General features: G+C 39.7%; 40 protein-coding genes (1 of these 40 running past the window's edge). 11 read left to right on the forward strand and 29 right to left on the reverse strand.

The window, feature by feature from the left end; all coding sequences use genetic code 11:
• From CD001_RS25630 to CD001_RS25640, 3 genes are all read left to right on the forward strand, one after another.
• A protein-coding gene (locus CD001_RS25630; RefSeq protein ID WP_257009946.1) for an extracellular solute-binding protein crosses the window boundary here: on the forward strand, positions 1–391 show its end. The gene continues 950 nt to the left of window position 1, outside the view; only the last 391 of its 1,341 coding nucleotides appear in the window; the start codon falls outside the window, past its left edge; it ends in the stop codon at positions 389–391.
• Positions 392–451: 60 nt separating this feature from the next.
• Positions 452–1,393, forward strand: a complete 942-nt coding sequence (locus CD001_RS25635; RefSeq protein ID WP_096190394.1) for a carbohydrate ABC transporter permease — start codon at positions 452–454, stop codon at positions 1,391–1,393.
• A 243-nt stretch (positions 1,394–1,636) separates the two neighbouring features.
• Positions 1,637–2,461: a carbohydrate ABC transporter permease gene (locus CD001_RS25640; protein ID WP_257009947.1), complete on the forward strand. Its 825-nt coding sequence runs from the start codon at positions 1,637–1,639 to the stop codon at positions 2,459–2,461.
• Between the two features lie 118 nt (positions 2,462–2,579).
• Here CD001_RS25640 and CD001_RS25645 read toward each other — a convergent pair whose 3' ends face one another.
• On the reverse strand, positions 2,580–2,786 hold the full coding sequence (locus CD001_RS25645; protein WP_096190395.1) for a hypothetical protein: 207 nt from the start codon (positions 2,784–2,786) through the stop codon (positions 2,580–2,582).
• Between the two features lie 286 nt (positions 2,787–3,072).
• Between CD001_RS25645 and CD001_RS25650 the strand changes: the two genes are divergently transcribed.
• Positions 3,073–4,131 carry a hypothetical protein gene (locus CD001_RS25650; RefSeq protein ID WP_096190396.1) on the forward strand — a complete coding sequence of 353 codons (1,059 nt, stop codon included), beginning with the start codon at positions 3,073–3,075 and terminating at the stop codon, positions 4,129–4,131.
• A 173-nt stretch (positions 4,132–4,304) separates the two neighbouring features.
• On the opposite strand, the gene CD001_RS25655 is transcribed toward CD001_RS25650, so the two are convergent.
• Positions 4,305–4,718: a VOC family protein gene (locus tag CD001_RS25655; protein WP_096190397.1), complete on the reverse strand. Its 414-nt coding sequence runs from the start codon at positions 4,716–4,718 to the stop codon at positions 4,305–4,307.
• Between the two features lie 270 nt (positions 4,719–4,988).
• On the opposite strand from CD001_RS25655, the gene CD001_RS25660 reads away from it, so the two are divergent.
• The 3 genes from CD001_RS25660 (at position 4,989) to CD001_RS25670 (ending at position 7,952) form a co-directional block, all read left to right on the forward strand.
• The gene (locus CD001_RS25660; RefSeq protein ID WP_096190398.1) at positions 4,989–6,068 is read left to right on the forward strand and encodes an ABC transporter substrate-binding protein; all 1,080 of its coding nucleotides are present in this window, start codon (positions 4,989–4,991) and stop codon (positions 6,066–6,068) included.
• A gap of 95 nt (positions 6,069–6,163) precedes the next feature.
• Positions 6,164–7,171: an ABC transporter permease gene (locus CD001_RS25665; RefSeq protein ID WP_096190399.1), complete on the forward strand. Its 1,008-nt coding sequence runs from the start codon at positions 6,164–6,166 to the stop codon at positions 7,169–7,171.
• Positions 7,158–7,952: an ABC transporter ATP-binding protein gene (locus CD001_RS25670; protein ID WP_096190400.1), complete on the forward strand. Its 795-nt coding sequence runs from the start codon at positions 7,158–7,160 to the stop codon at positions 7,950–7,952. The genes CD001_RS25665 and CD001_RS25670 overlap by 14 nt, the downstream gene beginning before the upstream one ends.
• Positions 7,953–8,006: 54 nt before the next feature.
• On the opposite strand, the gene CD001_RS25675 is transcribed toward CD001_RS25670, so the two are convergent.
• From CD001_RS25675 to CD001_RS25715, 9 genes are all read right to left on the reverse strand, one after another.
• Positions 8,007–9,173 carry an ROK family transcriptional regulator gene (locus tag CD001_RS25675; protein ID WP_096190401.1) on the reverse strand — a complete coding sequence of 389 codons (1,167 nt, stop codon included), beginning with the start codon at positions 9,171–9,173 and terminating at the stop codon, positions 8,007–8,009.
• Positions 9,174–10,444: 1,271 nt separating this feature from the next.
• On the reverse strand, positions 10,445–11,338 hold the full coding sequence (locus CD001_RS25680) for a sugar phosphate isomerase/epimerase family protein (RefSeq protein ID WP_096190402.1): 894 nt from the start codon (positions 11,336–11,338) through the stop codon (positions 10,445–10,447).
• The gene (locus CD001_RS25685) at positions 11,338–12,399 is read right to left on the reverse strand and encodes a Gfo/Idh/MocA family protein (protein WP_096190403.1); all 1,062 of its coding nucleotides are present in this window, start codon (positions 12,397–12,399) and stop codon (positions 11,338–11,340) included. Before CD001_RS25685 ends, CD001_RS25680 begins: the two co-directional genes overlap by 1 nt.
• 30 nt (positions 12,400–12,429) lie before the next feature.
• Positions 12,430–13,302, reverse strand: a complete 873-nt coding sequence (locus CD001_RS25690; protein WP_096190404.1) for a sugar phosphate isomerase/epimerase family protein — start codon at positions 13,300–13,302, stop codon at positions 12,430–12,432.
• Between the two features lie 5 nt (positions 13,303–13,307).
• Complete coding sequence (locus CD001_RS25695) at positions 13,308–14,324, reverse strand: ABC transporter ATP-binding protein (RefSeq protein WP_096190405.1); 1,017 nt, start codon at positions 14,322–14,324, stop codon at positions 13,308–13,310.
• A gap of 13 nt (positions 14,325–14,337) precedes the next feature.
• Complete coding sequence (locus CD001_RS25700) at positions 14,338–15,309, reverse strand: ABC transporter ATP-binding protein (RefSeq protein WP_096190406.1); 972 nt, start codon at positions 15,307–15,309, stop codon at positions 14,338–14,340.
• Positions 15,310–15,324: 15 nt separating this feature from the next.
• Entirely contained in the window at positions 15,325–16,224 is a 900-nt protein-coding gene (locus CD001_RS25705; RefSeq protein WP_096190407.1) for an ABC transporter permease, read from the reverse strand.
• A 16-nt stretch (positions 16,225–16,240) separates the two neighbouring features.
• Complete coding sequence (locus CD001_RS25710; protein WP_096190408.1) at positions 16,241–17,167, reverse strand: ABC transporter permease subunit; 927 nt, start codon at positions 17,165–17,167, stop codon at positions 16,241–16,243.
• Between the two features lie 230 nt (positions 17,168–17,397).
• The gene (locus CD001_RS25715; RefSeq protein ID WP_096190409.1) at positions 17,398–19,017 is read right to left on the reverse strand and encodes a glutathione ABC transporter substrate-binding protein; all 1,620 of its coding nucleotides are present in this window, start codon (positions 19,015–19,017) and stop codon (positions 17,398–17,400) included.
• 502 nt (positions 19,018–19,519) lie between these two features.
• On the opposite strand from CD001_RS25715, the gene grpE reads away from it, so the two are divergent.
• Genes grpE through CD001_RS25730 form a run of 3 tightly spaced genes read left to right on the forward strand, consistent with a single transcriptional unit; the run spans position 19,520 to position 23,170 of the window.
• A complete protein-coding gene (gene grpE / locus CD001_RS25720; RefSeq protein ID WP_179298905.1) occupies positions 19,520–20,077 on the forward strand; it encodes a nucleotide exchange factor GrpE in 558 nt (185 codons plus the stop codon).
• Positions 20,074–21,906 carry an Hsp70 family protein gene (locus CD001_RS25725; protein WP_096190411.1) on the forward strand — a complete coding sequence of 611 codons (1,833 nt, stop codon included), beginning with the start codon at positions 20,074–20,076 and terminating at the stop codon, positions 21,904–21,906. Before grpE ends, CD001_RS25725 begins: the two co-directional genes overlap by 4 nt.
• Positions 21,907–21,922: 16 nt before the next feature.
• Positions 21,923–23,170, forward strand: coding sequence for a J domain-containing protein (locus CD001_RS25730; protein ID WP_096190412.1), 1,248 nt, complete (start codon positions 21,923–21,925; stop codon positions 23,168–23,170).
• A 306-nt stretch (positions 23,171–23,476) separates the two neighbouring features.
• On the opposite strand, the gene CD001_RS25735 is transcribed toward CD001_RS25730, so the two are convergent.
• The 18 genes from CD001_RS25735 to CD001_RS25815 all read right to left on the reverse strand — a co-directional run bounded on the left by CD001_RS25735 (position 23,477) and on the right by CD001_RS25815 (position 44,475).
• On the reverse strand, positions 23,477–24,259 hold the full coding sequence (locus CD001_RS25735; protein ID WP_096190413.1) for a ZIP family metal transporter: 783 nt from the start codon (positions 24,257–24,259) through the stop codon (positions 23,477–23,479).
• A 370-nt stretch (positions 24,260–24,629) separates the two neighbouring features.
• Positions 24,630–25,601 (reverse strand): ABC transporter ATP-binding protein, encoded by a 972-nt coding sequence (locus CD001_RS25740; protein ID WP_096190414.1) that lies wholly within the window; start codon positions 25,599–25,601, stop codon positions 24,630–24,632.
• Positions 25,576–26,571: an ABC transporter ATP-binding protein gene (locus tag CD001_RS25745; protein ID WP_096190415.1), complete on the reverse strand. Its 996-nt coding sequence runs from the start codon at positions 26,569–26,571 to the stop codon at positions 25,576–25,578. The genes CD001_RS25740 and CD001_RS25745 overlap by 26 nt, the downstream gene beginning before the upstream one ends.
• Before the next feature lie 7 nt (positions 26,572–26,578).
• Positions 26,579–28,180: an ABC transporter substrate-binding protein gene (locus CD001_RS25750; RefSeq protein WP_179298906.1), complete on the reverse strand. Its 1,602-nt coding sequence runs from the start codon at positions 28,178–28,180 to the stop codon at positions 26,579–26,581.
• A 19-nt stretch (positions 28,181–28,199) separates the two neighbouring features.
• On the reverse strand, positions 28,200–29,036 hold the full coding sequence (locus CD001_RS25755) for an ABC transporter permease (protein ID WP_407081157.1): 837 nt from the start codon (positions 29,034–29,036) through the stop codon (positions 28,200–28,202).
• A gap of 106 nt (positions 29,037–29,142) precedes the next feature.
• On the reverse strand, positions 29,143–30,084 hold the full coding sequence (nikB, locus tag CD001_RS25760) for a nickel ABC transporter permease (protein ID WP_096190417.1): 942 nt from the start codon (positions 30,082–30,084) through the stop codon (positions 29,143–29,145).
• Positions 30,085–30,138: 54 nt separating this feature from the next.
• Complete coding sequence (locus CD001_RS25765) at positions 30,139–31,206, reverse strand: M24 family metallopeptidase (protein WP_096190418.1); 1,068 nt, start codon at positions 31,204–31,206, stop codon at positions 30,139–30,141.
• 371 nt (positions 31,207–31,577) lie between these two features.
• Complete coding sequence (locus CD001_RS25770; protein ID WP_096190419.1) at positions 31,578–32,684, reverse strand: M24 family metallopeptidase; 1,107 nt, start codon at positions 32,682–32,684, stop codon at positions 31,578–31,580.
• A 115-nt stretch (positions 32,685–32,799) separates the two neighbouring features.
• Positions 32,800–34,128 (reverse strand): cytosine permease, encoded by a 1,329-nt coding sequence (locus CD001_RS25775; protein ID WP_096190420.1) that lies wholly within the window; start codon positions 34,126–34,128, stop codon positions 32,800–32,802.
• Positions 34,129–34,184: 56 nt separating this feature from the next.
• Positions 34,185–34,475 carry a DUF3830 family protein gene (locus tag CD001_RS25780; RefSeq protein WP_257009948.1) on the reverse strand — a complete coding sequence of 97 codons (291 nt, stop codon included), beginning with the start codon at positions 34,473–34,475 and terminating at the stop codon, positions 34,185–34,187.
• A gap of 29 nt (positions 34,476–34,504) precedes the next feature.
• The gene (locus CD001_RS27115) at positions 34,505–34,612 is read right to left on the reverse strand and encodes a DUF3830 family protein (protein WP_257009949.1); all 108 of its coding nucleotides are present in this window, start codon (positions 34,610–34,612) and stop codon (positions 34,505–34,507) included.
• Between the two features lie 69 nt (positions 34,613–34,681).
• Entirely contained in the window at positions 34,682–36,328 is a 1,647-nt protein-coding gene (locus CD001_RS25785; RefSeq protein WP_096190421.1) for a hydantoinase B/oxoprolinase family protein, read from the reverse strand.
• A complete protein-coding gene (locus CD001_RS25790; RefSeq protein WP_096190422.1) occupies positions 36,325–38,364 on the reverse strand; it encodes a hydantoinase/oxoprolinase family protein in 2,040 nt (679 codons plus the stop codon). The genes CD001_RS25785 and CD001_RS25790 overlap by 4 nt, the downstream gene beginning before the upstream one ends.
• Positions 38,365–38,687: 323 nt before the next feature.
• Positions 38,688–40,154, reverse strand: coding sequence for an alpha-ketoglutaric semialdehyde dehydrogenase GucD (gucD, locus tag CD001_RS25795; RefSeq protein ID WP_096190423.1), 1,467 nt, complete (start codon positions 40,152–40,154; stop codon positions 38,688–38,690).
• 62 nt (positions 40,155–40,216) lie between these two features.
• On the reverse strand, positions 40,217–41,095 hold the full coding sequence (locus tag CD001_RS25800) for a dihydrodipicolinate synthase family protein (protein ID WP_096190424.1): 879 nt from the start codon (positions 41,093–41,095) through the stop codon (positions 40,217–40,219).
• 126 nt (positions 41,096–41,221) lie between these two features.
• Positions 41,222–42,226, reverse strand: coding sequence for a proline racemase family protein (locus CD001_RS25805; RefSeq protein ID WP_096190425.1), 1,005 nt, complete (start codon positions 42,224–42,226; stop codon positions 41,222–41,224).
• A 36-nt stretch (positions 42,227–42,262) separates the two neighbouring features.
• Positions 42,263–43,288: a proline racemase family protein gene (locus tag CD001_RS25810; RefSeq protein ID WP_096190426.1), complete on the reverse strand. Its 1,026-nt coding sequence runs from the start codon at positions 43,286–43,288 to the stop codon at positions 42,263–42,265.
• Positions 43,285–44,475 carry an NAD(P)/FAD-dependent oxidoreductase gene (locus CD001_RS25815; protein ID WP_096190427.1) on the reverse strand — a complete coding sequence of 397 codons (1,191 nt, stop codon included), beginning with the start codon at positions 44,473–44,475 and terminating at the stop codon, positions 43,285–43,287. The genes CD001_RS25810 and CD001_RS25815 overlap by 4 nt, the downstream gene beginning before the upstream one ends.
• 666 nt (positions 44,476–45,141) lie before the next feature.
• Here CD001_RS25815 and CD001_RS25820 point away from each other — a divergent pair.
• Positions 45,142–46,899, forward strand: a complete 1,758-nt coding sequence (locus CD001_RS25820; RefSeq protein ID WP_257009950.1) for a sigma-54 interaction domain-containing protein — start codon at positions 45,142–45,144, stop codon at positions 46,897–46,899.
• Positions 46,900–47,132 lie beyond the last annotated feature (233 nt).

Below are 47,132 nucleotides of genomic sequence, written 5' to 3' on the forward strand. Positions count from 1 at the left end.
GAAGGAATTTGAAGCGACTCAATCTTCGTTCTGGACGAACGGAATAACGTCGAATGTCGAAGGGGAAAAATTAGATGCTGCTGTTAAATTCCTACAGTTTTTAACTTCTGATGAAGTAATGGAGCGCTGGCTGGAAGAAATCGGTGAATTGCCTGCTAAAGAATCTGTTGCGCTTCAAGATCAATATTTGGAGCATGAGTTATACGGTGCCTTCATTGAACAGCTACCAAATGCAAATGCTCACTTCTTCGTTGATGAAGCACGCGAACGCGACCTTGTCATTCAAGCAGTAGACCGCGTACTGTTGCAAGACGTTCCTCGAGAAGAAGCCTTTGAAGAACTCGTGGAAGAAACACAAAAGCTTTACGATGAGTATTGGGAAAACCGGTAATCTAGGAGGTGAAGGGCGATACACATGTGTCGTCCTTCCTTCAAATAGGAGGTCATTTTGATGGCTCAGCCAGCGCTTGAAACGAACAAAAGTCATGAGCGAAAACGTAAGTCGCGATTTACGTTAAAACAAAGTAAGTATTTGTTTGTCTATTTATGTTTGCTGCTTCCACTTATTTTTTATATAAGCATCCGTTTTGCTCCAACGCTATATACATTCAACATTGGCTTTCGTGAGTGGGATATTTTATCACCTGAAAAGCCTTTTGTCGGTTTGGATAATTATATTGCTCTCGTTAACGACCCTGTTTTTCGCAAGTCATTATTGAACACGTTGATCTTTATTGTTTTTGGTGTAACCGGACAAGTCATTATCGGGCTCGCGATCGCCCTGCTGCTGCAGCGGATCAATAAGTTTGTCGGTGTGTTCCGGGTCATCTACTTTATTCCTTATGTAACAAGTATTGTCGCGGTTAGCTGGGTATTTCGCTGGCTGTTCATGAATAATGGTTTTATCAATGACATCCTTGTCAGCATTGGAATTCCACCGCAATTATTTTTAAACTCACCTGACCAAGCGATCTATATTATTATCGGAACGATGATTTGGCAAGCACTCGGCTTTCAAATGGTCATCTTTTTAGCGGGATTGGAAAACATCCCCAAAACTTTCTATGAAGCTGCAGAAGTAGACGGTGCGAGCAGCTGGCAAAAACTAAGGTCTATTACAATCCCTTTATTAAATCCAACGATTGTTTTTTCCGTCGTCATTGGCAGCATTAACTTCATCCAAGTGTCATTTACACAAGTCGTCAACATGAGTGTCGACAGTGCAGGAGGTCCGTTAAATTCGACGTTAACGATCGTCGTTTACATTTATCAGCTCGCTTTCCGACAATACAGCATGGGCTTGGCGTCTGCTGCAACAGTCATTCTTTTCATGATCGTGCTTGCAATAACGATATTCCAAATGAAAGTATTATCACGAAAATTTGACTACTAGGGTGTGTTCAAAAATGGATGTTATTGTTGGGCAACATGAAAACTGGAATCTCGAGAATGTGGAGGTCCCCCCTGCCCGGTCACGGATCACGCTGCGAATTCGGATTGATGGCTCTAAATGAGCATGATGTTTGGCAGCCAAAAAAGGTAGCTGGAAGTAAATCTTTTTACTGATACGGTCGAAGTCAACTTCAGATTTGGAGCTAGAGTCCGTAGCTTTTTTGAACATCCTCTATTAGAAGGAGTGAGAACATTGAGGAAAAAAACGAAGTCAGTGATCGTCTATTCATTACTCGTATTAGGCGCAATCGTGATGATCTTTCCATTTGTTTGGATGATCTCGACGTCGTTAAAATCACCGGTTGACGTGTATTCGTTAAATATTATTCCCGACAACCCTACATTGGAGAATTACATACGAATTTTCCAAGACACATTGTTTGGCAGGTGGTTTATTAATAGTCTAATTATTGCTGTTGTCACGACAATTAGTGTTGCGTTTTTTGATACACTTGTTGGCTATATTATTGCTAAATTTAAGTTTATTGGGAAAACGTTGATCTTTATCGCGATTTTAAGTACATTGATGGTTCCTACTGAAATGCTGATCATTCCTTGGTATTTAATGAGCTCTCAGTTTGGCTGGACTGACAGTTATTGGGGCTTGCTCTTCCCCGGACTTATGACTGGATTCGGTGTATTTTTGATGAAGCAGTTTATGGAGTCGATTCCCGATGATTTATTAGATGCAGCAAGGGTTGACGGTCTAGGGGAGTTCAAAATTTTTTGGAAGATTGCTATTCCGCAAGTGTGGCCAGCGATTTCCGCTTTATGTATTTTTACGTTTTTAAGTAATTGGAATGCCTTTCTCTGGCCACTCATCGTACTGGAGTCATCGGAAATTTTCACCTTGCCTGTTGGCCTTTCCTTCTTTGCATCAGGAGAATTTGAATCACGTTGGGAGCTCATCATGGCTGGTGCAACAATTACTGCCTTACCACTCATACTCGTGTTCTTCTTACTCCAGCGACATATTATAAAAGGGATAACTCTAACCGGGATGAAATAACGATGAACGTTCGACATTTTTCAGGATGTGCCTGGTACTTAGCGGGTACTTTTGCGGCGGAGGAGTATTATTCTCCTTCGCCGTAATGGTTCGACAAATTCCGGGAAGTGCCTGGCACTTAGTCGGGCACTTCAGTCGGAATCAGTTCAAAATCTTTAAGGGATCTCTTAAGCTCAAATAGTTTTTCATACATTTCATTGAATGACATTCCTTTATAAGCTGTGTGCCTCACTGTTCCTTCTGATAATTTTTCCAAAGACTTTATATAGATGTCTTCTCCATATACGATCCGTTTATTATCCCAATCTAAAAAGATACCAAACAATAAACCCCGACCCCTTTATAGATATTTAGAACCATCTATCATACTAGTCCTTTTTCCCTATACAGTCAAGGTTATTATTTCCCAAAAATGCAGAATTTAGTATTAATACGCTACACATAAACAAAAGAATTTATCGACATAATCTGAGATTATTCAGGAAGTGCCTGGCACTTGGCAATGCACTTAGTACTAGTTCTTTCGAACCTTACGGTTAATTCCATAATTTGCTAAGATGTTTCTGTTATTTGTGTAAAGTATTGGTGAATTTGGAAGGGAGTATTTAGGAATGGTATTCAAAAAAATCTTGGTCGCAGCTTTATTTATTTTATTAGTGGCTAGTGTAGTCGCTTGTGGAGATAACGAAGCGACTGGCGATAACATTGATAATGAAGACGAAATAGAAGAAAATGATACCGACACTGATGAAGATAGATCATCAGATGCCGATGATGAAAACGAAGAAAATAGTGAACGTGAATCTGTTGAAACATCTGTAGTTGAATCTAATATCGGTGAAGCCCCTGATGATCAAGGGGATCTTGAAGTACGATTAGAAATGACTGTTAAGGAATATGAAGATCATTATGAAATATCAGGAGAATCTAACCTCCTTCCAGGAACTAGAGTCCGGGTTAGACCCACTTCTGAAGACTATATCTTTTCTGGATATGACCGTTATGTAGACATTGAAGCTGATGGAAGTTTTGAAACAGAACTAAAACACCCACAAAAGTACGATACGGAAATCATTATTTTTTCAACAGTCAGCCCAGGCTCCCACCCTGCTGAAGTCCTCGACCTATACGGTGAAAACCTCGAAAATATGGAAGGACCATTTGTCCGGGTAAACTATAACACGATGACAAGTTATGAATATATTGCAGAAGCATCAGTGGCTTACATTCCGAATGAAGATGAATATGTCACATTGTCATCCGAAGTACCAGAATTGAATTTCCCAGATGACCAAGGCGAATTTGATGTGTGGATTGATGACGTTCATGTTGAACGTGATGATGAAAAATTTTATGTTACGGGTCGTACAAACTTAAAGGATGCAGCAAAGCTGCAAATCGAAGTCGATTTACCTGAGTACATTTCATTAGGCTATTCCAATACCACACCTGTATACCCAGATGGCTCATTTAATACATCGATTTATTATCCAGACAGTATTGATGAAGATGCTGAAATGAACATTGATATTAACTTCTTCCCTTATCGTAACCAAATGGAGTACATCACTGAACACTACGGTGAAGATGGGGAAAATCTATCAGGTGACTTAATCGAGAGTGAAAATCAAGAAAGGCAATATATTCAATTAAAATTAAATCTACAATAAATGAAATAAAAGAAACGAAGTAGCAGTCCATAAGAGGGCTGCTGCTTCGTTTATAAAAAAGAGACTTTTCATTTCCCAACTTAGCATTTTTTGTAAAAATAATTCACAAATATGAGGTAGTAATCATTTCGAGAAGTCCCAATTACGAAATTATTTGGGAATTGCTTTGCACTTTATTCCGTCGATAATTGCCAATTCACGCCATATTTATCGGTAACTTGGCCAAATAAAGGACTCCAGAACGTTTCTTGAAGTTCCATATGAACGTTCCCATCTTGCTTTAATTTTTCAAAAACTTCTTTCGTTTTTTCCGGATCATTGACCATAATCGTCACAGCAACTTGAGATCCAAGCTGATACTGCTGACCTGGAAATGTGTCTGAGAGCATCAGTGATGTATTGCCAACCTTTAAATTTGCATGCATAATACGATCTTTGGCTTCCTCCGGGATTGGAAATTCAGGATCTGGCATGTCTCCGAACGTTTGAATCCCTAAAACCTCTGCATTCAATGCATCTTCATAAAACTTGACTGCTTCTTGCCCATCACCGTTTAAGACTAAATAAGGGTTAATCGTAGTAATCATGTAACTCACCACTCCTTTGAATTAATGTACCTCGAAATAGAACATTTGTTCCCATATATAATACCACATATTTCATATTTATAGAACTTCCTTCTAACATTAATCGCTTCATTCATTCGACATAATTCGGGAAGTGACTGTCACTTAGCACCTGACACTCTTCTGCTTTAAAGCGCAAAAAATTTCATATTTACATGAACATATCCATATATTATGATAGTACGTAAATATTAAAAGATTCTGACAAGTTCATATGGGGGGAGAAATGGTATGAAAAAGAGATGGTACATAGGTTTCATAGCCGCTTTACTATTTAGTTTCTTACTAGCGGCATGTGGATCCGAAGAAGAAGTTGACGGTTCAGATGAAGGAGATGATAAAGATACCGACCAAGTAGAAGAAGAAACAGACGATTCTGATGAGGAAGAAACCGCCATTAGTTCCGATGACGAGGAATTGTTACGTATCGGTGCTAGTCAAATCGTGGAACACCCATCTTTAGATGCTGCTTTTGAAGGGTTTAAAGCAGGTCTTGCCGACAATGGTTTCGTAGAAGATGAGCAAGTAACATACGACTTACGAAATGCACAAGGTGACCAAAACAATACCCTTTCTATCGCTAATAATTTTGTCGCCGATGATGTTGACTTAATTTTTGCCAATTCGACACCGAGTTCACAAGGAGCATTGCAGGCGACAGATGATATTCCAATCATTTTCACGTCTGTGACAGATGCAGTAGGAGCCGGTTTAATTGAAGCACTCGATCAGCCTGGTGAAAACATTACGGGAGTTCTCGACCTTCATCCGGAATCAATTGAAAAAACAATTTCATTTATCGACGAATATTTCACTGATTCAACAGTCGGGTTAATTTACAATTCAGGTGAACAAAATTCCGTCGCCCAAATCGAATCGGTTGAAGCAGCAATTGAAGGCACTACCCTTGATGCAGCTACCCGCAGTGTATCAACCTCTGCTGAAGTCCAACAAGCAGCCGAATCACTCGTCGGTACAGCAGATGTATTCTTTGTTATTACCGATAACACCGTCGTATCTGCACTCGAAGTCGTCGTATCAACGGCAAATGACTTTGATATCCCACTCCTCGTTGGTGAACCAGACTCTTTGGAGCGAGGCGGATTTGCTACATTTGGCATTGACTACTATTCAATCGGCTATCGAGCTGGCGAAATGGCAGCTGAAGTGCTGAGCGGAGAAAAAACGACAGTCGACATTCCTGCAGAATATCCAGCTGATATGCAATTATTCATCAATCAATCAGCTGTAGAAGCTCAGTCAATCGATTGGCACGATGACTGGGACGAACTTGCAGAACTTGTTGAGTAAGAAAATGTGGCAGTCTCAAAAACAAAGTGTGAGGCAAAAACCTCTCATGTACGAGACTGCCTCATCTTTTATCTAGTAGAAAGGCAGGATACAAAATGTTTATTTCAACTTTTGGAGCTATTGAATCAGGTATCATTTATGCATTAATGGCACTTGGTGTTTATCTTTCCTTTCGAGTACTGGACTTTCCTGACTTAACAGTTGATGGAAGTTTTGTAACAGGAGCTGCCGTAGCCGCTGTCATGATCGTCTCAGGTCAATCACCAATCGTGGCTACCCTTGCTGCCATCGTGGCTGGATTCATCGCTGGTTGTGTAACCGGCCTGCTGCATACGAAAGGAAAAATTAACCCATTACTTTCAGGAATATTAATGATGATCGCACTCTATTCGATCAATCTCCGAATTATGGGACAATCGAACGTCCCGTTACTCAATGAATCGACATTGTTTACCCATATAAGAGCATCATGGGAATCGGCAGGGCTTGACCCATTTTTTAACAACATTCTTTCATCTATCGGATTATCCACATTCCCACGAACATGGAGTATTGTCTTTTTTGGACTTATTTTGATTATTATTGTAAAACTATTAACCGACTATTTTTTGAAAACAGAAGTCGGATTAGCCCTTCGTGCAACAGGTGATAACAAAAAAATGATCCGGAGTTTTTCGGCTAATACAGACGGACTGATTATCTTTGGTCTTGGACTGTCAAATGCGCTCGTTGCGTTCTCCGGAGCACTGATTGCTCAACTTGGCGGATTTGCCGATGTCGGTATGGGAATCGGGATGATTATTATCGGGCTCGCATCGGTCATCATTGGGGAAGCACTGTTCGGGACAAAGTCGATTGCGAGAATTACACTTGCCGTCATCGGGGGAGCTATCGTTTATCGAATCGTTGTCACCCTTGCCCTTCGCGTTGATTTTTTAGACACAGGTGATATGAAACTCATTACTGCTGTTATTGTCATTGCAGCCCTTGTCACACCCAAAATCCTTGATGCACGAAGAGAAAAACGACGCCGTCTAAAAAAGCGCGCAGACCTAGCGAAATTACAAGCTGCTAATGGAGGGAATAGTCATGCTGCACCTTAAACACGTCAACCTCACCTTTAATGAAGGAACTCTCGATGAAAAAAAAGCGTTGCAACATATCAATCTTTCATTGAATCATGGTGATTTTTTAACGATCATTGGCAGCAACGGCGCAGGGAAATCAACGATGATGAATGTCGTCTCAGGAAGCTTGCCCCCTGACGTAGGGGATGTGATTATTGACGAGAAACCAGTGACTAACCTGCCAGAATATAAACGTTCAAAAATGATTGGACGCGTCTTCCAAGATCCGATGGCGGGAACAGCACCCTCAATGACAATCGAAGAAAACTTAGCAATGGCCTATGCCCGGAATAAAAAACGAACGTTTAAAGTCGGAGTCACAAAAAAACGAAAAGAATTGTTTCGCGAGTATTTAGAAACGCTAAACCTTGGACTCGAGGATCGCCTTTCTGCTAAGGTAGGCTTGTTATCGGGTGGTGAGCGTCAAGCACTTTCATTATTAATGGCGACTTTTACGGAACCGAAGCTGCTTCTTCTCGATGAACATACAGCGGCACTCGATCCTTCTCGCGCCGAGCTCATTACAAAATTAACGGATGACATTGTCAAAAAGTTCAACTTGACAACGTTAATGGTGACTCATAATATGCAACAGGCACTTGACCTCGGCAACCGATTAATTATGATGGATAAAGGACAAATTATTTTCGATGTCGCAGGTGAAGAAAAACAAAACTTAACGATCGAAAAGCTATTACAAGAATTCCAACGAATCCGCGGAGAAAAAATGGCGAATGACAAAGCTGTATTAGGGTAATCAACATGTGAGAGTACAAAGAAAGAGCCAGTGGATTACAAAAGATCCACGGCTCTATGTTTGTTCGACAAAATTTGGGAAGTGCCTGGCACTTGCCTGAAGGGCGGCTCCTAATACGATGCCGGTGTCACCTAATTGCGAGAAGACGATTTTCGCCTCACTTTTATACGGTTCGGTTAAATACATGTTCGACTTTTCTTCAATTAAGTCCCTTAACTCTTTAAAATTTTCTAATAATGATCCGCTTAACAACAATATTTCAGGGTTGTATAAATAAAAGATATTTGTAATCGTCGACACGATATACGTCGTCACTCGATCGATAATGTTTACAGCCCACGTCTCTTCATTATTATAAAACTCGATTAGTTCATGCAAAGAGTCAACTTGTTTTACTTTTCTCGCTTGTTCTAAGATCGATGACTTTGTTACAACAGTCGTTAAACAGCCAAACTTACCGCATTTACACAAACTCCCGTTAATATCTACTACTGTATGGGCAATTTCTCCAGCGAAGTTATTTTCCCCTCGGTAAAACTCACCGTTCATAATAATCGCTGACCCTATCCCTGATCCAATCCCAATTAAAACAGAGCTTCTAGAATTTTTCGCTGCCCCGTACATATATTCAGCCATCGCTTTCATCTTTAAATCGTTATCGACAATGACCTTTAATCCTGTCATGTCCGCTAACATCTTCGCAGCAGGAATATCATGCCAGCCTAATTGTGTTGAGAGCGTTACATACCCGCTTTCATAATTGATATAACCAGGCATACCGACAGCTATCCCTGCTACTTTCTCTTTCGTAATCCCATATTCGTCGATACACTTATCAATTAATAGACTCATATTTTTTAAAGTGACCTTATAATCCTCATCCGGAGGCTTTGCTACCTTTTTAATATAAGCCAATTGATCATTGAAGTTTAAGATCCCGACTTTTATTGACTTTTCGGTTAAGTCTACACCAATCGTATAAAAAGCATCGTCACAAATGTCGAGTAAATTAGCCTTTCTTCCGACACCGGAAGAAATTAAATCCGTTTCCTTAACAAACCCGTCATGTTCCAATTCCTGAACAATTCTAGAGATCGAAGTCGGACTCATATTCGTTCTTTTTGAAATGTCTGCTCTGGACACTGGACCGGAACTTTTGATAATGTCCAGCACCCATTTCTTATTTTGTTTTTTTATATATAAATTGTCGTGTTTTTCCATTTTACTACCTCAATTTTCAACGATAATGATCAACTTTTATAGTTATGCTCTATAGAGATTGTTGATTTTAGTAAAGTTCATGATGAAAAGCAGCTTTTTCGTTGCCTTCGAGGACACCTGTTCCGTTATCCCCTCCAAAACACAAGTCATCGTTGACATTTTCATTCAATAGAGGATCGTGTGGCCGCAAAGATTCAATAATTAGCCTTTTCGTCACAGATAGCGGTTCCTATGGCCGCTCAACCTCGCAGGCGAGCTGAAGTTCTTTTTGACGGACAACAGATCACTTATTTGACTAAAAAGCAGCTTTTTCGTTGCTTTCGAGGACACCTGTTCCGTTATCCCCTCCAAAAAACAAGTCATCGTTGACTTTTTCATTCAATAGAGGATCGTGTGGCCGCAAAGATCCAATAATCAGCCTTTTCGTCACAAATAGCGGTTCCTATGGCCGCTCAATCTCGCAGGCGAGCTGAAGTTCTTTTTGACGGACAACAGATCACGTATTTGATTAAAAAAAGCGCAAGGCGCCCGCATATCGGCGACACTCTTACCTGCGACGAGTAACCGCAGGAGCAACGAGCGATTCTCCGCTGAATTCTCTACGAGCTGCTTCGACGCATTCTCTTCTTCGATTACTCTTGCAGAGGAAGAAGCACAGAGGCTGCGACGAGTAACCGCAGGAGCAACGAGCGACTCTACTCTGAATTCTCTACGAGCTGCTTCGACGCATTCTCTTCTTCGATTACTCTTGCAGAAGAAGAAGCACAGAGGCTGCGACGAGTAACCCAGGAGCAACGAGCGACTCTACTCTGAATTCTCTACGAGCTGCTTCGACGCATTCTCTTCTTCGATTATACTTGCAGAGGAAGAAGCACAGAGGCTGCGACGAGTAACCGCAGGAGCATTGTTTTTCTGCGACGAGTAACCGCAGGAGCAAGCGCTGCCTCTTCCTCTTCTAGCATCTCTCTGTGGATATATCCTCCGAGACAACTCGCAAGATAAGAACTTCGGCTAAAACCCCCCGCGTCCTGCGGGAACGCCGAAGTCACCACATCCGTGTGGAAGCTCGCGTAATAAACGCTCGTGCCTGCTAGTCTAGACAGCAATCGAGAGGTTGAAATTTTATACTTTCTTACTTAGTGAAAAACGCAGGACTCCTGCACCGAGCATACATCCACGGGCAGGAGGTCCTACTAACAGGATGTCACAGGACATGGCGTTTTGCCCGGGTGACTTACATCATCATCTTAGCAATAAAACGACGAACTGCCTTAATATTTAAACTTTTCGATATACTTTACTGCCTCTTTTATTTCTTCAATCGGATTATGATCTACTTCTCTTTCTATCGTTAAGTATCCATTATAATTAATTTTCTGTAAAGTCGAAAAATACGTTTCGAAATCTACTGAACCTTGACCTAGAGGAACTTCTCTGAAATATTTACCAGAAGAAACCATCTCCGCAATTTGATCATGATCCGTTCCTCCTCCATAACCTAGAAAGCCGTAAACATCTCTTGGATCAACTTGCTTTAACATCATCCCGTCCTTTACATGTGTATGGACGATATAATCTTTCAACAACTCGACACCTTTCACTGGATCATCTCCGGTTACCATGACCATATTTGCCGGATCGAAATTGACAGATACACCGTTCGTACTTAAAGAATCTAGAAACTCTTTCAATCTATTTGCAGGTTCAGGTCCGGTTTCGATCGCAAAATAAGCGTTCATCTGCTTGGCATAAACCCCTAATTCTTCGCATGCTTTCAACATTTCTTCATGAATTTCACTATCTTTGTTTTCTGGAATAATTCCAATATGCGTTGTGACGATATTCGTTCCTAACTCTACAGCTAAGTCAACAATTCGTTTTGACTTCTCAATTTTTGCAGGATTCTCAGTCTTATCTTGAAAACCATGGCCACCTAAATCCCCACATAACGCTGCAATATCCAAGTTAAGTGAGTGAATATAGTCTTTTAATTGTTTACGAGCATTCGTATTCAAGCTTTCCGGGGCCATTTCTCCATCAACAGCATAAATTTGAACACCATCAGCATTCATATCATGAGCCGTTTTTAATCCTTCTCGCAGTGGAAGACGAAAGTTATCAACGATTACACCAATTTTATTTGAGAGTTTTGTTTCAGGTGCCATTATTGAAAGACCACCTCACTCTTTTTTTCCGCCGCTTCATAAATACCGCACAATATTTTCATCATTTCTACCCCATCTTCAACCGGTGCAACTGTTTCTTCCTCGAATAAACAACTGCGGACAAATTGGTCGATTTCATTTTGAAAGGCATTTTCGAAATCGAATGAGAGATGGTCGATTTGCGGATCAATATTTAAGATCGTATCATTTGCTTCTGTTATGATTTTTAATGCGGGCTCTAGTTCTGCTCCCCCTTTTGTTCCATACAATTTGACGCCAACTTCATCCTCTTTCGCATGAAGTGTGTATGAAACATCGACCATGAGTGAAGCACCGTTTTCGAACGTAATGAGAGCATTCGCTAAATCTTCAACCGAATTTTTTCTCGCATCATAATCAGCTGCTTTATAAAAACTTAAGTTTTTCACGTTAGCACGATTTCCTAGTTTTGTATACGTATTCCCGGTTATCGTTTTTACTTTCGGACGCCCCATTAAATACCAGCAAATATCAATAACATGCACACCTAAATCAATTAATGGACCTCCACCCGATTTTTCTTTATTAGCAAACCAGCCGCCGGGATTCCCGTGACGTCGCAGACATGATGCTTTTGCATAATAAATCTCACCTAATTGCCCTTCGTCAATGAACGATTTTAACACTTTTGTGTTCGTCCCGAACCTTCTGACAAACCCGACCTGGACAATTTTATCCGACTGTTTTGCAGCCTTTTCGACTTGATTAGCTTCTTCTACATTCATCGATAACGGTTTTTCCACTAACACATGTTTCCCAGCATGAAGTGCCTTAATCGTAAGGTCCGTGTGGGTGTTGTTCCACGTACATATACTGACTGCATCTACTTGTGAATCTTGAAAAACTTCATCTAAACTATGATAGACGATGTCTGCCTCATATTCCTTTGCTTTTTTTTCGGCTCTTTCTACTGAGTAATCGTAAACTCCTCGCAAATGAACATGTTCGTTTGCTTGATAGGCTTTGAAATGCAAGTCTGAGATTGTTCCTGTCCCGATAATACAAACATTTAGTCTCTCCATGAAGAAAAACCACCTTTTTTTCAATATTGATTACGCTTCATTCCACAATCTTTTCAAGTTGGCCATTCCAATCCTTGAGCCTAACTGACAATCTTCCATTCCTTCAAATTCAACCGTAATATAACCGTCAAACCCTGAATTTTTCACTAAATTAATCACTTCACGAATATTAATATCTCCATGCCCGATAATTGCGCCGCGGAGATAATTTTTATTTACTGTAATAAACCACTTTCCTTCGCCCGGATTTTCATAATAAGGACGAATATAAAAATCTTTGAAATGAACACGATTAGCATATTGAATATTTTTTTTCACCCCTACAAGAGGGTCTTCATCGGCACATAAAAAGTTTCCTATATCCAATGTCGTTTTAAAGTTTTCCCGATCAACCGCATGAAGGACTCGTTGAACTCTATCACTCGACTGAACATTAAAACCATGGTTTTCAATCGTCGTCGTCATATCATATTGAGCAGCATAATCTGCAAGGATCTGGCTTCCTTTTACCATTTTCGAAAAATGTTGATCAAAATAATGAATCGTCATTTCTTCGTCTTTCAATTGAAATGATGTTAAATCATGGCGGATACTGTTAATTCCTAACCGGTTGGCAATATCAATATGTTTTCTAATCCGTTCAATTTCCTCTTCAAATTCTTGCTCGGTCTCTTGACATAAGTTTGCCGGAAAAGAGTAGCCTGATAATTCAATATTAGCCGCTTTCGCTTTTTCTTTTATTTCGTCTGCTAGCTCCTCGTTATCGACGACTGAATATCCGTATGGGACGAGCTCCATATGCTCCCCGCCGTTATCTGCAACCCATTGAATCGCATCTAAAATGCTCAATTTCCCCGACTGAATGTCACTTAATAAACTGTACGAACTTAATCCTACTTTCATTCCAATCACTCCTTCATTTGAATAGTCTTTAAAGGCAAATCTTCCTGTTTCCTTTCTTCATATAAGTGACAGGCGACAAGGTGTTCTGATTCCATCCGGTGCGTTAAAGCTGGGTCTGTCTGCCTGCATACATCCATTGCATCAGGACAACGCGTATGAAATTTACAGCCTGCAGGAGGATTTACAGGACTCGGAATATCTCCTTTTAAAATGATTCTCTCTCGTTTCATTTTTGGGTCAGGAATAGGGACTGAAGAAAGTAATGCCTTCGTATATGGATGCTTCGGGTTTGAAAAAACCTCGTTTTTTGACCCACACTCAACGATTTTCCCTAAATACATTACCGCAATTTGATCACTAATATGTTCAACGACACTTAGGTCATGTGAAATAAATAAGTAAGTTAATTGAAATTCTTCTTTTAAATCTTTTAATAAATTTAATATTTGCGATTGTACGGAAACATCCAGCGCAGAGACTGGTTCATCAGCAATAATTAATTGCGGCTTCAGGATTAATGCTCTCGCAATTCCGATTCGCTGTCTTTGACCACCGCTGAATTCATGGGCATACCGCTCTGCCTGACTTTCATTTAACCCTACTACTTCAAGGATTTCAGACACTAATCTATTTTTCTCGGCTTTCGTTTTTTTCGTATGAATGACTAAAGGCTCTGATACGATATCTTTCACTTTCATACGAGGGTTTAGTGATGCGTATGGATCTTGGAAAACCATTTGCATCTTTTTTCGAATGTGACCGAGATTCGTTTCTTTCTTCTGCGAAATCTCTTCCCCATCAAACCAAATTTCCCCACTTGTTGGAGTTGTGAGTCGTGAAATTAACCTGCCTGTCGTTGACTTCCCACAGCCGCTCTCACCGACTAAACAAAACGTTTCACCTTCGTTTAAATGAAACGATACATCATTTACTGCATGTAATATTTTTTTCTTATCAAAAATACCGTTTTTAATGTGGAACGATTTTTTTAATCGATTGACTTCTAACAGTTTTTTTGCCACTCGCACACCTCCCCTACTTTTCAAATAGCCAGCAGCTGCAGCTACGACCTTGGCTTATCTTTGTCATTTCAGGCTCCTTCTCTAAACATATTGGCATTACATCCTCACAACGGGGAGCAAACTTGCAGCCTTCGATCTTTTCGGTTGGATCAGGAACTTTGCCTCGAATCGAACTGAGCCGTGCTTTGTTTTGACCAATTTTAGGTACCGATTCGATTAATCCTTTCGTATATGGATGCTTCGGATCCTCAAACAACTCATTGACATCCGCTTCTTCGACAACCCTTCCCGCGTACATGACAACGACTCTGTCACACATTTCCGCGACAACACCTAAGTCGTGCGTAATTAATAACATCGACATGTTCTCTTCTCGTTGTAGCTGCCTCATTAAATCGAGAATCTGTGCCTGAATCGTGACATCGAGAGCGGTCGTCGGCTCATCAGCTATAAGCAATTCAGGGTGACAGGACATCGCAATCGCAATCATGACACGTTGGCGCATCCCTCCGGACAACTGATGCGGGAATTCACTCATAATTTCGTTTGGACGAGGAATGCCTACTTTCGTTAACATACCAATTGCGTGTTGTTTCGCTTGTTTTTGTCGATATCCTAAATGGAGTCGAATCGGTTCCATAATTTGTTCGCCAATCTTCATAACAGGATTTAATGACGTCATCGGCTCTTGAAAAATCATCGCAATTTGTTTACCGCGAATTTTTCTCATTTTTGCTTCAGATACATTCGTAATATCGTTGCCATTAAACCTGATTTGCCCGCCACAAATCTCACCTGACGTCCCCTTAAATAGCCGCATAATTGAAATAGACGTAAGACTCTTTCCGCATCCCGACTCACCGACTAGCCCTACTATTTCTCCTTTATGAATATGAAAATGAACACCGTGTAAAATCTTTATTTCTTCTTTGTCCTTCAAAAATTGAGTTTGTAAATCATCTACCTCCAGGATTCGCTCCTCCATGAAAGATTTCTCCTTTTAATCATTCTTCGTTTTAGGGTCTAATACATCACGCAAACCGTCTCCAATAAGGTTAAAGGCTAATACAGTAAGGAATATCGCGACACCCGGCATGATGACGATATGTGGAGATGTACCTAAGTAATCTCGTCCCATCGTCAACATCGCTCCCCAATCAGGCGTTTCCGGACTCGCCCCTAAGCCTAGAAAACTTAAGCTGGCAGCCGCAAGTATAGCTGTCCCGATTCTCATCGTGAAAAATACGAGTAAACTGCTGAATGTCTCGGGAAATACGTGTTTCAGGATAATCCTCTTTTTGTTCGCTCCCATAGACCGCGCTGCTTCAACGAATAACGTCTCCTTCACTTCTAACGTTGCCCCTCGAATAAGCCGAGCAAAGGACGGAACGCTGAATACAGCGATTGCAATAACGACATTAATAAGCCCAGGTCCTAAAATTGCGATAATCGCAATGGCTAAAATAATGTCCGGGAACGCGAACATGACATCACTAGACCTCATAATGAACCGGTCTAATATGCCGCCAAAGAAGCCACTAATCAACCCTAAAGCGGTCCCGACTACTGCACCAAGAAAAACAGAAATAAAACTGACACTTAATGAAATTCTCGTTCCGTAAATGAGACGGCTGAATATATCACGGCCATATTCATCCGTACCTGCGATATGACTTACAGAAGGTCCAGCTAGAATTGAACTATAATTCGGTTCATATGGATCATACGGTGTTAAATAAGGTCCAATAACCGCTACAATGATCATCAGCAGGAGAAAAATACTTGCCATGAAAGCAACTTTTTTCCGTTTCCAATTTTTCCAAAATTCCTTTACTGGTGAATATTGATTTTTTGCTGCGAACGTTCCTGTTCTCTGAGGATCCTTTTTTAAAGCCTCCATTCGAATTCCCCCCATGCTAAGAACCCATTGTCCTAATTTTCGGATTTAAAACACTGTACAAAATATCAACAAGAAGGTTGACCAAAATAAACTGGACGGAAAAAAGCAGCAGTAATGCTTGAATGACAGGGTAATCGCGAAAGGCAATTGAATCGATGAGCAGACGCCCCATCCCCGGAAAACTAAAGACCGTTTCAACGACGACAGAACCACCAAGTAAAAATCCAAATTGTAAACCGGTAATCGTTACAACAGAGATCATCGAATTTCTCAATGCGTGCTTTGGAATAATAATCAATTCCCTTAACCCTTTTGCTCTCCCGGTTCGAATAAAGTCGGCACCGAGCGTTTCAAGTAATGATGACCTCGTAAAGCGAGCAATCATTGCCATAATCCCTGCTCCTAGAGCTATCGATGGCAAAATAAAATGTTTCCAACTGTCAGCTCCTCCAGTCGGCAGCCACCCTAATTGGACAGAAAATAATTGAATAAGGATTAACCCGAGCCAAAAGCCAGGAATCGATATTCCAGAAACGGCTGTAAGCATCCCTAAACTATCAGGCCATTTATTTTTGAAAACTGCGGACACTGTCCCAATAATAATTCCGAAGATAAAGGCCCAAATGATACTGAATAACGTAAGTAATACCGAATTTTTAAAACGATTTTCAAACATTTCCGTTACGGGAAGACCCGTTTTTAAAGAGCTGCCAAGATCTCCTTGAAAAATTCCATTCATATATGAAACATATTGTAACGCGATCGGATCATTCAGCCCCATTTCCTCTCTGATCTTATTGACTTCATCTAGATTAGCATCCGGTCCTACAACTAACCGAGCAGGGTCACCAGGGATTAAGTGAATGAAGAAAAAAATGAGCATCGAGACAATCAATAAGGTCGGAATTAATTCCAGTATTTTCTTACCCACATACCGAAACATATTCGTCCCTCCTTTCTGGACAAACAAAACTTGGCTTGTCGTTAAAGAGGTTCTCAGCAAGTAAATTATTTTGCCTAGAAACCCTTATGCTTCGTACAAGTCTTAATGCAATGGTGAAAGCCTTAGTTTCAGTTATACGATCATCCATAGGTTTTATAAATTCTGTTAAGACAAAAAGGAATGGGGTGCAGACACACCCCGTACCTTTTGTGTCTCAATTAACTCAGACCTTATTTGATTTTTGCGTGATTCACATTGATTCGGCCATTTGGTGTAACGAATACGCCATCTACATGATCACGTAATGCATAAATGTTTTCGTCGGACGCTAAGAAAATCCAAGGAGCTTCTTCATAAATCTTTTGCTGGACATTCCCATAGGTTTCATATTGTAAGTCTGAATCTGTCACTGTGTTCGCTTCTTGCAGCCAGCTGTCAACCTCTTCATCGCTAAAATAAGCAGAATTACCGCCACCTGGAGGGAAGCTGTCGCCACCAAGAATCGGTCTAATCATATGGTCAGTGTCAGACGGATAACCTCCCCAGCTTACATACCACATTTCAACTTCCGCTTCTTCTGGTGTATGCCCGCCATAAATTCTGTCTGATAATGTTCCTTCTTCCATTGAAAGAACTTCTAAATCTACACCAATTTGCGAAAGCTGTTGTTGAATAAACTGCATCCCTCTTACAGTATTCGAGTTCGTATTACCCCAAATTTCTGCCGAAAAGCCGTCTTCATACCCGGCTTCTGCCAATAGAGCTTTCGCTTTCTCAAGGTCGTAATCATACGATTGCTGCTCCTGGTAATTGAAGATCGTATTTGGAAGTACTGAATCTAATGGAGAGGCATAACCAGCCATCACTACTTCAATAAAAGCGTCTTTGTCTATTGCATAATTTAACGCTTGTCGAACGCGCGGATCATCAAAAGGCTCTTTCATCGTATTTAATGAAATATAATTAGCAATCGTAGAGTTGTTCGTTTCGACAATTATATTTTCATCTGCTTCCAGCTCATCAAGGTTTTGTGTCGGTGCCGGGAAAATAAAATCGGCTTCCCCTGTTTGCAGCATTGCGACACGCGCCCCATTTTCTGGAACAGGTCTATACGTGATTTTTTCTACCGTTGCTTGGCCATCATTCCAATAATCCTCGAACAATTCAATCGTTAAATGATCGCCTTGAACCCATTCAACAAACTGATAAGGTCCTGTTCCGACTAGAGTTTGTGATAAGTCTGCGTCTTCTTCGAGTGCTTTCGGACTAACCATTCCAGCAGGAACAATTTTCGTTAAAATGTTACTGTTAGGCTGTTCAAGGGTCATTTTTATTTCATATTCATCGACGATTTCTATTTCGGTTATCTCATTAAACCCTCTGCTATATAAACGAAGGTTCTTATCAGGATCACGGATCCTTTCGAAATTCGCTTCGACAACTTCGGCATTGAATGCAGCCCCATCATGGAACGTAACGCCTTCACGCAGTTTAAATGTCACTTCGGTTGCCTCATCATTCACTTCAAACTCTTCTGCAAGCATCGGCACAATTTCTCCATCTTGCTCTGCAATGAGACCTTCATACATGGCAGATTGAACAGCATTGGAGTTGCGATCTCCAGTGTTGTGTGGGTCCATCGTTATAAAGTTTTCATTCACAGCAATCACTAATTCATTTTCTTGATCACTCGCTTCTGCATCAGACCCTCCATCCTCCTCTTCCGCAACGTCTGAATCAGCTGCATCCTCGTCTTCTTCTGCACCACTAGGTTCCTCAGAGGAACAAGCAACAATTAAAACCGACAAGAGCAACAACGACAGAATGTGAAAAATCTTAGCTTCTTTCACCTGATTAATCCCCCTTAAAATGATTTAATATTTAAACTAGCCGTTCAAGACGACTAATTTATTTCATTTTGTACAAGACGTTGTTAAGCTTTCAGTTTGATCTGTCTTATCTAAGAAGCTCCTTTTATAACACGGCATTAAAAACGAAGCTGATTATTCTGTTAAATTCGCGTAATTTTGATGTCAATTTAATTTGTTTCACCTGTGGAGAAATTAATTGGGCATATTTTCAATGACTTTTAATAATTTTCTTTTATCATAGTTCTTACATAGTGAGTAGTCAACTGAATATTCTGAATAATTTGCGTATTATGCTCCCTTTTTTACACGATGAAAAAAAGGTACCGCCCTTGTCAGCAGTACCTTTAAATGAATGAAGATCATGTATTTTAAAGCTAAAAATGTTGTCCGAGAAATATTTTTTGACATATTTCGGGAAGTAACTGGCACTTGGCAGGCGTTCTTGATATACAGTAGAATTGTTGGAAAGGAGTTGAGAATCGTGAAATGGCCTTTTTTGAAAAGAGAAGAAAAAGAGAACTCATTCTCTGAGGAATTCGATCATATGAAGTTACAATTATCGTCAATGGTCGACCGCGTAACAGAACTCGACCAAAACCTACAAAAATTTATGAGACTCCAATATAAAACTGGAAAAAGTTTAGAAGGAGATTTAAAAAAAGTCACAACGATCATCAAAGACCAACAAGAGGAAAAAAACATCCCATCTAACGATCAAGCTATTCACAATCTAATTAACCAAATTGATGATATGGATATGATCTATGAACAATTATCCATTGACTCCCAATGGAGAGAAACATTAATAAACTGGACGTCCCAGACATTACACACTCTCTCGGTTTTAGGTGTAACCGAATGTATCCAACGAGGAGAAAAGTTTGATCCCAGATTTGCTGAAGCGATTAAAACAATTTCACCGCAAGAACATACTGAACCAAATGAAATCATTGCGATCTATAAAAGAGCATTCGCTGAATCAAATGGAAAAATAATTAGAAAAGGACAAGTTGTTACGGTAAAGGAGAAAAATATATGACTCATTCATCAACCAACGCAAAAACGACTTCATTTCGACCCATCATTGGCATTGACTTAGGAACAACAAATACTGCAGCTGCCTACATTTATAAACAAAGCCCCCGAATGATTCAACTGAAAAACGGTGAACATATGATGCCTTCAGTCGTTTTATTGGACCCTAGCGACAAAGTAATCGTAGGTGATGACGCTCGCAGTGCCTTAGTCGCCATGCCCAATCGTACAAAAGCAGCAGTCAAGCGAGAAATGGGGGAAGAGACACTCATTTCATTAGGGGAAAAATCATTTACCCCAGAAGAAATATCAGCATTCATTTTAAAAGAAATCAAACGTGTAGCTGACAAGCAGCTAGGTGAAGGCGAAAAAGAAGCAGTTATCACTGTCCCCGCTTATTTTACGAACCAACAACGCCAAGCTACGAAAAAAGCAGGAGAACTTGCAGGTTTTGTCGTCGAGCGAATCATTAATGAACCGACAGCTGCTGCTTTAGCATATGGTATGCAAAACCTCGAAGAAAACAGCCATATTATCGTTTATGATTTAGGTGGCGGCACATTCGATGTATCCGTAGTAGAAATGATGGACGGGATTCTTGAAGTAAAAGCATCTGCTGGTAATAATCAACTTGGCGGAGAGGACTTTGATTGGCTTGTCGTCGATTGGCTTTCCGAAAAAATGATAGCCTCAACCCAAATTGATCCAAGAGAAGACATACGAAGCAAGGCCCGCTTGAAAGAAGAAGCTGAAAAAATAAAAGAGAAGCTATCTTACGAGGACACTGTAAACATAGCTGTCCCTGTCGTTACGGTTAAAAATAATTCGCCGATTGGACTTGATGCTACACTAAATAGAGATGAATTTGTAAAACTAATTGAACCTTTACTTCTTGAAACGGAAGAAAAGCTAAGGCAAGTTCTGAGTGATGCCAACTTGAAAGCAACAGACATTGATGAAGTCTTACTCGTAGGTGGGTCGACGAGAATCCCACAAGTTCACCAGCTCATCACGTCATTTTTTCAAAAAGCTCCTAAAAAAGATGTTAACCCTGATGAAGCTGTCGCTTTAGGTGCTGCTGTTCAAGCAGGGTTAAAATCCGGTGCTCTTAGTAACAGTGGACTTATTGTTACGGATGTCGCTCCTTTTTCAATGGGAATTGCTGTGTTAGACAACATGAGGTCAAGAGCAAAGCCCGGAGCATTCCATGCCATTATTCCACGTAACACAACAATTCCAGTAACACGGACAGAAAGTTTCACGACTTCGGAAGATAACCAAACTGCTGTCAGTATTGAAATCTATCAAGGGGAAAATGATTGGGTAAAGAATAATTACTTTCTTAATGAGTTTATACTCGAAGGTTTACCCGCAAAACGAGCAGGTGAAGAAGCGGTAGATGTGACGTTTCGCTATAATTTAAATGGTATTTTAGAAGTGACCGCTAAAAGTGCTTCGACAGGAAATGAAATGTCTGTCACGATCGAGGATGCTATCGACCGAAGTTCAGAGCAAGCTTTTCAAGACAGCATGACCAAAGTCGAGGCTGCTTATGAAGTCGAAGATCAAGATCTAGCTGAGGAACTGAACCTTTTTGATTTTACCGAGGACGTTCCAGGTGAATCCGAGGAACCATTGGAAGAATTAATCACTGATGCCAAGGAATGGAAAAAACGTTTTTCAAAAGAACTTCATAATTGTGATGGTGTTTCAAAAGAAGAGCTTGAACAAGTGATGATGTTGATTGAGTCTGCCCTAAACTCGAATGACCCTGCGCTATTAAATAAGGCAATTGAACGTTCTATTGATCTAGCGATTGACTTAGAAATTTAGGAAAGGAGCATGTACGATGCCTCAAACTGTACATCAAAGTTATTATAAAATACTAGGAACGACAGCGAACATTAGTCAACGACGGATTAAAGAAAAGTACATTGCCGCTGTGAAAAAACATCCACCTGAAACAGATCCTGAACAATTTGAACTAATTCGAGAAGCGTACGAAACGTTAAAAGACCCGCTAAAACGTAAACAGTATGACCTTGCAAGAAAATATGGTGGTAAAATCGAAAATATATTAAATAAAGCTGGACGTGATGTAGAGAAGGGGAAATTCAAGCAAGCTTTTGATCTATACAACAATATTTTAGAGGTCGACCCGATCAACCTTGCCGCCCAAACTGGCGTTTTGCTTACTTCTGTTATGATTGATGACTTAGAAAGAGCATATGATTGTTTTGAACAAATATTAGATTCCCCTGAATTAATGGAAGATGAAGGCGAAGAAGGCTATACGTTCATCTATTCATTATTTAGTAATGCACTAATCAAAAAGGATTATCTAGATAAGGCGAAGGAGATCCTTGAGGAAGGGGTTAAGAGATTTCCAAAGTCAACTCATTTCTTTGTACAGCAACTAGTGTTCATATATATCCATTTAGATCAGGAGGATCATGCACTAGAATTTACTGAATCGACCATCCCTCCAGAAGGAGAGGAATCGTTTGAAAACATAGATTCCTTTATGATGTGGCTTGTTGTCGTCAATCAAACAGAGAATTGGTCTCACTTATCAAAAGTCCAAACTCGCTTCCGTAAATTTTTAAAAAACCTTGAAGACGAAGATGAAAAAGAAGAAGCGTTTGAGTTATTAATGGCTGAATACGAAGAATACTTCGATCACAAAAATTTCCGTATGGCTGAACTTCATATTGACTTTGCAAAAATCGTGTCAGACACTCCATCTGATCTAAAGGAAGACATCAAAGAAATCAAAAAGTTAGTAAGAGTTGAAAAAGATTTAGATCGACTCTTTAAAGATGATTCGATTTTCCCACTCATTCTTTTACGAGCTGTTCGATTGTATTTTGATGACGAGGATCATCCAATTGTACAGCAAATCAAAGTATCATTTCCGCCGGACATCGTGGAGGAGCTTGAAGAAGATCGAGAATATTTTGCTGCAGGAATTTTGCATTTGAAAAAGAAATACGCAGCATTCTATAACTTCTTTAAATCGGACTGGGACGAGCTATTTAATGAGCTGACAAAAGACTTTAACAGAGAAATGAAAAGAGGATTACGAAAGTTCATTTAATTGATGCCTGATCTAGTGCGATTATTCCACACTAGATCAGGCATTTTATTCGGTCTATATAGTTACGACATTATTCGGGAAGTGACTGGCACTTGGCTCTTAGTACAAAAACAAGACGATTCCGACTAATGCTGCCCAAAAAGGAACACTAAGAATTGTCCCCCATAGCAAACCTTTAAAGAAGTTTCCTTCATGTTTCATATTACCAACCTCCATATGAATGAAGTATTGGAAAAAATGCCTTGAAATATACGACATTCGACAATGTTCGGGAAGTGACTGGCACTTGTCTTATAGGCACTTGTCTTATATGTGGTGGAGCCAGAGGGCGATGAAGACGCCGATTGATGTGATAAAGCCAACGGTTGGTCCGCCTTCTTTGTATGCTTCCGGCATCATCGTTGATGCGACCATCGCAATAATCGCTCCTCCTGCAAAGCTGCTGACGATTGCTTTAATACTATTAGATGCAGTGTCTAGTAAAGTTGCCCCGGCTAACGAACTTAATGCCGAAAAAAAGACAACTAGTGCCCACATGATGACAATCTTCTTCCTCGAAAACCCACTTTTTCGCAACCCGACTGTACTCGATAATCCTTCCGGAATGTTACTAATAAAAACCGAGACGACAAGAGCTAAGCTAACTGATGCTCCACCAATTAAACTCATCCCGATCATTGCTGACTCAGGCAATGTGTCCATAACCGAACCAATGAATATCCCCATCCCTGATGTTTTCCCGTCAGAATCTGAAGAAGAAGATCGAGACCCTCCAGAAAATAAAGTACCATCTGCCTTATAAGCTCGATCCGTCCCTTTCCTTTGATGCCCACCTTTGTGTGAAATGAGCAAATCCAAAATAGTGAACAGTAAAGCGCCGCCTAAAAAACCAATCGCCACTTCTTTAAAACCGCTAATTTCTAACGATCCTTCTAACAGCTCATAAGCTGTCGCTCCGATTAAAGCACCTGTCCCTAATGCCATAATAAATCCGATAACTCTTTTCGGAATCGATACTTTTAATGCTAACAATGCACCAAACATCGTTGCAGAAGCAGCAAACGTCCCCCAAAAAAGGGCATTCCACATACGGAAACGCCTCCTACTATTTTTTTACAACTATATACAAAGCTCAATCCTTTTTATTTCTTACATTTAAACTTATCATTCGAGTGGAATAACTTATGTAATTAAATGATCGTACTTTTAAGATCTGCTAAACGCTCCAAAATATACTGAGAACCATTTTTTTATCAGTCACTCAGTCAAAAGCACTACCTGCCATCCATCCTGAAATTGCCGGACTGAAAAACGACATATGAAAAACCAATGCAACATACGGTGTCACATTGGTTTATGAGATTGAAAAGCTATAACCTCACTTTTGACCGCTCCGTGCTAGACAGCAATCGAAAGGTTAAAATGATATAAATTCTATTTACAGAAACGTCACCCTACCTTATCGCTCATGACATGCTACATAATGGTCTTTGTCTATTTGTCTCCACTCCGGAAGTTCATTTTTACATTGTTCTGTAGCAATTGGACAACGTGTATGAAAAGGGCATCCGCTTATCTCCTCTGTAGGTGAAGGAAGCTCCCCTTTTATTTTTATTCTCTCCGTTTTTTGATTCGTATCAGGCTTCGGTATAGCCGATAAAAGAGCTTCCGTATAAGGGTGTAACGGTGACTCGTAAAGTTTTTCAACTGGAGCAAGCTCCACCATATGGCCTAAATACATGACCATGACACGATCACAAATATGCCGTACGACACCTAAATCATGAGAAATAAATAGGTACGTTAAGTTTTCAATTTCTTGTAGTTCTTTTAGCAATTTAATAATTTGAGCTTGCACCGATACATCGAGAGCTGATACAGGTTCATCACAAACGAGAAATTTCGGATTCACTGCGATTGCTCGCCCAATCCCAATTCTTTGCCTTTGACCACCGCTAAATTCATGCGGTAATCGGTCTGCATGCTCGGGCTTTAAGCCTACTTTCTGCAAAATAGACTTAACCTTCTCTTGTCGTTCTTTTTTTGAAAGAGAAGAATGCATAACTAAAGCTTCTTCAATCGCATTTCCGATCCGTTGCCGTGGATTCAAGGATGCAAAAGGGTCTTGAAAAATCATTTGCAGCTTTCTTCGATAAGGCTTTAATTTCATTCGACTTAATTTTGTTATATCTTGCCCATCAAAAATGATATTTCCTTCAGTAATTTTTTCTAATTGCATAATCGTGCGACCTAATGTTGATTTTCCGCACCCTGATTCTCCGACAACCCCTAGCGTTTCTCCTTGATATACTTCAAGTGAGACCCCATTTACAGCTTTGACGTGTGATTCAATTCGTTTAATGATCTTACTTCGTACTGGATAATGTTTTTTTACATTTTCTAATTTAATAAGTGATCTTTTTTGGGTCATCTTCGTTCACCTCTTGCAACCAACATGTTGTTTTATGATGCGGGGTGAGACTAGAGTTAGCAGGCTTTTCCTGTTTGCATTTGTCCATCACATACTTACAACGGGGATGAAAAGCACACCCACTGATTTGGTCATTTAAAGTAGGTAAAGAGCCAGGGATAGGCTCTAAGTTATGTTGGGAATCGGCATGAGGCACAGAATTGAGCAAACCTTTTGTATAAGGGTGCTGCGCATTGTTGAAAATCGATTCAACATCTCCTTCTTCAATAATTTCCCCTGCATACATGACGATCACCCTGTCAGCTACTTGTGCAACGACCCCCATATCATGAGTGATCAAGATAACGCTCATTTGATATTGATCCTTTAAATCTTGGATCAATTCGAGAATTTGAGCTTGAATCGTCACATCTAACGCTGTTGTCGGTTCGTCTGCAATGAGCAATTTTGGGTTGCAGGCTAAGCCAATTGCAATCATCACTCTTTGACGCATCCCGCCACTTAACTCATGTGGATATTGGTGCATGCGCTTTTCAGGTGAAGAAATCTCAACCTGCTTTAATAATTCAATACCTTGTTGATGTGCTTCCCTTTTCGATATTTTTAAATGATTCATTAAAACTTCCCTTATTTGAAAACCAATGGAAAACACAGGATTTAAAGCAGTCATCGGTTCCTGAAAAATCATTGAAATTTCATTACCTCTGACCTTCTGCATCTCTTCCTTCGATAACTTTGTTAAATCTGTATCATTAAAGTTTATACTTCCTTCTACGATATTCGCATTTCTAGGTAATAATCCCATGATAGAGAGTGCCGTAATACTTTTTCCACAACCAGATTCACCTACGATACATACCGTTTCACCATGTTCCACGGTAAAGGAGATACCCTTTACCGCAGATAGTGGCTTTTTTTGTGAAGAAAACTGAGTAACTAAATTATTTACGTGTAATAGTTGTCGTGGCATATTATCTCTACTTTCTATATGCTTCTCTTAAATCAAATACTAGTTCTGGAGCTAAAATAACACCATCTAAAGACTCATCATGTGCGAGTGTTGCTATAGCATGGTGCATCGGTACAATAAATACCTCTTCAATCACTCGCTGATGTGCCTCGTTTAATAGATCTTGTCTCCTGTCATCATCTAGCTCTTTTCTCGCTTCATCAACGAGAGCATCAAAATCAGGGTCACTATATTGTGAACGGTTATTTACACCGACACTATCACTATGGAAATACCCATAAGCTGTTTCAAGCCCATTCATAGAGTTAGAGGAACCTAGTACAAACATATCTTGTTCTCCTTGAGACGTGACATCTAACATCGTTCCCCATTCAAGCATTTGAATCGAAATATTAAGCCCAATTGCCTCTAATTGTTCTTGAGCTACTTCAGCCATTCGTAAATAAACTCCTCTATCTGATGTATAAAGTGTTAATTCCTCATCACCATATCCATTTTCTTCAACAATCTCCCTTGCCTTGTCAGGGTCATATCCATATCCTGAGTCTTCAATTATTTCGTCATAACCTACTACTGCTGGACCAAATAGAGAATGCGATTTGAATCCAATGCCTCCTAGTAATCCAATATAACTATCGATATCTAATGCATATGCAACAGCTTGACGAAACGCTAGTTCATTCATCGGTTCTTTTTCCATATTAAATGCGTAAAAATAAACGCCGGTTGCCTCTCTTTGAAGTAGTTCAGTTCCTGACATACTTTCCAATCTTGGAATATGTTCAGCATCTATTCCGTCGATCATTTGTACTTCACCAGTTTCGAGCATGGAAATCGCTGTTGATTGCTCAGGAACCGTCAAAAATGTGATTTTTTCTAACGGAGGCGGCTCTCCCCAATAATTATCATTTCGGACCATTTCTAACCGGTCTCCTTGGACCCAATTTTCAAACTTAAATGGTCCTGTCCCAACAGGCTCTTGCATCAAGTTTTGATTTTGGTCAGCGGTAGGACTAATTATTGCTGTCGTACGATTTGTTAAGATTGTTAAAACATTCGGGTTCGGCTCCTTTGTCGTAATACTAATCTCGTAATCACCTAAAACCTCAATTTCATCAATAAAGCTCATAATATGTGCCCCAGGAGCCCCGACATCAGGATCGATTAACGTTTCAAACGTATATTTTACAGCTTCCGCATTGAATGGTGTGCCATCATGGAATTCCACACCTTCTCTTAGTTCAAATACCCACGTTAAGTCGTCTGGATTATGATAAGATGTTGCTAAATGGGGGATAAATTCATTCGTATCTGGGTCGTTTACAAATAACCTTTCGTACATTTGGTTGATTGGTTGATCTGAAACCGTGTCCCACGTTTCGATTGGGGATAACCCAACGGGATCACTCGTTGTTGCAAAAACCATTTCTTGTGGAACATCACTAGAAGGCTCACTTGCTTCTTCTTGATCCTCCTCTTGTCCCTCATCTTGCTTTGCATCACTCTCGCCATTTATATCATCGCCCTGACTTGTTTCACTTGTACAACCAACAATAATAGCAGCGATGACTAATAATAGTAGAAGATAAAAGATATTCCGTTTTTTCATCAGCAATCCAATCCTCTCATTAATAGTTTTTGTCCATATTTGGATCAAGTGCATCACGCAATGCATCACCTACTACATTAAAAGCAAACACGACTAACATAATCGCAATCCCAGGAATAAGAACCAAGTGAGGTGAATTCCACATATGATTTTGTCCAGAAGCGATCATGGCACCCCATTCAGCAGTAGGGGGCTGGGCACCTAACCCTAAATAACTTAAAGCTGCGGTTGATAAAATAACTGTTGCCAAGTTCATTGTTCCAATAACGATGATCGGTGCAAAACAGTTCGGCAAAACATGTTTTATGATTATTCGCAAATCACTCGCACCTAGTGATTTTAATACCGTTATAAACTCTTGTTTCTTGATACTAAGAACATTTCCTCTAATAATCCGGGCACAAGATGGGACTGACCAAATACTGATTGCAATAATGACATTTACTAAACTAGTACCTAAGATAGCAATGATTAACATGGCTAATAATATACTTGGAAATGCAAACATCAAATCAATAAACCTCATAATGATCCCATCTAACCTTTGATAATATCCAGCTAATCCCCCTAATATCACCCCTCCCAATAAACCTAAGGCTGTAGCAAGAATCCCAACAAATAAGGATATCCTTGCTCCAAAAACGAGCCTGCTCCAGACGTCTCTTCCGTAGTGATCTGTTCCTAACCAATGCCCTTCACTCCCTGGTTTTAAATGGGTTGATGAAAGATTTTGGACATTTGGTTCATGAAAAGTTATGACAGGTGCCAAAATAGCAAGTAAGACTTGGATTACAATAATCAATAAACCAACTAACGCGATACGGTTACTTATTACTTTTTTCAATGCATGCCAGATCGCACTCTTTTTTTCTTCCGGTTTTCCGGAATCAATAACGTCACCTTTAGAAGTGGTTAATTCAGTTGGCAAATGAATTCCCCCTCCTCTCTACCTGAAATGGTTTCTATTCATACGTAATCCTAGGGTCAATGAGAATATAAAGGATATCGACAATCAAATTGACAAAAACAAATAATGCCGCAATAATCAGGACGCCACCTTGAACCATCGGGAAATCTCTCTGTGAAATCGCATTAATCATTAACCGACCGACACCATTTATCGCAAAAACCTGCTCAACGATCACTGTGCCACCGAGTAGGAAGCCGAAGTTCAATCCGACTAACGTAATAACAGGAATCATTGCATTTCGAAAACAATGCAGCATAATGACATATTTTTCCTTTATCCCTTTTGCACGAGCAGTTCTAATGTAATCGGAGCTAATGACTTCTAACATGGCTGAACGTGTCATTCTTGCTATCATCGCAGCAGATGCGGTGCCTAAAGTGATAGCTGGAAGTATGAGCTCCTTTAAACCTTGTAAGGTATACCAAGGGGCGTTCATTCCTCCAACTGGCAGCCATTGTAAACTCACAGAAAAGACTAAAATAAGAACAGCCCCAAGCCAAAAGTTCGGAATCGATACACCTGCTAAAGCAACTGTCGTACTTGTATAATCAGCCCAAGTATTTTGCTTTAGTGCAGATATCACACCCATTGCTACCCCTAATATCGTCGCAACAAATACACTAGCTATCGCGAGTTTTACCGTATTCGGGAACCGAATTAATAAAGCGTGGCCCACATCCTGACTCGTTTGATAAGAGTAACCAAAATCCCCTTGTAAAACACCAGTTATATAACTCCAATATTGTACATAGATCGGGTCATTCAAGCCTAAATTTTCTCGAATTTGTTCTACAGATTCTTGTGTCGCCTCGGGTCCTGCAATAATTAAGGCAGGGTCACCAGGTGCTAAATGCATACTTAGAAAAACGATGATCGAAACACCTACTAGCAGTAGGATCATTTGCATAAACCGCTTTACAATTAGTCCTACCAACTTGATCCCTCCTTTCAAAAAGCGCTTTAAAGAACAAACAAAATAATTAACTAGTTACACTGTGACTAATTCCTTCGTTGAAAGAGTTAGGATGTCACATCCGTCCTCGGTGATCACGACATCATCTTCGATTCGTACACCACCTAAATCTGGAATATAAATCCCCGGTTCAATCGTTACGACCATTCCTGGTTTCATTTCAACGTTCGTCGTTTTTGAAAAAAATGGATCCTCATGAATTTCCAACCCGATTCCATGACCGGCACCATGCCCAAAATATTCTCCATACCCTTTCTCCGATATGTAATCTCTTACAACAGCGTCAACCTCATTTGAGAACATACCCGGTTTTATGACATCAAGACTATTTTGTAATGCTTCATATACAACTTTATAGATTTTCTTTAATTCAGGGTGCGGTTCTCCCAAGGCAAGTGTCCTCGTCATATCAGAACGGTATCCTTGATACAGTGCACCGTAATCTAACGTCACCATCTCCCCTTGTTCAATCACTTTTTCACTAGCTACACCGTGAGGAAAAGAGCCTCGATATCCAGATGCGACAATGAGCTTAGACGAATTAGAAGTCGCACCATTTTTTCTCATAAAATACTCTAACTCATGACCGACATCTAATTCTCTCACCCCTGGTCGTATAAACTCTTGGATAAACTCAAATGCTGCATCCCCGATCTCAGCAGCCTTTTTAAGCAATCTAATTTCTTCTTTTGTTTTAATCATTCTTAACTTTTCAACTGCTTTATTGGTCGGAACAAGTTTCACTTTCGCCTTCTCAGCTAATGCTGAATAAAGATTATAATGAACATCTTCAGCTTCAAACCCTAAACGAGTTATATTCATGTTTTGTATATGCTCAACGACATTGTCTAGTAAAGATTGGGATTGACGGTGAATATTCACCTCATACCCTTCGACTTGATTTTGGGCTTGTCTCGCATATCGAAAATCAGTTAGGAATGCAGCTTCGGACTTCGTAATTAGAACGACTCCAGCAGTTCCAGTAAACCGCGTTAAATACCTTCTATTCTCCGCCTTCGTAATTAATAAACCATCAATACCAAATGCATCGAACTGATCTCTTAACTGCTTTAAATGTCCCACTATAAAAACTCCTCTCCACGATTATTTAAGATAATTATCTCAATCTTTTATAAATGCAAGATTAATGCCAACCTCTAAGACCTAATAAATTTGTTACAAAAACATAAAATTTTCAAAAATATTGAAATATTCGGTAAAATAAATCTAAAAAAATATACATTCGTTTATGAATATGTATATCTTTTTAGAATTTATGAAATTGGTGTATAGATTTCTAGATTCTCCATTGAAAGCAGGACAAAAAAAGTAGATCAAGGCGACGAAATGTTGAGTCTCGAAGCGTATCGTGTTCTTACGTGAGTAACGTAGAAACGAGTCAACACAGAGGACATAAACTATTTTTCCCAGACTTTTTGAACAACGTCTCAAATCTACCCTAAACGTATTAAATCTGACGGATACGAAGTCAATACGTTCGTTTTTCCATCGTCCCCAATATAAATATTTTCCTCTATTCTCACACCTCCGAATTGAGGAATATAAATTCCTGGTTCAATCGTAAACAAAAAGCCCTCAGCGACCTTTAATGAATTTTCGCTATGAATAGAAGGTTGTTCGTGAACATCGATGCCCAACCCGTGACCTACTCGATTGTTAAAATAAGCACCATAACCTTTTTCTTCTATGAAAAACCGAGCCGCTCTATCGATCTCTCCAATAGGAACCCCCCTTTTTGTAGCTTGAATTGCTCTCTTTGTTGCCTCGGACACAGTTTCATATATTTTTTTCTGTTCCTCTGTTTCTTCACCAATGACGAACGTACGCGAGATATCTGAACAATATCCACCAACGACCACACCCATATCAATAAGTAAGAAATCACCTTTTTTAAACGTCCTAGCTCCAGGACTTCCATGAGGTAATGCCGCATTCTCTCCAGAAAGAACCGTTGTCGAAAAAGCTGGTCCTTCTGCTCCTGACTTTCGCATTAAATATTCAAATTCTGCCGTTAATTCAAGCTCTGACATTCCTACTTTTACTTGTTTAATGCCATCATTCAACACTTGTTCGATACAATGAATCGCCTTTTGGACAAGATGACATTCTTCCTCTGTTTTTCTCATCCTTTCTTTATGAATAAACTCTGTCATGTTCAGAACGCTCTCTACCTCGATCCAATGCGTTAATTGTTCAAATTGATCTAATGTAACTTTTTGTTTCTCTATGCCGAAGGTTCGAAACCGATTACCAATTTCATCCTTCAACCTTTCATATGGATTTTCTTCGTCTGATACTATTACTACTGTCTTAACGTATGAAAAATCTAAAGCCATCTCTTTATCTAAAGCAGGAACAAATAAATACGTTTTGTCCTGTTCTTGATGGACAATTAATGCCATAAATCGTTCATACGGTTCAGAATGAAACCCTGTATAATAGAAAATATTTTTAGGGCTTGTTATCATTGCAACTTCTATATCCATCACATCCATGTAGTTTCTCAATGACATTAATCTATTCTTATAGGACTCTTTCATAGAAAACTCTCCTTTTAAACCCAAATGTAATTTTCATTTTCTTAATGAATTAAATAAAACACAAGCTAATCTAGTAAATGACCAAAATTAGCTTGTAGCCTTGATTTAAAATCAATTAGTTAACGGCATTTTGAGTATCATCTACACCTTTTTGGTTTTGAAATTCAGTAAAGTGGTCAGGTTTCACATATGCTTTTATTCGCATCGCAACATAGTAGACAACCCCAGATATAATAAGCGACTGAACGGCTGGTATTCCAACTGGATACTGATACTGAGTAAGGTAACCTACTAAAGCCCCTACTAAAAAGGCAATCGTTGCCATCCAATTCCACCCTGCTTTATCTACCCATTCTCTATTACGAATAAAGAAGAAATCAACAAACATTACCCCGGCAATGGCAGGATAAACAACTCCTAACAATACTAGAAAATCCATAAAATATGTCAGAATACCAATTAGTGCCAGTATGATCCCAGCTAAAGATCCACCAACAGTTAACCATGCACGCCCTTTACCGGAATTGATATTAAACATATTTGCGGCAGCTAAACCAATTGAATAACTTGCCACTAATTGACTCGTCCATAGGGCAATCCATAAAATGATGAAACCCCAAAATGGGAACCCTAAACCTTGCATGACCACTACGATATCTGCATCACCAATACCTACTGACATAATCGCTCCAGTAAAGAAGAAAACAAACCCAATGAAGACAATTCCAAGTGGAATTAATGCTTGATCTTTTAGTTTTGGCTTTGAATATCTTGTATAATCAGATGCAATAAGCCACTGCGCTACATTGGCTCCTAAAATTAAACTGATAGCAGCAAAAAAGGTCATTGATCGTTCTGGCTGCCAAGAAACAATTTGTTCCCACCCTGTACCTCTTAATGCAAAAAATACACCAGAGGCTATTAAGATTAGTCCAGCAGGAACAGCCAAATAATCTGTCCACTTCATTGAGTTGTAACCTATGACAGCTGGTAATGCAAAAAGAAGACCCGCAATTAATGTAATTAATGCCCAAATCAACCATTGTTCACTATAATTAACTCCTAATACAGCAGCTAGTGCATTACCTGCAACAGCAGTATTTACCCCAAACCAGCCCACATTTAATATAATAAGAGCAAGACCTACTAAAAAACGTGCTTGAACTGCCCCAAAACTTGTCCTTGCAATAACAGAAGATGGACGCCCCGTTTTTGCTCCAAGATATCCTTGTAGTGAATTCCCAACCCATTGAATAACGACTAAACCTACTAAAAGAATTAAAAGTATTTGAGACAGACCAAAGTTTCCAGCTAGTGTAGCACCAACCATAATGACAGGAACAGCAAATTCTAACCCACCAAAAATCGTAGCGGGCACAAGCCAATGTTTCCTTTCTGATTTTGGAACCTCAGAAAGAACGGTATCTTTTTTCATAGTTTCCATTTTGACACTTCCTTCCTTTTAATTAGAAAGCTCCCTCTTATTATTAAGAAAAGAAATTAAGTGTGTTCTTGTTGGAAATATACTTTTTCTGTTCCTTTTAACCATACCCGCTCACCAATCTCCATTAGCTTTTCAATGTCGTCATGATGGACACGAGCAAATACATTTACTGGTTCATGACCTCGATTGCTTCTCGCCATTTCCGCACCATAGTAAATTGCAATGACATGAGTATCTTGATCTCTTTCGTTATCCCAGTCTCTCCAATAACAAATTTCACCCAAACTAGTATAAATCGTTTGGTTCTCACGTACCGGCGCAAATTCACCAGTAAATGAAAAGTTCACTTCCCTGCCTGACCATCTTGATTGTGTGACTACACTTTCGCATCCCATATGATTTTGCAAGTATCAGGTGCGACGCTCTCTAGTAATTCAGCTGAAACTTCTCCTCCACGCTCAAACTTAATTATTACTTTTTTCATAAGACATCACCTTTATTGAAAGCTGGTTCAAACAGAACCAGCTCGAGTCATTTTCTCTTCCATATTAAATTAGATATACTGATTACGCTTATCACTCGTAATATTTGCTTCCGCTCTCTGTGATGGGGAACCAAATCCACCGCCACCACCCGTTTTTACCCTTACAATATCTCCTCTTTCAACCTTTTTTCCATTAACCTTTAAAAGGTGTTCGATCTGACTGCCACTTATGATTTCCACATCCGGCTTCATACCAGCCTCACCACCAAACAAACCCCAAGCGGGTGTTTTAAATCGTTCAAACCAAAGGTAAACAGAGGCTTCCTCGTTCAAGATTTCATACTCTCTAACGACGCCTAGTCCACCACGAAACGTACCTGCACCTCCGGATCCTTGCCTCAAGGCATATTGATTAATTCGAATCGGATACTTTGATTCGTAAACTTCTATTGGGAGGTTTTTAAAATCACCACTTACATGGTTAATCAAGGCAGATTGACCGTCACCATTGTGATAAGCTCCCCATCCTCCAGCAGTAGCTTCTACCGACAAAAATGGTTCACTCGTTTTATCTGTAATTCCTGCAAATGTAACAACCATCGAATCCCCATAGTGAGCTGCCGCAGCCTGTTCTTTCATCACTGGAGACAAAGCCTTAATAATTAAGTCGATAAGTATCCCTAGTGGTGTAAAGTACCAACCACAAGGTGCAGGTTCTGTTGCATGAAAGATCGTCCCTTTCGGAGCAACGACCTCCATTGTTTTAAAATTCCCACCAGTAACCGGAGAATCCGGACTTATTAAATCCTTAAATGCAACCCGACAAGCTGAGATCGTTTGGGCATACCCACAATTGGTTTGACCCATACGTTGCTCACTAGAGCCCGTTAAATCAATGGTAATATAATCTCCTTCAACAACTACCTTTACCTTAACGAGAATTTCTTCATCTTTAACACCATCATTATCCAAGTGCCCTTCTGACTCATAAATACCATCTGGAATTTGACGAACAACTTCTCGATCCATTTCTTCTGACTGCCTAAATATATCTTTAATACATCGATTAATCCGATCAATTCCGAACCTATTAATTAATTCTATAAATCTCCTTTCCCCTGTTCGACAAGCTGCAATCTGTGCATTCAAGTCACCTGTTGCTGCAGCGTTAAAACGATTATTCGTTACGATTAGACGAATCACATCATCTACAGGTTTTCCACGATCATAAATTTTTGTAGGAGGTATTCGAATTCCTTCTTGGTAGATATTCGTAGCATCCATTGGGTACCCAGGATCTTTTGAACCAATATCTAACCAGTGTGCTCTCGTTGCTGTGAAGCCAACTAATTCCCCTTCGAAAAAAATGGGGGAAAAAGTAGTAACATCATTTAAATGTGTTCCGCCAACATAGGAATCGTTCATAATATACAAATCACCATCATGATAGTTTTCAATTCCACCAATTAATTCAGTTGTTACACGAATACATTCATCTAAATTTCCTAGAAAAATTGGTAGCCCTGCTGATTGCCCTAACAACTCAACATCTTTGTTAAATAAACAAACACTACAGTCTTTCATCTCATAAATAATAGGAGAAAATGCACTTCTTGCTAGACTTGCATTCATTTCATCTGCTGTTGAAATCAATGCATTGCGAACAATCTCAGTCGTAATCGGGTTTTCCAAATAAACATAATTATCAATGGTCATACTAATGCCTCCTTTTCTGCTGTTTCTTTTAAAATTTCAACATTTTGATATTCATCAATTTTGATTTGATAATTCGGAGGAATAACGATCGTTGAATTTTTATCTTCAATAATTGCTGGTCCATTAAAATGATTCCCATATTTTAAATAACTAGTTGAGTAGATATGTGATAATTGTTCCTTTTTGTTCCAAACGACATTTTTAGCCGATGTAGATCCTGGCTCTGATTGACTTTCAAACCTTTCACTAGGTGAGAAATCGTGTTTTTCCAATTCTCCAAATGCTGTTACTCTAAGGTTTACAATCTCAGTAGCTGCCTCGGGGTTGTTATGACCGTAAATATCCAAATGCACTCGGTGAAATTCATCAGATAATTCAGATAATTCATTCGACTCATTTGTTACATTTACTGTATACTCCTGCCCTAAATAACGAATGTCTGATGTACGCTGGAATTTTATTTGGTCTGTTGGGATATTTTGTTGATTTAGTACCTCGATACTCTCTTTTTCCATTTCCTCGTAAAATTTATCTAATTGTTCTTTATCTACATCGCTCATTTCTTCAACAAAATTTCGTACGGTGTCAAAGCGTATATCTGTTTGCAACATCCCCCATGCTGAAAATGTACCAGATACACTAGGAATAAATATTTTTCTCATATCTAGTAAATCTGCAATTAATACAGCGTGCATAGGTCCAGCACCACCAAAGGCTACTAAAGTAAACTCACGTGGATCAATTCCTCGTTTTACAGTCAATGTCCTTATAGCATCTGCCATTTTAGCATTTGCAATATCACAAATACCTTCTGCCGTTTCTTGAACTGATAAACCAATCTGATCAGCAACAGATTGAACAGCTTCAATTGCAGCCCCCTTGTCCAACATCATCTCCCCACCTAAAAAATTGTTCTCATTGATTCTACCGAGAACTAAATTGGCATCAGTTACTGTTGGTTTTTTACCGCCCTTTCCGTAACATGCTGGGCCAGGGGAAGAGCCTGCACTTTTTGGACCAACTCGAAGACCACCGGCTTCCACCCATGCAATGGACCCACCTCCAGCTCCTATCGTATGAATATTTACCATTGGAGATAAAATTGGAAACCCTTCCATAATTGTTTCAGAAGTAACATCAGGCTGTCCGTCAATAATTAAACTAACATCAAAACTAGTCCCTCCCATATCGACACATATAAGATTATTATCACCTGTTAAATTCGCTAGATTCATCCCACCAATAGCACCACCAACTGGTCCGGACATCAATGTTTGTAATGGTAATTTCTTTGCAACTTTTGAAGTCATCACACCTCCGTTTGACTGCATAATATAAATATCATTAGTAAATCCTCGTGCTACCATTTCTTCTTCTAATATGTGTAAATACCTCTCAAATATCGGTGCAATGTATGCATTGATAACCGTCGTGCTTACACGTTCATATTCACGCCATTCTCTTGCTATATCACTCGAAAGAGAAATAGGTATATCTAATTTCCTCGCAATTGCTGACCTTATAAGTTGTTCGTGTTTTGGGTTTTGATAAGAGTGTAAAAGACATACAGCAACAGCATCATAGTTTTTATCACCAAGCTCTTTAATCAATCCTTTTAATTGATTCTCGTCCAACTCTAAACTAATTGATCCATCTGCAGTAACACGTTCATTGATTTCATAAATATGCTGACGCTCTACTAGTGGAGATGGTTTTCGATAGTGAACGTTGTACATTTCTGTCCTATTTGCACGACCAATCTCGTAAACATCTCTGAAACCTTTTGTTACAATTAAGGCCACATTTGCCCCTTTCTTTTCTAAAAATGCATTTAATCCTGAAGTTGTACCGTGTACAAAGTATTCAATCTCATTGAAATCTTTAACATAGCGGTCGATACAATCCAGTACACCTTCTGCTAAATTGTGTGGAGTAGTTAATGTCTTATTCGTGTGATAAATGTTCTCTTTCTGGTCATAGATTACTAAGTCTGTAAACGTTCCTCCAATATCGACACCTAAACGATAACGTGACATATTTATTGCCTCCCCTTCTACTATTCTTAATTTCCAAAAAGTCTTTATTCACAAATATTGTTGCTATTTGCTTTTGGGTTGATATTGAAAGTGGAATCATTCATTCTATCCTTCGATATTTCGTCAGGAAATTTAGAGCTAAGTCCAATATAGGGAATCAGAGCTTTCTAATTTAAATGGCTTTTGGTCATCAATCTGAGTGACATAATTATCGTTTTGTGATTATTCATAAAGATAAACCCGCTTCACTCCAAACGACCAGAAGACTCTGAGAGGCTCAGAGTCTTTGAATATTTTACTTAAAGGGAACTAGACCGGCTTTTTCATCCTTTTACAAAGACGGTCTTAATTGAGGTGAAAAACTCAATCGCTGCCTGCCCTTGCTCACGTGAGTGTGAGCTCGATTGCTTCATTCCGCCAAATGGTGCTTGTAATTCAACACCAGCACTTTCCGCATTAATACGGACAAGCCCGGCATCCATATCATTTATAAACGAAAGCATATGAGAAACATTTGTCGTAAAAATAGATGCACTTAATCCGAATTTAGAATCATTGGCAACCTGTAAAGCTTCTTCCACTGTGTCAACTTTCATTAAAGTTAATACAGGACCGAATATTTCCTCTTGTGCAATTGCCATTCGACTGTTGACGTCTTCAAAAACAGCAGGCTGGACATAAAAACCATTTTTCATCCCTTCACTTTCAACCCTTTCTCCACCGTAAAGAAGGGTTGCTCCTTCTGTTTTCCCTTTTTCTATATAGGAAAGAATCGTGTTTAACTGGTTTTCGCTTGCACATGGACCCATCCACGTCTCTTGCTCTAGACCATTACCAACCTTTAGCTCTTTTACTTTAGCAAGGAGCCGTTCTTTAAACTCATCGTATACGTCACTTTGAACGATGACCCTACTCGTAGCAGTACACTTCTGCCCCGTAGACTTCAATCCGCCACTAATTGTCGCATCGACTGCTAAGTTTAAATCAGCATCATTAGCGACAATGACAGGATTTTTTCCGCCCATTTCTAGTTGATATTTGGCTCCACGGGCTAACGCTCCTTGACCGACTTGTTTTCCAACGACATCTGATCCTGTAAACGTAATTCCATGAATATCAGGGTGATCAATGATTCCTTGACCTATAACAGAACCTGCACCGTTGACCATATTCACAACGCCATCTGGAAATCCAGCTTCAGCAAAGCACTCAATCACCTTTGCTGCGGTTACTCCTGTTTCACCTGCTGGCTTTAGGACAACCGTATTTCCGTAAATAAGTGCAGGCGCCATTTTCCATACCGGAATGGCAACTGGAAAATTCCAAGGCGTAATCACGCCAACGACACCTAATGGAGTACGGCTTGTAAACATCAGTGCCTCACTATCTGTTGACGGGATAACATCCCCTATCTTCCTCATTCCTTCACCTGCATAATAGCGTAAGATGGCTACCCCGCGCGCTGTTTCCCCTTTAGCTTCTGGAAACGTTTTGCCCATTTCTTTCGTCATTGTTTCCGCGATCTCGTCTAGTCTGTTTTCAAGAATATTTGCTGCTTTATAAAGGAAATCGCCACGCGCAGCTCCCGATAAGTTTTTCCATTCTGATTGTGCTGCATTAGCAGCTACAACAGCTCGATCTAAGTCGTCCTTCGATGACTTTTGAACATATCCAACAATCTCCTGTTTATTTGCTGGATTAATGCTTTCAACACTTTCACCAGTGGAGCTAGGTTCCCAGGCCCCATTCACAAAGTTAAAATACGTCTTTACGTCAGTTGTTATATTCATAACCTACATCCTTTCCTTGAAATACTTTTGAACGGATCTTTTATTCAGTAAAGTGTCAAACACTAGATCGTCAATTTTTTTGCAATTTGAAATGCCTCTTTCACTGAATCATACTGTTCTTTACTTAACGGTAATCGTGGTGGTCTTGTCGGACCTGCTGGTTTCCCAGCTAATTCGACCATATATTTAATGTATTGTACAAGCTGAGGGGAAGCATCATAGCGATATAACGGTAACTGGTGCTTGTAAAGCTCCATCCCTTCTTGGATCTTTCCTTCACGACCTAGTCGAAACAGCTCTACACCTTCTTTCGGTAATGCATTCGGGACTCCTGAAATCCAGCCAGTAGCCCCTGCTAAGGCACCTTCAAAAGCAAGATCATCGACACCTACCATCACTTCAAGGTCTGTCTTTTCTAAAATCGCTTGTATGCGGCGAACATCTCCTGTGAATTCTTTTACCCCGACAATGTTTTCAAACTGATCGAGTTTGCTTAGTAATTCAGGGGTTAAATCTGTTGGATAATCTCTCGGGTTGTTATAAGCAATAATCGGGATCCCAACATCATTTAACTCTCTATAATGTTCAATAATTTCGTTTTCCAATGGTTTGTAATTGATTGGCGGAAGAGCCATAACTCCAGCTGCCCCTTTTTCTTTTGCGTGCTCTAACCAGTACACCGCTTGTTTAGTGGACGGGGCGGCAGACCCAACAACAACAGGGACACGCCCATTTGCTGCTTCAATAACTGTTTCTACTACTTTCGCTCGTTCATCCACCGTCATCGTCGCATACTCTCCTAGAGAACCCGCCGGCACAAGTCCATCTATCCCTTCTTGAATTAACCAATTACATAGCTCTTTCAAGCCTTCATAATCTACCTCATGATTCTTTGTAAATGGAGTGACAAGTGCCACATAAACGCCTTCAAATTTCGCCATATTCGTTTAACTCCTCTCTAGTTATTAACCTTATTTTCACTCTCAATTGAGTCATTTCATAAATTTAAATCATAATAGAATGACTTTACCTATTAGTCTCTATTTTGATTCGTACACTACTATTTATTAGCCAAGTAAAAAGCCATCCTTTAAAGGATCTGAAGGGTCCCTCATAAATTTATGAAGCCCGGTAATGGATGACTTTCCTTTAATACTAGGAACGATTGCTTCATATTTATCCACTTTTGTTTCTGCGAAAACTGTCCCTTCTAACTGACTGCTTACAATGCTTTCATGTACAAAAATACTTCCCTTTTGTAACTTCTTTCTTGCATATAAAGTCGCCATTCTAGCACATGTCCCCGTTCCACATGGTGAGCGATCCAATTGCCCATCAGCAAAGATCGTCACATTTCTCAACTCAGAATCCTCTCTTTTCGGGACATCTGAAATTATAACGCCATATATGCCCTTTAACTCTTTTTCAATCGGATGAACAACTTCTAGGTTTTTCTCAATAGACAACTTAATCTCTTTTCCAAAAGATTTCAGTTTATTTAATTGGTCTATCGTCACATTGACTCCGAGATCGTCTGCTTGAACAACTGCATAAAATGCCCCGCCAAATGCAATGTCTACTTTCAGAGAAGTTCCTCGTAAATGGACTGGGAAGTCAGGATAATACATAAATGATGGGACATTTTCAAAAGAAACTGCCTTTACAGTTGAGCCTTCGCAAAATGCAGTTGCCGTTACTTTTCCTGCAGGTGTATCAATGACATATGGAGAATCATGTTCTTTTTTCGGCAGTAACCCTATTTCAATTCCAGCAGTAACAACCGCAATAATCCCATGACCGCACATTGTACTGAACCCTTCATTGTGCATAAACAGAACACCAAAATCTGCACCCTCACTTACAGGAGATGTAATCACACACCCATACATCCCATGATGACCGCGTGGTTCATACATTAAAAACCGGCGAATGTCATCATGGTTCTCTCGAAAATATGCTCTCTTTTCTATCATCGTCTGACCTTTTATAGGAGGCAGACCACCTGTTATAATCCTTAACGGTTCCCCTGCAGTATGAGCGTCAACCGTTGTATACACTTTATTTATCTCCATTTTTCAACCACCTCCTACTGCATTGCTTTCTACCTTTTAATGATCTTCCATCGGAGGGATTAAAAGAAACCCTTCCCCGACTTCATCATTCTCTTGGACAAAAAAGCTATGAATCCCCATAATCCATGCAGATCCTGCTATTTTTGTGACCACCCCATTCGTATCACCTATTTTCGTTGTACTTACGACTCCTCCTTTAAAAAGGGAACCGACAATACTTTCGTGAACAAACTCTTCACCAATTTCAATTTCATTTTTGGCAAACAAGGCTGCTAATTTTGCAGAGGTTCCTGTTCCGCATGGAGAACGATCAATCCCTCCTGGTGGGACGACAACGGTGTTTTTCACATGAGCTAGATCATTCGTAACATTTTCTGTAAAAAATTCGATATGTGTTAACCCTTTAATGAACGGCTTTTCTGGATGAACAATATCGACAGTCGCATTAATTGTTTTTCTAATTTGAATTGCGAGATCAATAATTTTCCCAGCATTTGATGGGACGAGCTCAAGATTCAACAAGTCCGCATTCGTAATTGCATAAAAGTTACCGCCATAAGCGATATCACAGTGAACACTTCCGATTCCTTCAACGTTAACTTGAATTGATTCAATTAAGAATGAGGGAATATTTAAAAAACTCACCTCCGTCGCTTTCCCATCTTCAACCTCTACATTTACATCAACAAGTCCTGCAGGAGTGTCTAATTTAATATTAGTAATTGGTTCATTCACCGGTACCAACCCTGTTTCAATTAACGCTGTACAAACACCGATTGTGTCGTGCCCACACATCGGTAAATATCCACCGGTTTCAATATAAATGACCCCTACATCTGCCTGTGGATCACAAGGTTCGACTAGTAGTGCACCAGACATCACATCATGACCACGCGGTTCATACATCAATACTTTTCTAACCCAATCATGCTCCTCTTTTAAATGGATCATTTTTTCTGCCATCGTTCTACCTTTTAAACGAGGTACTCCGGATATGACTGTTCGTGTAGGATTTCCACCAGTATGTGTGTCTATGGTGGAAAACATATACTTAGACTTCATTCATTTTTCACACCCTCTCTGAATCGAACATGGGACAGAGGCGCTACGGGTATCGTCGTTTCCTGTTTTTCCATAATGAGCTCTTCTATTAACTTTCCCGTGATCGCTGCTAAGCTTATTCCATCCCCTTCATGACCGGCTGCAATATAAAAACCAGGTACTTCTTCAACATGGGAGATAATCGGCAAATGATCTGATGTCCATGGTCTTAACCCTGCATACGTACGTATAAAGTTAAAGTCAGCCATTTTCGGGTAGAATCTCACAGCTCTTCTTGCAATACAATGGACGATGTCCATATTGACTTTCGTATTAAACCCAACGAATTCACGACTGCTCCCTATTAAAAAATTCTGACTCTCAGTAGGTTCAAATACTAAAGCAACACCGAACTTCTCCGTTTCTCGATCAACTTTTCTAGTTCCACCAAATTTTGAGAGTAAATATCCAAATTCCATCACTTTTCGTCTCCCGACCGGCAGTTGTCTAGATGCAACAATAATATGTCCTTTCCTAGGCTGTATCGGGATATCAATTCCGACCATTTGTCCAATTCTCGGAGCCCAGACACCTGCTGCATTGACTACTTTTTCTGCTGTAAAAGAGCCATTGTTTGTTTGAATATGAAAGCCATTTCGACTAGACAACCTTCTTATTTCCGATACTTCCGTTTTCGTATATAAGTGTGCTCCATTTTTTTTCGCACGATCAAACAATGAGTAGGTTAATAAGTATGGGTTCACAGTGGAATCTGTTTGACATTCTAACCCTCCATATAAATCATCCGCAAAATAAGGTGACTCTTGTTTAATATCTGCACGATCTAACATTCGAAAAGGTAATCCCGCTTCTTTTTGACGACTCACCCATTGTTGAGCAGCATCCATCTCTTCATCACTTTCACAAACTAGAATGCTTCCTAATGCACGATATTCAAAAGGATGTTCCAGCTCATGACTCCAGTCATCCACTAACTTTTGACTAATGAGTGACATTTGACTATCGAAACCTGGATCCTTATCAATAGCTAATATATTGCCATCACAACGTGAAGACGTGCCACTTGCTAACTCCCCCCTTTCTAGGACCGTTACTTCTTTTCCTGATTTAGAGACATAATGGGCAATTGCAGCCCCGATTATTCCACCACCAATAACAACAACTTCTGCATGCGTTTGGTTCGCCAAGTCACACCCTCCACTCTATTGCCGACTATCGATACTCCGGGGAATTTCCACGATTCTTTTTCAATACGTTTCGAACAATCGGAATCATAAAAACGGGAACCGTAAGAAACACGAGACTCATTAAAATAGTTGAAACAGCATCTCGTACCGGCCTTCAACTTCATTATCTGATACTGTCCATACAAATACCGCTATCGGAAAACTATCGTCTCCATCATTGCTTCTGAAAATATCCCCTTCAAAACGAATACACATGAAAAGCGCAAGGCGCTCGCCTATCGGCGAAAAGCGCTGCCTCTTCCTCTTCTAGCATTGCTCTGTGGTTATATCCATTGAGGCAACTCGTAAGATAAGACCTTCGGCTAAAACCCCCTCGTTCTGCGGGAACGCCGAAGTCACCACATCCGTGTGGAAGCTCGTGTAGTAAACGCTCGTGCCTGAAGTCTAGACAGCATTCGAGAGATTGATATTTTATAAATTCTAATCTTTTTTTTAAAAATAACCCTGCTTTTATTTAAAGCAAAATTCATGCCAAGTTTTTGTTGATGGTGTGCTCACCTTTTCTCCACGACTGTACAGAAATCTAGACACTCACCGATTAATTGTGTATAATTTTCTATAAAGTTAAAAATAATCTTACAATTCATTTCCTTGGAGGGGATTTTGTTGGACTATCATTTACCACAAATAAGGGATATCCTTCAAAAAGATTTTTTCTATTGCGATTCAGTTGAGGTAGAAACACAGTTAGAGAAAGAAGCTCACGAGGATGTTGAAGTTTTGTTTTATCAGAGTGGTGATCAGCTATATTATTTATTAACGAAGATGGTCGACCAAACCTCTCATGATCTTCTACCAAGATTCCGCACGATAGCCATTTCGCAAGAGACCCCGATAGAGGAAATGATTAATAGTGTGATGGAAAATGATAAAATATTAGTGTTAGACGAGAGTAAGAAACCAATCGGTTATCTTTGCAGCTCTCACCTTTTAAAATCGATTTATAAAAGCTATCAATATTTACGTACATATTTTGAAACAATGCTCCGAACGACAGACGCCTCCATATCCATTATTGATAAAAACTTGAATACGATGGTCTGGACCAAAGGAGCTGAAGAAATATTCTCTATCAAGCAAGAGGAGATCCAAGGAACATCGATCACCGAACATTTTCCAATCGATATGCTTGAAATCATAAAAACATTGAAAACAGGAAAATCAGTGTACAAGCGCCAACATCAGCCACGACCAGACTTATTTGTTCTCATCAACACGAACCCCATTAAAGTCAATAATGAAATTGTCGGTGCTGTTGCTGCAGAAACCGATATTACGAGCCAAGTACGCCTCAACAAAGAATTGTTTAATGCCACAACGAAAGTATTGCACCTTGAACAGGAGATGGAAAAATTAAAACCATCCACCGATCCATTTCACCCTATTAAAGGAACGAGCGAGGTTTTAAAAAACACGAAGGAACGAATAGAAAAAATCGCTTCTACGAAGGCTACAGCACTCATCCTTGGTGAAAGCGGTGTAGGAAAAGAACTGTTTGCTAAAGCAGTCCATGATCTCAGTGAGTCAGCTAATGCGCCTTTCGTTCCAATTAATTGCGGGGCTATTCCGCCTTCATTATTTGAAAGTGAATTGTTCGGCTATGTAAAAGGCGCTTTTTCTGGTGCAGACCAAAGGGGAAAAAAAGGGAAAGTTGAAATGGCAAATGGAGGGACATTATTTTTAGATGAGATTGGTGAACTTCCACTTGATATGCAAGTAAAATTATTAAGGCTGCTTCAAGAAAAGAAATACTTTGCTGTCGGTGGAACTGAGCTATTAGAAGCTAATTGCCGAATCGTTGCAGCAACAAATCGCGACTTGACAGAATTAATGAAGGAAGGCAAATTCCGTGAGGACTTATACTATCGATTAAATATCATAACCATTAACATTCCACCTTTACGCGATAGAAAAGAAGACATTATTGAACTTACCCATTCATTTCTTTATGAATTCTCGGTTCGGTACAATAAAATGATTGAACATATCCCAAATTCGGTCATGCAAGAATTAATGCATTATCACTGGCCTGGCAATGTGAGGGAACTCCGAAATACTATTGAGAGATTAGTTGTGTTCTCTTCAGGTGAAAAACTTATAATCGATGACTTACCTTTTAAATCATCGGATCGTGGTGATGAAAAAGTCATCATGAAAACAGAAAAAAATGATGAAGATCACGTTAAAAGAGAATTTCGTAACATCTCACTCCCTCTCCAAAAAGAGCTGGATTTACACGAGAAACATGTTATTCAAAAAATCTTATACATGGAACGAGGAAATAAATTAGCAGCAGCAAAAAAGCTTGGCATTTCAAGAGCTACGTTATATAACAAGCTTAATAAATTGAATATTCACGAATGACCGATGGAAAGCCTCTTCTCAAGGCTTTCCATTTCATTTTCACTTTTTCTTAAGGCATAATGCTATTTTTCCCGTACCTTTTTGAACATCCTCTTTATGCAAGTTCAAAAAGGAGGACAAAAGAGCCAAGTAGATCAAGGCGACGAAGTTTTGAGGAGCGGAGCGTATCTTGGTCATACGTGAGTAACGGAAAAAGGAGTCAACGCAGAGGTACGAATGCTATTTTTCCCGGA

This window comes from Evansella halocellulosilytica (assembly GCF_002335745.1).
Taxonomy (GTDB): domain Bacteria; phylum Bacillota; class Bacilli; order Bacillales; family Salisediminibacteriaceae; genus Bacillus_CA; species Bacillus_CA halocellulosilytica.

Excerpts from the sequence above, each read along its gene's own strand:
- CD001_RS25635 (WP_096190394.1), top strand. The coding sequence starts at position 452 with ATGGCTCAGCCAGCGCTTGAAACGAACAAAAGTCATGAGCGAAAACGT.
- CD001_RS25650 (WP_096190396.1), top strand. The coding sequence starts at position 3,073 with ATGGTATTCAAAAAAATCTTGGTCGCAGCTTTATTTATTTTATTAGTG.
- CD001_RS25655 (WP_096190397.1), bottom strand. The coding sequence starts at position 4,718 with ATGATTACTACGATTAACCCTTATTTAGTCTTAAACGGTGATGGGCAA.
- CD001_RS25660 (WP_096190398.1), top strand. The coding sequence starts at position 4,989 with ATGAAAAAGAGATGGTACATAGGTTTCATAGCCGCTTTACTATTTAGT.
- CD001_RS25665 (WP_096190399.1), top strand. The coding sequence starts at position 6,164 with ATGTTTATTTCAACTTTTGGAGCTATTGAATCAGGTATCATTTATGCA.
- CD001_RS25670 (WP_096190400.1), top strand. The coding sequence starts at position 7,158 with ATGCTGCACCTTAAACACGTCAACCTCACCTTTAATGAAGGAACTCTC.
- CD001_RS25675 (WP_096190401.1), bottom strand. The coding sequence starts at position 9,173 with ATGGAAAAACACGACAATTTATATATAAAAAAACAAAATAAGAAATGG.
- CD001_RS25680 (WP_096190402.1), bottom strand. The coding sequence starts at position 11,338 with ATGGCACCTGAAACAAAACTCTCAAATAAAATTGGTGTAATCGTTGAT.
- CD001_RS25685 (WP_096190403.1), bottom strand. The coding sequence starts at position 12,399 with ATGGAGAGACTAAATGTTTGTATTATCGGGACAGGAACAATCTCAGAC.
- CD001_RS25690 (WP_096190404.1), bottom strand. The coding sequence starts at position 13,302 with ATGAAAGTAGGATTAAGTTCGTACAGTTTATTAAGTGACATTCAGTCG.
- CD001_RS25700 (WP_096190406.1), bottom strand. The coding sequence starts at position 15,309 with ATGGAGGAGCGAATCCTGGAGGTAGATGATTTACAAACTCAATTTTTG.
- CD001_RS25705 (WP_096190407.1), bottom strand. The coding sequence starts at position 16,224 with ATGGAGGCTTTAAAAAAGGATCCTCAGAGAACAGGAACGTTCGCAGCA.
- CD001_RS25710 (WP_096190408.1), bottom strand. The coding sequence starts at position 17,167 with ATGTTTCGGTATGTGGGTAAGAAAATACTGGAATTAATTCCGACCTTA.
- CD001_RS25725 (WP_096190411.1), top strand. The coding sequence starts at position 20,074 with ATGACTCATTCATCAACCAACGCAAAAACGACTTCATTTCGACCCATC.
- CD001_RS25730 (WP_096190412.1), top strand. The coding sequence starts at position 21,923 with ATGCCTCAAACTGTACATCAAAGTTATTATAAAATACTAGGAACGACA.
- CD001_RS25735 (WP_096190413.1), bottom strand. The coding sequence starts at position 24,259 with ATGTGGAATGCCCTTTTTTGGGGGACGTTTGCTGCTTCTGCAACGATG.
- CD001_RS25740 (WP_096190414.1), bottom strand. The coding sequence starts at position 25,601 with ATGACCCAAAAAAGATCACTTATTAAATTAGAAAATGTAAAAAAACAT.
- CD001_RS25745 (WP_096190415.1), bottom strand. The coding sequence starts at position 26,571 with ATGCCACGACAACTATTACACGTAAATAATTTAGTTACTCAGTTTTCT.
- CD001_RS25750 (WP_179298906.1), bottom strand. The coding sequence starts at position 28,180 with ATGAAAAAACGGAATATCTTTTATCTTCTACTATTATTAGTCATCGCT.
- CD001_RS25770 (WP_096190419.1), bottom strand. The coding sequence starts at position 32,684 with ATGAAAGAGTCCTATAAGAATAGATTAATGTCATTGAGAAACTACATG.
- CD001_RS25775 (WP_096190420.1), bottom strand. The coding sequence starts at position 34,128 with ATGGAAACTATGAAAAAAGATACCGTTCTTTCTGAGGTTCCAAAATCA.
- CD001_RS27115 (WP_257009949.1), bottom strand. The coding sequence starts at position 34,612 with ATGAAAAAAGTAATAATTAAGTTTGAGCGTGGAGGAGAAGTTTCAGCT.
- CD001_RS25785 (WP_096190421.1), bottom strand. The coding sequence starts at position 36,328 with ATGACCATTGATAATTATGTTTATTTGGAAAACCCGATTACGACTGAG.
- CD001_RS25790 (WP_096190422.1), bottom strand. The coding sequence starts at position 38,364 with ATGTCACGTTATCGTTTAGGTGTCGATATTGGAGGAACGTTTACAGAC.
- gucD (WP_096190423.1), bottom strand. The coding sequence starts at position 40,154 with ATGAATATAACAACTGACGTAAAGACGTATTTTAACTTTGTGAATGGG.
- CD001_RS25800 (WP_096190424.1), bottom strand. The coding sequence starts at position 41,095 with ATGGCGAAATTTGAAGGCGTTTATGTGGCACTTGTCACTCCATTTACA.
- CD001_RS25805 (WP_096190425.1), bottom strand. The coding sequence starts at position 42,226 with ATGGAGATAAATAAAGTGTATACAACGGTTGACGCTCATACTGCAGGG.
- CD001_RS25810 (WP_096190426.1), bottom strand. The coding sequence starts at position 43,288 with ATGAAGTCTAAGTATATGTTTTCCACCATAGACACACATACTGGTGGA.